The organism is Dehalogenimonas sp. THU2, from assembly GCF_039749495.1.
In the GTDB taxonomy this organism is placed as follows: Bacteria; Chloroflexota; Dehalococcoidia; order Dehalococcoidales; family Dehalococcoidaceae; genus Dehalogenimonas.
The window spans coordinates 1-57,005 of the sequence record NZ_JBDLLU010000004.1 but is presented as its reverse complement, the minus strand read 5'-3'; the positions used below and the strand labels follow the sequence as shown (position 1 = coordinate 57,005).

General features: G+C 53.6%; 62 protein-coding genes and 1 riboswitch. Of the genes, 14 read left to right on the top strand and 48 right to left on the bottom strand.

Translation table 11 applies throughout. The features are described from left to right. The first annotated feature begins 217 nt into the window (after positions 1-217). The 5 genes from ABFB09_RS02990 (at position 218) to ABFB09_RS02970 (ending at position 5,400) form a co-directional block, all read left to right on the top strand. Positions 218-511, top strand: a complete 294-nt coding sequence (locus ABFB09_RS02990; RefSeq protein ID WP_346999772.1) for a hypothetical protein — start codon at positions 218-220, stop codon at positions 509-511. A gap of 54 nt (positions 512-565) precedes the next feature. Beyond that, on the top strand, positions 566-1,759 hold the full coding sequence (locus tag ABFB09_RS02985; protein WP_346999771.1) for a hypothetical protein: 1,194 nt from the start codon (positions 566-568) through the stop codon (positions 1,757-1,759). Between the two features lie 96 nt (positions 1,760-1,855). After that, positions 1,856-1,960: riboswitch (TPP riboswitch) on the top strand. Positions 1,961-2,065: 105 nt separating this feature from the next. Then, the gene (locus tag ABFB09_RS02980) at positions 2,066-3,127 is read left to right on the top strand and encodes an AIR synthase family protein (RefSeq protein WP_346999770.1); all 1,062 of its coding nucleotides are present in this window, start codon (positions 2,066-2,068) and stop codon (positions 3,125-3,127) included. Positions 3,128-3,130: 3 nt separating this feature from the next. Continuing rightward, positions 3,131-3,784: a thiamine phosphate synthase gene (gene thiE, locus ABFB09_RS02975; RefSeq protein ID WP_346999769.1), complete on the top strand. Its 654-nt coding sequence runs from the start codon at positions 3,131-3,133 to the stop codon at positions 3,782-3,784. A 266-nt stretch (positions 3,785-4,050) separates the two neighbouring features. After that, positions 4,051-5,400 carry an NAD(P)/FAD-dependent oxidoreductase gene (locus ABFB09_RS02970; RefSeq protein ID WP_346999768.1) on the top strand — a complete coding sequence of 450 codons (1,350 nt, stop codon included), beginning with the start codon at positions 4,051-4,053 and terminating at the stop codon, positions 5,398-5,400. Positions 5,401-5,487: 87 nt separating this feature from the next. Here the strand turns inward: ABFB09_RS02970 and dnaE are convergent, their stop codons facing one another. The 17 genes from dnaE to ABFB09_RS02885 all read right to left on the bottom strand — a co-directional run bounded on the left by dnaE (position 5,488) and on the right by ABFB09_RS02885 (position 27,448). Further along, on the bottom strand, positions 5,488-8,631 hold the full coding sequence (gene dnaE / locus ABFB09_RS02965; RefSeq protein ID WP_346999767.1) for a DNA polymerase III subunit alpha: 3,144 nt from the start codon (positions 8,629-8,631) through the stop codon (positions 5,488-5,490). Between the two features lie 199 nt (positions 8,632-8,830). Continuing rightward, the gene (locus ABFB09_RS02960; RefSeq protein WP_346999766.1) at positions 8,831-9,115 is read right to left on the bottom strand and encodes a hypothetical protein; all 285 of its coding nucleotides are present in this window, start codon (positions 9,113-9,115) and stop codon (positions 8,831-8,833) included. After that, a complete protein-coding gene (locus ABFB09_RS02955; RefSeq protein WP_346999765.1) occupies positions 9,064-10,242 on the bottom strand; it encodes a hypothetical protein in 1,179 nt (392 codons plus the stop codon). Before ABFB09_RS02955 ends, ABFB09_RS02960 begins: the two co-directional genes overlap by 52 nt. Before the next feature lie 21 nt (positions 10,243-10,263). Beyond that, positions 10,264-10,896, bottom strand: a complete 633-nt coding sequence (lexA, locus tag ABFB09_RS02950) for a transcriptional repressor LexA (protein WP_346999763.1) — start codon at positions 10,894-10,896, stop codon at positions 10,264-10,266. 254 nt (positions 10,897-11,150) lie between these two features. Then, on the bottom strand, positions 11,151-12,251 hold the full coding sequence (rsgA, locus tag ABFB09_RS02945) for a ribosome small subunit-dependent GTPase A (RefSeq protein ID WP_346999762.1): 1,101 nt from the start codon (positions 12,249-12,251) through the stop codon (positions 11,151-11,153). A gap of 517 nt (positions 12,252-12,768) precedes the next feature. Further along, positions 12,769-13,599, bottom strand: a complete 831-nt coding sequence (gene tcmP / locus ABFB09_RS02940; RefSeq protein WP_346999760.1) for a three-Cys-motif partner protein TcmP — start codon at positions 13,597-13,599, stop codon at positions 12,769-12,771. Then, positions 13,583-14,359: a phage Gp37/Gp68 family protein gene (locus ABFB09_RS02935; protein WP_346999758.1), complete on the bottom strand. Its 777-nt coding sequence runs from the start codon at positions 14,357-14,359 to the stop codon at positions 13,583-13,585. Before ABFB09_RS02935 ends, tcmP begins: the two co-directional genes overlap by 17 nt. A gap of 343 nt (positions 14,360-14,702) precedes the next feature. After that, complete coding sequence (locus ABFB09_RS02930; RefSeq protein WP_346999756.1) at positions 14,703-15,158, bottom strand: hypothetical protein; 456 nt, start codon at positions 15,156-15,158, stop codon at positions 14,703-14,705. A gap of 67 nt (positions 15,159-15,225) precedes the next feature. Then, positions 15,226-18,195, bottom strand: coding sequence for a DEAD/DEAH box helicase family protein (locus ABFB09_RS02925; protein ID WP_346999931.1), 2,970 nt, complete (start codon positions 18,193-18,195; stop codon positions 15,226-15,228). 10 nt (positions 18,196-18,205) lie between these two features. Continuing rightward, entirely contained in the window at positions 18,206-20,134 is a 1,929-nt protein-coding gene (locus ABFB09_RS02920) for a site-specific DNA-methyltransferase (RefSeq protein ID WP_346999754.1), read from the bottom strand. Further along, positions 20,135-20,902, bottom strand: a complete 768-nt coding sequence (locus ABFB09_RS02915; protein WP_346999752.1) for a DUF4391 domain-containing protein — start codon at positions 20,900-20,902, stop codon at positions 20,135-20,137. Beyond that, on the bottom strand, positions 20,899-24,105 hold the full coding sequence (locus ABFB09_RS02910; protein ID WP_346999750.1) for a helicase-related protein: 3,207 nt from the start codon (positions 24,103-24,105) through the stop codon (positions 20,899-20,901). Before ABFB09_RS02910 ends, ABFB09_RS02915 begins: the two co-directional genes overlap by 4 nt. Positions 24,106-24,154: 49 nt before the next feature. Then, positions 24,155-24,355: a helix-turn-helix domain-containing protein gene (locus tag ABFB09_RS02905; RefSeq protein ID WP_346999748.1), complete on the bottom strand. Its 201-nt coding sequence runs from the start codon at positions 24,353-24,355 to the stop codon at positions 24,155-24,157. 242 nt (positions 24,356-24,597) lie between these two features. Beyond that, entirely contained in the window at positions 24,598-24,897 is a 300-nt protein-coding gene (locus ABFB09_RS02900; RefSeq protein ID WP_346999746.1) for a hypothetical protein, read from the bottom strand. A gap of 27 nt (positions 24,898-24,924) precedes the next feature. Next, positions 24,925-25,227: a hypothetical protein gene (locus tag ABFB09_RS02895; protein ID WP_346999744.1), complete on the bottom strand. Its 303-nt coding sequence runs from the start codon at positions 25,225-25,227 to the stop codon at positions 24,925-24,927. Between the two features lie 162 nt (positions 25,228-25,389). Then, entirely contained in the window at positions 25,390-26,514 is a 1,125-nt protein-coding gene (locus tag ABFB09_RS02890) for a DNA polymerase III subunit beta (RefSeq protein WP_346999742.1), read from the bottom strand. A gap of 244 nt (positions 26,515-26,758) precedes the next feature. Then, on the bottom strand, positions 26,759-27,448 hold the full coding sequence (locus ABFB09_RS02885) for a hypothetical protein (RefSeq protein WP_346999740.1): 690 nt from the start codon (positions 27,446-27,448) through the stop codon (positions 26,759-26,761). Between the two features lie 424 nt (positions 27,449-27,872). On the opposite strand from ABFB09_RS02885, the gene ABFB09_RS02880 reads away from it, so the two are divergent. Together ABFB09_RS02880 and ABFB09_RS02875 are read left to right on the top strand one after the other, a co-directional pair. Continuing rightward, positions 27,873-28,493: a hypothetical protein gene (locus ABFB09_RS02880; protein WP_346999738.1), complete on the top strand. Its 621-nt coding sequence runs from the start codon at positions 27,873-27,875 to the stop codon at positions 28,491-28,493. Positions 28,494-28,618: 125 nt separating this feature from the next. Continuing rightward, on the top strand, positions 28,619-29,722 hold the full coding sequence (locus ABFB09_RS02875) for a hypothetical protein (RefSeq protein WP_346999737.1): 1,104 nt from the start codon (positions 28,619-28,621) through the stop codon (positions 29,720-29,722). A gap of 43 nt (positions 29,723-29,765) precedes the next feature. On the opposite strand, the gene ABFB09_RS02870 is transcribed toward ABFB09_RS02875, so the two are convergent. The 30 genes from ABFB09_RS02870 to ABFB09_RS02725 form a co-directional block, all read right to left on the bottom strand. Beyond that, a complete protein-coding gene (locus ABFB09_RS02870; RefSeq protein ID WP_346999736.1) occupies positions 29,766-30,302 on the bottom strand; it encodes a hypothetical protein in 537 nt (178 codons plus the stop codon). Positions 30,303-30,311: 9 nt separating this feature from the next. Then, positions 30,312-31,787, bottom strand: a complete 1,476-nt coding sequence (locus ABFB09_RS02865) for a DUF192 domain-containing protein (protein ID WP_346999734.1) — start codon at positions 31,785-31,787, stop codon at positions 30,312-30,314. Then, complete coding sequence (locus tag ABFB09_RS02860; RefSeq protein WP_346999733.1) at positions 31,787-32,092, bottom strand: hypothetical protein; 306 nt, start codon at positions 32,090-32,092, stop codon at positions 31,787-31,789. The genes ABFB09_RS02865 and ABFB09_RS02860 overlap by 1 nt, the downstream gene beginning before the upstream one ends. After that, positions 32,070-32,783, bottom strand: coding sequence for a tyrosine-type recombinase/integrase (locus tag ABFB09_RS02855; protein ID WP_346999731.1), 714 nt, complete (start codon positions 32,781-32,783; stop codon positions 32,070-32,072). The genes ABFB09_RS02860 and ABFB09_RS02855 overlap by 23 nt, the downstream gene beginning before the upstream one ends. Then, the gene (locus ABFB09_RS02850; RefSeq protein WP_346999730.1) at positions 32,783-33,253 is read right to left on the bottom strand and encodes a hypothetical protein; all 471 of its coding nucleotides are present in this window, start codon (positions 33,251-33,253) and stop codon (positions 32,783-32,785) included. Before ABFB09_RS02850 ends, ABFB09_RS02855 begins: the two co-directional genes overlap by 1 nt. A 9-nt stretch (positions 33,254-33,262) precedes the next feature. Then, positions 33,263-33,865 carry a hypothetical protein gene (locus tag ABFB09_RS02845; protein WP_346999728.1) on the bottom strand — a complete coding sequence of 201 codons (603 nt, stop codon included), beginning with the start codon at positions 33,863-33,865 and terminating at the stop codon, positions 33,263-33,265. A gap of 9 nt (positions 33,866-33,874) precedes the next feature. Continuing rightward, positions 33,875-34,261 (bottom strand): hypothetical protein, encoded by a 387-nt coding sequence (locus ABFB09_RS02840; protein ID WP_346999727.1) that lies wholly within the window; start codon positions 34,259-34,261, stop codon positions 33,875-33,877. Then, positions 34,262-34,570 carry a hypothetical protein gene (locus ABFB09_RS02835; RefSeq protein WP_346999726.1) on the bottom strand — a complete coding sequence of 103 codons (309 nt, stop codon included), beginning with the start codon at positions 34,568-34,570 and terminating at the stop codon, positions 34,262-34,264. 5 nt (positions 34,571-34,575) lie between these two features. Further along, positions 34,576-34,767: a hypothetical protein gene (locus tag ABFB09_RS02830; protein WP_076004823.1), complete on the bottom strand. Its 192-nt coding sequence runs from the start codon at positions 34,765-34,767 to the stop codon at positions 34,576-34,578. Continuing rightward, positions 34,768-36,024 carry a S8 family serine peptidase gene (locus ABFB09_RS02825; RefSeq protein WP_346999725.1) on the bottom strand — a complete coding sequence of 419 codons (1,257 nt, stop codon included), beginning with the start codon at positions 36,022-36,024 and terminating at the stop codon, positions 34,768-34,770. A 9-nt stretch (positions 36,025-36,033) separates the two neighbouring features. Then, positions 36,034-36,789, bottom strand: a complete 756-nt coding sequence (locus tag ABFB09_RS02820) for a hypothetical protein (protein WP_346999724.1) — start codon at positions 36,787-36,789, stop codon at positions 36,034-36,036. A 13-nt stretch (positions 36,790-36,802) separates the two neighbouring features. Beyond that, positions 36,803-37,306: a hypothetical protein gene (locus tag ABFB09_RS02815; protein WP_346999722.1), complete on the bottom strand. Its 504-nt coding sequence runs from the start codon at positions 37,304-37,306 to the stop codon at positions 36,803-36,805. Further along, positions 37,307-37,774: a hypothetical protein gene (locus ABFB09_RS02810; protein WP_346999721.1), complete on the bottom strand. Its 468-nt coding sequence runs from the start codon at positions 37,772-37,774 to the stop codon at positions 37,307-37,309. Next, complete coding sequence (locus ABFB09_RS02805) at positions 37,774-38,340, bottom strand: hypothetical protein (protein ID WP_346999720.1); 567 nt, start codon at positions 38,338-38,340, stop codon at positions 37,774-37,776. Before ABFB09_RS02805 ends, ABFB09_RS02810 begins: the two co-directional genes overlap by 1 nt. Further along, positions 38,337-38,498, bottom strand: coding sequence for a cytosine permease (locus ABFB09_RS02800; protein WP_346999718.1), 162 nt, complete (start codon positions 38,496-38,498; stop codon positions 38,337-38,339). The genes ABFB09_RS02805 and ABFB09_RS02800 overlap by 4 nt, the downstream gene beginning before the upstream one ends. Beyond that, entirely contained in the window at positions 38,495-38,995 is a 501-nt protein-coding gene (locus tag ABFB09_RS02795; protein ID WP_346999717.1) for a hypothetical protein, read from the bottom strand. The genes ABFB09_RS02800 and ABFB09_RS02795 overlap by 4 nt, the downstream gene beginning before the upstream one ends. A 17-nt stretch (positions 38,996-39,012) precedes the next feature. Next, positions 39,013-39,471: a hypothetical protein gene (locus ABFB09_RS02790; protein WP_346999715.1), complete on the bottom strand. Its 459-nt coding sequence runs from the start codon at positions 39,469-39,471 to the stop codon at positions 39,013-39,015. 391 nt (positions 39,472-39,862) lie between these two features. Further along, positions 39,863-40,066 (bottom strand): cell division protein FtsH, encoded by a 204-nt coding sequence (locus ABFB09_RS02785; RefSeq protein WP_346999714.1) that lies wholly within the window; start codon positions 40,064-40,066, stop codon positions 39,863-39,865. Positions 40,067-40,208: 142 nt separating this feature from the next. Then, complete coding sequence (locus tag ABFB09_RS02780) at positions 40,209-40,421, bottom strand: hypothetical protein (RefSeq protein ID WP_058438714.1); 213 nt, start codon at positions 40,419-40,421, stop codon at positions 40,209-40,211. Positions 40,422-40,897: 476 nt separating this feature from the next. Next, the gene (locus ABFB09_RS02775; protein WP_346999713.1) at positions 40,898-42,808 is read right to left on the bottom strand and encodes a hypothetical protein; all 1,911 of its coding nucleotides are present in this window, start codon (positions 42,806-42,808) and stop codon (positions 40,898-40,900) included. 393 nt (positions 42,809-43,201) lie between these two features. Further along, positions 43,202-43,480 carry a hypothetical protein gene (locus ABFB09_RS02770; protein WP_346999712.1) on the bottom strand — a complete coding sequence of 93 codons (279 nt, stop codon included), beginning with the start codon at positions 43,478-43,480 and terminating at the stop codon, positions 43,202-43,204. Next, on the bottom strand, positions 43,473-44,297 hold the full coding sequence (locus tag ABFB09_RS02765) for a hypothetical protein (RefSeq protein WP_346999711.1): 825 nt from the start codon (positions 44,295-44,297) through the stop codon (positions 43,473-43,475). Before ABFB09_RS02765 ends, ABFB09_RS02770 begins: the two co-directional genes overlap by 8 nt. A gap of 109 nt (positions 44,298-44,406) precedes the next feature. Further along, positions 44,407-44,769 carry a hypothetical protein gene (locus ABFB09_RS02760; RefSeq protein ID WP_346999710.1) on the bottom strand — a complete coding sequence of 121 codons (363 nt, stop codon included), beginning with the start codon at positions 44,767-44,769 and terminating at the stop codon, positions 44,407-44,409. Next, positions 44,759-45,679, bottom strand: a complete 921-nt coding sequence (locus ABFB09_RS02755; RefSeq protein WP_346999708.1) for an ATP-binding protein — start codon at positions 45,677-45,679, stop codon at positions 44,759-44,761. The genes ABFB09_RS02760 and ABFB09_RS02755 overlap by 11 nt, the downstream gene beginning before the upstream one ends. Positions 45,680-45,681: 2 nt before the next feature. Further along, entirely contained in the window at positions 45,682-46,038 is a 357-nt protein-coding gene (locus ABFB09_RS02750; RefSeq protein ID WP_346999706.1) for a J domain-containing protein, read from the bottom strand. 4 nt (positions 46,039-46,042) lie between these two features. Further along, entirely contained in the window at positions 46,043-46,264 is a 222-nt protein-coding gene (locus ABFB09_RS02745; RefSeq protein WP_346999704.1) for a hypothetical protein, read from the bottom strand. Next, entirely contained in the window at positions 46,261-46,509 is a 249-nt protein-coding gene (locus ABFB09_RS02740; protein WP_346999703.1) for a hypothetical protein, read from the bottom strand. The genes ABFB09_RS02745 and ABFB09_RS02740 overlap by 4 nt, the downstream gene beginning before the upstream one ends. After that, complete coding sequence (locus tag ABFB09_RS02735; RefSeq protein ID WP_346999702.1) at positions 46,506-48,782, bottom strand: DUF3854 domain-containing protein; 2,277 nt, start codon at positions 48,780-48,782, stop codon at positions 46,506-46,508. The genes ABFB09_RS02740 and ABFB09_RS02735 overlap by 4 nt, the downstream gene beginning before the upstream one ends. A gap of 13 nt (positions 48,783-48,795) precedes the next feature. Further along, positions 48,796-49,773, bottom strand: a complete 978-nt coding sequence (locus ABFB09_RS02730; RefSeq protein ID WP_346999700.1) for a hypothetical protein — start codon at positions 49,771-49,773, stop codon at positions 48,796-48,798. A gap of 107 nt (positions 49,774-49,880) precedes the next feature. After that, positions 49,881-50,117, bottom strand: a complete 237-nt coding sequence (locus ABFB09_RS02725) for a helix-turn-helix transcriptional regulator (protein ID WP_346999699.1) — start codon at positions 50,115-50,117, stop codon at positions 49,881-49,883. Between the two features lie 163 nt (positions 50,118-50,280). On the opposite strand from ABFB09_RS02725, the gene ABFB09_RS02720 reads away from it, so the two are divergent. Genes ABFB09_RS02720 through ABFB09_RS02710 form a run of 3 tightly spaced genes read left to right on the top strand, consistent with a single transcriptional unit; the run spans position 50,281 to position 53,220 of the window. Continuing rightward, on the top strand, positions 50,281-50,682 hold the full coding sequence (locus ABFB09_RS02720; protein ID WP_346999698.1) for a helix-turn-helix transcriptional regulator: 402 nt from the start codon (positions 50,281-50,283) through the stop codon (positions 50,680-50,682). Beyond that, complete coding sequence (locus ABFB09_RS02715; protein WP_346999697.1) at positions 50,679-51,611, top strand: ImmA/IrrE family metallo-endopeptidase; 933 nt, start codon at positions 50,679-50,681, stop codon at positions 51,609-51,611. The genes ABFB09_RS02720 and ABFB09_RS02715 overlap by 4 nt, the downstream gene beginning before the upstream one ends. A 10-nt stretch (positions 51,612-51,621) precedes the next feature. Continuing rightward, complete coding sequence (locus ABFB09_RS02710) at positions 51,622-53,220, top strand: recombinase family protein (RefSeq protein ID WP_346999695.1); 1,599 nt, start codon at positions 51,622-51,624, stop codon at positions 53,218-53,220. A 95-nt stretch (positions 53,221-53,315) separates the two neighbouring features. On the opposite strand, the gene ABFB09_RS02705 is transcribed toward ABFB09_RS02710, so the two are convergent. Beyond that, positions 53,316-53,687: a hypothetical protein gene (locus tag ABFB09_RS02705; protein ID WP_346999693.1), complete on the bottom strand. Its 372-nt coding sequence runs from the start codon at positions 53,685-53,687 to the stop codon at positions 53,316-53,318. Between the two features lie 1,310 nt (positions 53,688-54,997). On the opposite strand from ABFB09_RS02705, the gene ABFB09_RS02700 reads away from it, so the two are divergent. From ABFB09_RS02700 to ABFB09_RS02685, 4 genes are all read left to right on the top strand, one after another. Beyond that, positions 54,998-55,219 carry a hypothetical protein gene (locus tag ABFB09_RS02700; protein WP_346999691.1) on the top strand — a complete coding sequence of 74 codons (222 nt, stop codon included), beginning with the start codon at positions 54,998-55,000 and terminating at the stop codon, positions 55,217-55,219. Next, positions 55,216-55,434: a hypothetical protein gene (locus tag ABFB09_RS02695; protein WP_346999689.1), complete on the top strand. Its 219-nt coding sequence runs from the start codon at positions 55,216-55,218 to the stop codon at positions 55,432-55,434. The genes ABFB09_RS02700 and ABFB09_RS02695 overlap by 4 nt, the downstream gene beginning before the upstream one ends. Further along, complete coding sequence (locus tag ABFB09_RS02690) at positions 55,427-56,155, top strand: DUF4373 domain-containing protein (protein ID WP_346999688.1); 729 nt, start codon at positions 55,427-55,429, stop codon at positions 56,153-56,155. The genes ABFB09_RS02695 and ABFB09_RS02690 overlap by 8 nt, the downstream gene beginning before the upstream one ends. After that, positions 56,145-57,005: DnaB-like helicase N-terminal domain-containing protein (locus ABFB09_RS02685; protein ID WP_346999686.1), on the top strand; the 861-nt coding region annotated here is incomplete at its 3' end. The genes ABFB09_RS02690 and ABFB09_RS02685, both read left to right, overlap by 11 nt.

Sequence of the window (57,005 nt, the reverse complement as noted above, 5' to 3'; positions counted from 1 at the left end):
GGAAGTTATACGAATCGAATCCTTCTCACATGACTATATTATCCCCGGGCTGGAATTTATGAAATCCGTATGAATACTCAATTCTGCAGAAATGACTACGTATTCATGGGCTGAGATCCGTTAATCAGGTACATTTGGGAAATAGGTACTCAATGCTTGATTAATTAGGTGACAATACGTATGGTGGCAAGCGACTCAAACGGTAATAATGTTAAGAGTGGCTTCGGAAAATATCGGGGTGAAAGAACGCTATGTCGGTAAAACCTACATACTCTTGGATGTCGTTCAGGACTTGGCGACAAATGCGGCCTTTACACTGTCACGTTCACCCGGGGTAGGATTGGTTGAGATATTGGAAGGATCACCCAATCTGGTATTCGCCGTTACCGCTGAAAACCGGCACCGCCTGGCAAGTTTAACCACCGCCGCGATTTCTGCGGTCGATGATATTACTGGCAGCGTGCGCCTGCTTCCAGTGAACACCGAGGTCGATGCGGCTATGTGCATCTAAATCCCTTGTACGTTTGTCACATCAGAAACCGAACTATTATGAAGGAGACTCGACATGGAGACATTACGTAAAGAAGAATTTTCAAACCTGTTGCAAACCCCTGAACGGCCGGCGGTATCCATCTATCTGCCCACTCATCGAACGGGCGATACGGGTGCCGATCCAATTCAACTCCGAAATTTGTTGGATGAAGCTGAAATACGCCTTATTGAAAGCGGCTTCCGCGCTCCACAAGCAAAAATCATCCTTGCCCCGGCGCGGGAACTTTTATCCGACGCATTGTTCTGGCAACATCAGGATGAAAGCCTGGCATTATTCTTTTCTCCAAAGTCATTCCGATATGTCAATCTGCCCATAACTGTGGCCGAGACCGTGAGAGTCGCCGATGAGTACTACGTTAAACCCCTTTTACCACTCATCACTAACGACGGAGACTATTACCTGTTGTCCTTAAGTATGAACCACGTCGCTCTATTCCGATGCCGCAGGGACAATTGCCGGGAACTCATACCGGTGGGTATGCCGAGGAGCCTTGATGAGGCGCTCAGGTTCGATGACCAGGAAAAGCAGCACCAGTTCCATTCGGCGACAGCGGGTCGGGGTACCGAAGGCCGGACCAGGGTTGATGCGCATCAGTATCACGCCGGAGGCAAGACCCCGGTCATAACCCACGGTCAGGGTGTAGCTAAGGATTACGATGAAGACCGATTGTTACGTTTCTGCCAACTGGTCGATCGGGGGCTTCAAGAAGTCCTGAAGGAAGAAAAGGCGCCTCTGGTGATAGCCAGCGTCGATTACCTTCAACCGATATTCAAGAAGGCCAGTTATTACTCCAATATATTGTCGCAAGGTATCGACGGGAATCCCGACAAGGTCAACGCAGACGTTCTGCAGCGACAAGCTTGGCAAATAGTGAAACCGCATTTTCTCCAAGGGCAGGAAAAAGCGTATGCCCAGTACGTCAATGCCACCGGCCCCGGGCCGTCGGCCAGCGACCCGGCGCAAATCATACCCGCGGCTTATGACGGCCGGATCGATACCCTGTTCGTTGCCCAGGGGATTGAGCGCTGGGGCATTTTCGATGTAGAGGAGCATCGCGTCAAACTGGAATCCGAACCCTCGAACGGAGCCGTCGATCTGGTCGAGTATGCGGTAAAGAAGACTCTGATCAACGGCGGAAACGTTTACGCCCTCAAAGAGGAAGAAATTCCGAGCCCGACGGGTCTAGCGGCGGTGTTCCGTTATTAACCGGGAGTGTTTCAAAGGTTTTTGGCATTATGGTTTCTCCGGCCGGACTTGGTTGTCATATCCCAATCGGCCTGTTATTATTAAACCACAATTGAATATCGTTACTGGGGGAGCTGAAAGGCTGAGAGTCCCGGAATTGCGGGACAACCCTTGGAACCTGGTCTCGGTAATGCGAGTGTAGGGAAGTAGCAGAACTTAGACCGGAAGCATCGTCTTCTGGTTTTCTTTTTTTCGAATCCTCCCCGCCTTCATAATCCCGACCCCGCTCCAACTCCCGGTAAATCGATGGCCAGAAGGAGCGCAAGCATGACATCGGAAATGCCTGAAATCGGTAAAATCTCACCGGAAATCTTCCGGGAGATCATCTTTCCCCGCCTCGGAGCCAAGAGCGATCAACTGATGGTCGGGCCGCAGCACGGGGTGGATGTCGGTATCGTGGAGATAGGCGGCAAGGCGGTATCGTTCACTACCGACCCTGTCTTCATCGTGCCGCAGTACGGCTGGGAGCGCGCCGCCTGGTTCGCTATCCACATCATCGCCTCGGACTCCGCCACCAGCGGCCTCAAGCCCAAATACCTGTCCATCGATCTCAACCTGCCGATGGAGATGACCAAGGACGAACTCACGGCGATGTGGGAAGTGATGCACCGCGAATGTGAAAAGATGGGCATCAACATCGTCACGGGTCATACCGCCCGTTATGAAGGCTGCAATTACCCGATGGTCGGCGGGGCGACGATGGTGGGCATCGGCGAACTTGACGAATATGTCACGCCACGCTTCGCCAAAGCCGGCGACAGCATTATCATCACCAAGGGCCCGGCTATCGAAGCCTGCGGCATCTTCGCTGCCATGTTCCCCGGCCTTATCGCCGAGAAGTACGGCGCGGAGTTCGCCGAAAAAGCCCAGGACTTGTTCTACCAGATGTCGGTGGTGGAAGATGCCATGACCGCCGTCTCGGTCGGTGTCCGGGAGGACGGCGTCAGCTCGATGCACGACGCTACCGAGTGCGGCATCTGGGGTGGGCTCTACGAGGTAGCCCAGGCGGCCGGCCTCGGGGCGCGCATCGACAAGCACAAGATCGTCGTGGCGGACGGCGTACCGGAGATCTGCCGCCTCTTCGAGATCGACCCCTATGCCTCCATCAGCGAGGGCAGCCTGATAATCACCTGCCGGCCGCACAAGGCGGAGGCGGTGGTGGCGGCGCTCGAGACCAAGGGCATCATCTCCTCCATCGTCGGGGAGCTGACCACGCCGGAGAGTGGTATGGTCCTCATCGAGGATTGCCGGGAAAAGCCGCTGGTTCATCCCATCGTCGATCCTTTCTGGAGGGCTTTCTACGATGCGGCGGCTAAAGCGCAGGCCTGAGCGATGACAACGCGTCGTGGTCTGCCGGATACCGATATCTACGCCGTCCTGAGCCGTGCCCATTCCTCAGGAAGGGGTAACGTCGAGACAGCCCGATTGTTGCTTGAAGCCGGCGTCAAGATCATCCAATACCGTGAGAAAGACTTCCCCCTCCGCCAAAGGCATGAAGAGTGCCTTGCTATCCGGAATCTCTGCCGCCGGTATGACGCCTGTTTCATCGTGAATGACGATGCCCAACTGGCACTGGCCGCTGGCGCCGACGGCCTCCATATCGGGCAGGAGGACCTCCCCCCGGAGGCGGCGCGCCAGCTCATCGGCGGGGAGATGATATTGGGTTATTCGGTGACGACGCCGGAAGAGATCGACCGGGCGGCGGCGCTCGAGGGCGTAGATTACCTGGGCGCAGGGCCGGTGTACCCTACCGGCACCAAGCCGGACGCCGCCGCGCCTGGGGGCCTGGAACTCCTCGATTATGCCCTTTCCCACAGCCGTCTGCCGGTGGTCGCCATCGGCGGCATCAAGCTGGAGCATGTGGCGGAACTCACTCGCCGCGGCGTCAGGTACATGGCGATGATATCAGCGCTGGTTGGCGTTGCCGATATCGGCGCAAGAGTGGCTGATATCCGCGCCGCCATCGCGGCGGCTTTGGCGGTATAATCCAAGCCGGAGGCGGCACAATCCCGACCCGGTGAAACTGGTAAATAATACCTATGAAGTCAGGAAAGTGGTGGCTGCCACCAGCCACGCTGTGTGGATGCTGGTTTCCACCAACATTCTCGCGGTTAAACTACGACCAGTTTTTTCAGCATCAAGGACGACATGACAAACGTCAGGGCCACCTGGGTGGATTGCCTGGAAGAGCTATTAAAGGCATTGGCGGAAAAATAGCATCGGGTATAAACTTACAATCAGGGGGACACAGAATGCCAAATGAATATGACCTGGTAGTCATCGGCTCGGGCAGCGCCGGCCGTTCTGCCGCCTTCCGATGCCGCGCCGCCGGATGGAGGGTGGCCGTCATCGACCAGCTCCCCTTCGGCGGTACCTGCGCCCTGAGGGGCTGCGACCCCAAAAAGGTGCTCATCGGCGCCGCCGACGCCCTTGACCAGGTCAAACGCTTTTCCGGCCTGGGGGTTAAGGCGGAGACGCTTGATATCAATTGGCCGGAATTGATGGCCTTCAAGCGGACTTTTACCGGCCCGATGCCCGGGGAAATAGAAAAAGGTCTTCACGACCGGGGTATCGACACCTACCGCGGATCAGCCCGTTTCACCGGACGTAATGCAGTTGCCGTGAGCGGCGAGGTGCTGGAAGGGCGGTTCATTCTCATCGCTGCCGGGGCCGAGCCGATGAAACTGGGCATCGACGGAGAAGAACACCTTACCACCAGCGACCAGTTCCTGGAACTGGAACAACTGCCCGACCGGGTGCTCTTCGTCGGCGGCGGTTACATCGGGTTCGAGTTCGCCCACCTCTCCCGGCGCGCCGGCGCCGAGGTCACCATGCTGGAGATGTCGGACCATTTCCTGGGCCCGTTCGACCGGGACATGGTGGCCATGCTCCTCAAAAAGACCCGGGGCATCGGCATCGACGCCAGGACGGGCACGGCCGTTAAATCTATTGAAAAATCGGATCAGGGGTTCACCGTTCACGCCGTCGCCGGGGACCGTGAACTCAGGTTCGAAGTAGACCTGGCAGTACATGCCGCCGGCCGGGTGCCGGCGCTTATGAATCTCGACCTGGATTCAGCCGGTATCGAACACGAGAGCGGGCGGCTGAAGCTGAACGATTACCTGCAAAGCCTTTCCAACCCTTCCGTCTATGCCGCGGGCGACGTGACCAAAAAGGGACCGGCGCTAACACCGGTGGCCGGCATTGACGGCGATGCCGTCGCTGCCAATATGCTTGAAGGCAACCGGGTGAGCCCGGACTACAGCGTGGTCGCCTCCGCCGTGTTCACCATCCCCCCGCTGGCCTCGGTGGGCCTGACCGAGGAACAGGCCAAAGAGCGGGGACTCAAGTTCAAGGTCAACCACGCCGACACTGCGGCCTGGTACACCAGCCACCGGCTCAACGAGGATACTTCCGGCTACAAGGTGATGGTCGAGGAAGGCAGCGGCAGGATCATCGGCGCCCACCTGCTGGGCCCCCACTCCGATGAAGTGATCAATATCTTCGCCCTGGCCATGAAGGCCGGATTACCGGCTGAAAAGGTCAAAGAAACGCTGTTTACCTACCCGACGGCGTCCTCGGATATCGGGTATATGCTGTAGGGGAGGCCATTGAGCCCAAACCTGAAATCCGAATATCGAAATCCGAAACAAATTCCAAATCAAAACCGGGAACCAGGCCTAACTGCCTTACCTCCAGTCTTTGGAGACCGGCACTTTATCCAGGGCGGCAAAAAGGGTTACCTGGCTCACTACCACGTTGTGCGCTCCCTCGCGCCGGGACAGCCTGCCTTTGACTATCAGGAACGGAGACCTGAACTTCAGTTCCTGCCGCTCATACACCTGCGGGAAAACCATCAGCGGTATGTGGCCGAACTCGTCTTCCAGGGTGATGAAGACCACTTTGCCGCGGGGGCGCTGGCGGCGGATTACCAGGCCGGCAACGGTCAGCTCGGTGCCGTCGTCCATGCGCTCGATATCACTGCTGCGCGATACGCCGCGGCCATTGAAGCGGGGGCGGACGCTGGCCATGATGTGCCCGGCGGGAAAGAGGCTGAGCACGCTGTACTCTTCCTGCATGCGCTCCCAGTCATTCAGGCCCGCCAGTTCCGCCATGTCCTGTCTGACCGGCAGCGGTAGTGCCATCTGGGAATTGACCGGCCGGTAACGCAGCCCGATCTCCCATTTGACCTTGCGGCGGTTGGTCTCCATGGCATCGAAGGCGCCGCCTCCGGTCAACCTGAGAGCCGTTTCTTCCAGCACGCCGCTGCGTTCCATGAAGTCGCCGATGCCCAGGAACGGACCGCCCCCCGCCCTTGCGTCCTCGATCGCCCCGGCCGCGGCGCCGCCCAGCCCGTGCACGTGAAGGAAACCCAGCCGCACCGCCTGGCCCTCGATGACGCAGACCGCGGAACTCTTGTTGATATCCGGGTTCAGCACCGCCACACCGTGCCTTCTGGCGTCCTCCTTGAGCGTCTCCAGATTGTAGAAGCCCATCGGTTGCTGATTGAAAATGGCGACGAAGAATTCCAGCGGGTAGTACAGCTTCAGCCATGACGCCTGATAGGCCGTCACCCCGAAGGCGAAGGCGTGGGACTCCGGGAACATGTACTGGCCGTTAAACTTGTGGAATATCTTAGCAGCGACTGCCTCATCGACACCCCGCTCGGCGGCGCCGGCCATGAACTCCTGCCGGTACCGCGCGAGCAGCGCTTCGTTATGCCGCCGCCCGAAGGCCCGGCGCAACTGGTCGGCTTTGCCGGGACCGAAACCGGCCACATCGATGGCCAGCTGGTTGACCTGATCCTGGAAAAGGACCACGCCCAGCGTCCGCGCCAGGGCGTGTTCCTCCAAGGTATGATCGAAGACGACCTTCTTCCGGCCGCTGCGGCGGGCCAGGTAGTCCTGCACGCCGCCGTTAACGCCGACGCCCGGCCTGACGGCGCCGACCTCATGAGCCATGTCGAAGAGATTGCGCGGTCTCAAACGGGTGATGGTCTGCATCTGCGCGGCCGATTCCACCTGGAAGATGCCGATGGTGTCGCCGCGGCAGAGCATGTCGTAGACCGCCGGATCGTCGAAATCGATGCGCGACAGGTCGATCACCCGCCCGGTTCGTTTTTTGATCAAGCCGTCCGCCTCCTGGAGCTGGGAAAGCGCTCCCAGGGCCAGGAAGTCGATCTTCACAAAACCGGCGTCGTCGATGCTGTCTTTGTCCCACTGGCAGACGTACCTGCCGTCGATGGCGCCCCGCTGCACCGGCACCAGGTCGGTCAGGGGCGTCGATGAGATGATCATGCCGCCGGGATGTTGTCCCATGTACTTGGGAAAGCCGTCCAGTTCCCAGGCCAGGCGCACCAGGTCCCGCCACACCGGCGCCTTGACCTTGTCCCGAAAATGCGGCGATTTGTCCATGCTTGTGCTGAGCTTCCGGGCGCTGCCCCAGTCCAACTGCTTGGCCAGCTGGCCGATCTCTTCCGGCGGCAGGCTCAAGGCCTTGCCCAGATCCCTGACGGCGCCCCTTACCTGGTAGGTGGCGATAGTGCCGGCCAGCGCGGCGTGACGCCAGCCCCATTTGCGATGCGTCCGCAATATCAGTTCCTCGCGGATGCTGCGCGGGAAATCCAAGTCGATGTCCGGCGCGCCGCTCATGGTATCATCGGGCAGGAAGCGTTCCAGCGACAGGCGGTATTTCAGGGGATCGATGTGCGACAAACCGATAAGATAACCGATCAGGAGGGCCACCGAAGAACCCCGGCCCCGGCCCGGCGGGTTTTCCTCAAGCGATTGGGAAAGATCGGCAAGACCCAGATCGATCATCGCCTCCCGCCCCAGCTTGATGACGTCATGATAGAGCAGCAGAAAGCCGGCCAGGCGATGCTTTTTCACCAGCCGGAACTCCTCGTCCAGGCGCGTCCTCACTTCAGGGGTGACGCCGCCGTAACGCCGGACCGCCGCCTCCAGGCAAAGATTTTCGAGGTAACTCTCCGGGGTTTGGCCGTCCGGCGCCGGATAATCCGGGAAGGTGTAATTCAGCTCCGAGGTCAGATCGAAAGAGCAGCGGCCGGCGATGGTCACCGTGTTGGCCAGGGCTTCGGGACAGCCTTCAAACAGCGCCTCGATTTCCGCGACAGGACGCAGGTAAAACTCGGAGTTAGGCCGGCGCTCCCGGTGGCTGGCATCGAGATTTTTACAGTGCTTGACGGCCACCAGGCAATCCTGGAGTTGGTGCCGGTCGCGCACATGGTAATGAACATTGCCGGTGGCCACGACCCGGGCGCCGAGTTCAGCGGCCAGCTCGACGAGCTTCTTGTTGCGCGCCCTATCGCCGTAAACGCGGTTGTGCTGCAACTCAATGTAGTAGTTGGCGCTGCCGAACCAGTCGAGATATTGCCTGATCAAGCCGCGCGCCTCGTCGAACCGCTCCGCCATGAGCAGTTGGCTGAGTTCCCCCTTCGGACAACCCGACAGCACTATCAACCCCGAGGCGTGTTCCGCCAGCCTCTCCGGCGGCAGTTCTGGGGTGTTGCGTTCACCGGCTTCAGCGGCCGCGGTGATCAGGCGGCAGAGGTTCTTATAGCCTTCCCGGTTCTCGACGAGCAGGGTGAGGTGGTAACCACCTTTGAGCGTCACTTCAGCGCCAACGATGCCCTTCATCTCGAGCGATCCAGCCAGGTGGGCAAAACGCATTGCGCCGCACAGGTTGTCGTGGTCGGTGACGGCCAGTGCTTCGTACCCAAGTTCCTTCGACTGGACAAGCAACTCTTCCAGCGACGAGGCGCCGTCGTGGAAGGAGTAATAGCTGTGACAGTGGAGTTCGGAGTATGTGCTCATAATACAAATATCGAATTTCTAATATCTAATGTCTAAACAAATTCCAAATCACAAATTCCAAATTCCAAACAAATTTCAAATCTCAATATTTAATACCTGACGGTGAGTGGTTTTAAAATTTTGGACCTTTTAATTTTGTCATTATTTAGGATTTAGGTATTAGACATTTGGAATTGGGGCCGCGGGGATGGGCGGACGGCTAGTAGTTCTGCCGGTACCAGCGCCCGGTCACCAGATCATTGTAAATGGTTAAACGCCGGCCCGACGCCATAATAACGGCATAGTAAAGCCGGGACAGCGGTTCGGCGCGCCACCATTCGTCATCGATGCGCCAGGCATCCTCGATGGCGGCTACGGTCTGGCGGCCCTTACCCGTGACCGCTATCGGACGGCCGCCGGCGGCCTCCTCCACGATCACCGGCTCCGGCAGGTCTACCGGCCTAACGGGGTCAGCGTGTAGCGCCTTTCCGGTATTCTCGACCATGGCTCAACTTCTTTCACTCTGTAAAGCTGCGGCGCGCCGAAACGGAGTTCCATCTGCTTTATGTCATCTAATAATTTATCGTCCGACCTGACATCGGTGAAGATGCTCTCCTGGCGGCCGACGGGGCGGCTCAAGCGGGTCACTGCCACTCCCAACTGTTCTACAGGGCCGGGCTGTTGGCAGTTCTCCATGACATGCCTGATACGCGCCATGAGCGTCTTCGAGCCGGTGGCCGGTTCTTTGAAGTGGACGTGCTGCTCCCAGTACTCTCCCAGCCAGGTGCGCGTCCACAGCCTCACACAGCGGATGCCCAGCCCCCGGTTCCCGATGCGGTTCATGGTCCGCGCCAGCAATGAATCGATGGTCATGGCCAGCACGTCCAGCGACACCGTCGCCGAGGCCAGCATGGTGCTTTCCTCGATGACCTCTTCGCTGAGGCGCGGGTTGAGCGGCGTATCGTCTTCCCCCCGGCACAGATGCCAGATGCGCTGCCCTTCCGGGCCGAACTGCGCCTGCAACTGGGGAAGGTTCAGCGCCGATACCTGCCCCAGTGTGTGCAGGCCGTATTCGTGCAGGCTGTTTTTAGTTTTGAGCGCGACGGGCAGCAGGTCGCAGGATAAACCAGTGAGAAAGCCGGAGATATCGCCGGTCAGGGCCCGGTACCCGCCGGGCGGACCGTGAAGCGCGGCCAGGTAAGCGGCAAACTTGCCCCCGCCGATGCCCATCCCGGCCTCATAAACCTCCGGGAGGGCGGAACGCACCGCGGCAGCCAGAGCGCCGTCGCCGGGATAAAGGCCTTCCAGTCCGTCGCAGCCAATGAAAATATCGCCCAGCGTCGGACCCTCGACCAAGGGACTCTTGAGTTCCAGCGCGTCCAGCACGCCGTTGAAGACGTTCCAGTAGTGGGGAATATCGGCGGGGATGAACCGGATATCGCCGTAGAGCGCTACCGCCTGTTGCAGCGGCATGTCGCGTTCCAGACCTTTAAGCCCCGGCGAAAAGTCCAGCAGCAGTTTCTGAGCGCCGGCGCTATAGACCACCGCAGCCGCCTGGTTCTTGATCTGCGGTTGCCGCCCGGTCTCACACTGAAGGGGAAAATGCGGCAGCAGGACGCAGAGCAGTTTCATTTCTTTCCACTCCCGGCCTGACTAATCCAGTTTGCGGATAAGGCCGATGACCTTACCCTGGATCTCGACGTCCTCAGGCTGGCAATAAAAAGGCGCCATGAACTGGTTGGCGGGTTGAAGGCGGATCCGGCCGGGTTCCCGGTAGATCTTCTTCAGGGTGACTTCATTGCTATCCTGCAGCCACACCGCCACCATGGAACCATCCTCGGCGGTCCTGGTCTGGGTCAGCAAGACGGTATCGCCGTCATCCACCAGGGCGTCGATCATCGAAGTGCCTTTCACCCTCAGGGCAAAGACATTGGTGCGGCCGCGGATGATATCGTCGGAAACTTCTATCATCTCCTCCGGCGTCATCTCCCATGTGGTATCGTTGGGCACCGGTATGGGACTGCCCGCGGCGATAGTGCCTAAAAGCGGCACCAGCCTCATGGACCGGGTCCCCGCCCCCGGCAGGCTGATGCTCCGGGAAATCCCCCGGCTCCGGTTGATATAACCTTCCCGCTCCAGCACCCCCAGGTAATACTGGGCCACCGTGGCAGAATTCAGCCCGCAACCCTCGGCGACATCCCGCACCGACGGGGCATAACCGTGTTCTTCGGTGAAACGGGTAAGGTAATCGAGAACTTTTTTCTGTTTAGCTGAAAGAGTCTTCATTTGCTCTCCCTATTACACCTGTAATATATTACATATGTTATACCCGTTGCTGGGGGTTGTCAAGAGAGCAGACAAATCACGATACTTCGAAGTATTTGTGAGCGTCATGTCTGTTTAATCTAGTCACCCACGGGTCATTGATGACCTTCACGTAGCTGGGTCACCCACACTTGATTCCAGATATCTCAAACAGTTGTCTACCGTTTCCAGTTTCCAGGTGGATATGCTGGACATGGTCAAAAGATAAATTATTCTCAAGGCCTGTTTTTCATTTCTTTTACCAATTTCGCTATCGGCTTGAACTTCGTCTTTTCAACAAGACGGGTACCACCCTCTTCCTTCAAGTCCAGAAAAACTATCTCTTTTTGGATCTTCAGGTAACCTTCCAACCGACCGGAGTCCAGTTCACCCCGCTCAATGGCCGCTCTGACGGCGCAGCCGGATTCGACGCTGTGACTGCAATCGTTGAAGCGGCATTCCCTGGCCAACGTCTCGATATCGTGAAAGGCGCCCTGGAGATCCTCTTCTCCGGCCCACATCTGGATCTCTCTCATGCCGGGGGTATCGATCATAACGCCCCCGCCGGGCAGAAGAATGAGCTCACGCCTGGTAGTGGTATGCCTGCCCATGCGGTCATCCTGCCGAACGTCCCCGGTCTCCTGTTTCTCCTGGCCGAGTAAGGCATTGATGAGGGCGGACTTGCCAGCGCCGGAAGAGCCTAAAAAGGCGGCTGTTTTCCCTTTCGACAGGTACTTCTTCAATGCATCTAACCCGATCCGATTCCTGGCGCTGACAGGGTGGACGGATACTCCCGGAGCGATGTCTTCGACAGCCCGGATAAAGGCATCGACATCCGAGCAAACATCGATTTTATTCAGGACGATGGCCGGTGTAGCTCCGCTGTTCCAGGCCAGCGTTAGGTACCGCTCGATCCTTCGCAGGTTAAAACTCCGGCCGCCGTCCAAGCCGCTGACGATAAAAACGGTATCGACATTAGCTGAGACGACCTGTTCTTCCGTGCGCTCCCCTGCGGCTCTCCTGGAAAACTTGCTCTTTCTCGGTAATACCGCCTGGATCATACCTTTTTGCTCGCCGGGCAACGGGTTAATGACTACCCAATCGCCGACTGCCGGATAGTCTTCTCCCGCCTCGGCAAGGCGCCTCATTTTACCCGTCACCTTAACTGTAAACTCACCGTATCGGCTGTATGCTTGAAACGAGCCTTTGGACTCGGAACTCACTCTGGCCGGCACCGAATCCGGGATTTCCATATTCTGAAAGTGCTGCTGAAAAAATGAATCCCAGCCAAGAGCGTCGAGGTTCGTTAGCTGATTTTCACTTTGATCGATATTCATTGCTTTCTCCAATTCTTAAAGTAGGTAATTCACTGAATTATTTCACCAACAAAAAAGCCGCGGATGACACCCCGCGGCCGGCTGGACCTCACTTAATCAAGAGAAAAACAAAAGCCGTTCCGGTGGAACGACTAGTAGTTCAGTCAAAGAACAAGTAACTACTATTCAGCCTGAAACCTGCCGGGGTGTGATAACCGCGGTTTTAACAACGACCAACATCAACACCCCTCCTTTTACGTTTAATATCAATGATACTATCACTGCGATCCGCTGGAGTCAACTTACCTGAATCAACGGCCTTACGGCCGTATAGTGTCGATTATTGAGGCTGGAATGGTGGGCTACGGTGTACGACAGACAGAACTCCTGTATTCGAGATCGAGTTCGATGCCCTATAGTAAACCGGTTCAAGTCATCCTCATGCGGAGCCCGAGGAACAATAGGTAATCCTGAGAAGAATAATTGAACACAATTTCAACCTGCGATTTTAGATTTCATGACATGGACGAGCTTGTTCTCAAAATCCGGGCAGTGTCCTTGTGCCGGTTGCAGAGTGGTGAATTGCCTTTTGCCAAAAATCTTGCCCTCTAGGGTGTTTTGTCGCAAAAACCATGTAATATAGGGGCACATTTTTGGTATTGACGACGGAAACTTCAGTTGGATACTGCTGACCAAGATAACCTAAAGACGAGAGTTGATGCCGATAATGATCTAAAAGTGACCTTGTGCGTTGATTAGGCAAAGCGTTAGCTACCAGTTTTCGCCATTTCCCATCGTCCCCAAAAAATTGATCCAATGAGGTCGTGCTCGACTCGATCGCCCGTTTAATCCCTCCGATTTGGAATACAAGGATGATGTCCACACGGCGGGATCCTGTTAGAGCCCGAAGTGTCTTAAAATCTATATCCCAAGTGAATGGGTCGATGAAGGCCAGGCATAAAGCATTCGGTGGGATGAAATTGACGATCTTGTTTATGATTTCACTATTATTACAATTCCCTGGAAGGATCAGTTTTTCACCGGCAGCGTTAATAGACTGGGATCGGGCATTCAACGAATTGATATGACTCTTATCTGAATCGACAAAAACATAATGTGTAAAAGGAGGCATTTGGCTTAGAGCAATCATCGGCGATCCTTGAATTGTTTCCCCGGTACCGCGAACAGTACACAATCCAGGTCCGGCAAATAAGTCTAAATAGACAGTCTCAGGCCACCGGCTTTTCATGCCGTTCGTAAACAATGATGAATAGTACCTTAAGTAGTGGAGTTTGTTTTTTGCCCATGGGCCCAATTCTAAGAGGGGGTAGCCGTCTGAATTTGGTTTTGACTTACAGCGATCGCACACGATTCCTCCGGACGTCGTTCTCTTTATATGGGTACGATTTCATCAAGAGAATTTCGGGTAATTCCTTCCACAACTGGCCATCCAATTGTGCAAGTTGTTCACCTCGTTTGTTCCTGGTACCACCAAGCTGTTTAAGAAAAAACGGGAGCTTGACCAGGGAGCATTGATCGCGTATCTCCCTTACCCAGTTCAAATCCATGGTGCGTGCGCCAGGCCCGCTTTCCCCTCCTACTATCACCCAATCCAAATCCTCAAGTGGCAAATTCAGTTGTCCTAACAATGGCTCACAAGACACAAATTTCACTGCAGCCGGTACTTTTTTCAGCTTCTCAAGGCGCCAAATATAATCCTGATTCTCGACGGTTACGCCCATCAAGAGATTACTTGGCCATGATAAATAGGGTGAGATTTCTAAAAGACGTGAGGCCCGTTTCGTAAGTATCTGAAACCTGTGCCAAGAAGCAGTACTAATCGTTGTAAATACAGCTTCGATAAATTCAAGAGGTATTTCCTCGTGGAAAAGGTCAGACATGGAATTGACAAAAATCCGAGTTGGGCGCTTCCAACTAAGGGGGAGGTCAATTAAATCATCATGCATAGTAACCCGAAAACCATTTGTGTATCTTGGGTTACCCATACATTTTAATCGATTGGCGAACCTTGCAGCATAGCAATGGGCGCAACCGGGTGATATCTCAGAACATCCGGTCACCGGATTCCAAGTCGCCTGTGTCCACTCGATAGATGACTCAAAAGACATTGATACCGCCTTGATCAATCGAGCCATTTTAACACTTAAAGTGACAGCCCCGCTAAACCTTGGGAGCGTACCTTCATCGGCAGTGATTGTTAAGTCAATTACGCATGACTCGCCCCGAATCTTATCATTCGCTAAGCCTCAGGGGGTGTTTTATGTAGACACCGTGGGCCGGTTTTTGGATACTTACGCGCGACTTTAATCATTGCTAAATAATAACTACATTGTTGTCTTGCTTGCTTAGTAGCCTCATTTTCCATGCATGTACGACAATTCGGCATTTCAAGACATGTGCAACCTCCGGGGTGATTTTTTCCAGCCATATTTCTCCAAGTCCCAGTTACGACTAAGTGCGCCCTCTTCGATTGAGAGTTCTGAACCATGAGGAGAATTCTTGTCTTGTCATCGGAGAATTGATGGTTTGTACAGGAGCAGAGGCCGTTGCGTCTACATTTTGAACTTCCATCAATAAAACTTGATCTTCGTATGAAGTGCCAGCTTTAGAGTAGTTTACAAGAAATAATTTGGCCCCAATGACTTGCGAAAGTTTCCAAAGGGATATGAATTTCATTGAATTCTTCATGAAATACCTGTTAGGATGGCTAGATAAAGGTGTAATCCCTCTTGTTGATTGTTTTTCCTCACAAAGTAGAAATTCCACAATGACATAGCGTTTATTTTCGTGATCCCATTGAATTCGATCAAAGTTGATTGCGTATGTCGGATCGCCAGCCAACATTTCTTTTACAAATTCAACAGCGCTAGAATCTTCGGATCCTAATGGTTTACTTTCATTTACCATGCTGTAATCCCTCATTGAATATCATTTAAGATAATACGAACATGATTTGATGTGATTTAGGTTCGTTTCAACCATGTTTCATTAGATCACCGATCGTTCTAGCTACAACGAATCTCGCTGGATTATCAATAACCGCAATAGAATCAAAATGTACTTTGCCACACTCAATCTTGGCGCTTTCTTTGTCGCGTAAGTCCTCTGTAAAAAGGCTGCCCTTGGTTTCGACCACAAAGTAGAGACGTTCAGTGTCATCTTTATCAACTAACACAGCCCAATCCGGATTGTAGCTGCCTAAGGGAGTCGGGACTTTGAACCAACCAGGAAGTTTGGCGTAGACTTTCACAGCTTCATTCTTTTCAAGGCCTTCGGCGAAGGTGCGTTCGACGCCAGATGAGCTATAAACGACGTGCTCATAAACCGACTTCTCGGAAGCCAGCATGTTTTTGAGATACCCGGTCAGTTCTTCTTGTTCAAAGAGCTCCTGGGCGTAATAGTATTCGTCTCCTAGCCGCCGGTATTTAATACCATCCACCAAGGCCAAGCGCTTAGTGTGATTGATCGAATCAGTCGCTAACTCAACAAACTGCTGAGGATTGTGTTTAAAATCATCCAGACGGCCACTGTTAGTCAAGATGCGCACCAGACTTCGGCGAGTTAGCTGCGTCTTGTCCTGAAGGTCCGTCAGCAGGTCAGGTAATTCAATATCTCTTTCTTCAATTGTGATCGGTGCCGCGGCAGCCGTTTCCTCCGATAAGACGCCACCTCGACCGATAGCGATGTCGGCCTTACGAATTTGAACTCTCATCCTAGTAATCGGTGGGCAGTCTGCGAGCGCCCTTGCACATTCCGTCACCAAGTTGTTGTTATCAAAATGCACTCGATAGGTGGTCTTATGTTTAATGCGATCCCAAAGAGCCTGAAACTCTTCGCTGTGAAGGACAGCCTGTCGAGTCTTCACCTGCATACGTTCGTCCGCATTCTTGATATCCAGTTTGCCTGTCAGTTTCCGCAGGATGTCCTTTACTTGTGCGAGATGCGGTTGAAACGGTTCAGGGAGCTCCAGCGTATCCTCTTTTAGCACGATACGCAGGGAGTTCTGAACTTGCCCTTTGGCATCCACATACCCGGCTTCTTTCAAATGTACCCAAAGGATTTCGGATTGTGCGACACCAAGCGCCGCAGTTCGTCCATCTTTGTCCTTAATCGGGAGAGCGGCGAACTGATGCTTCTCCACGATACCAAAACGGATACCGGTGTCCTGCTCAATCTCCTTCTGGAGATTCTCAGCGAACTGCTCATACCCTTCTGTGGCGATGACGGTAAGTGTGTTGAAATCAAAACCGCGCAGACGCTCGCCTTGCTGGTTCACGCATAAGCGCAATCCGCGTCCGATTGTCTGGCGACGTTCTCGTTCGGTACCAATATCACGTATGGCGCAAATCTGGAAAACATTCGGGTTATCCCAGCCTTCCCGCAGCGCGGAGTGGGAAAAGATAAATTTCAGCTTCGTGTCAAGACTTAATAGCTTCTCTTTTTCCTTCATGATAAGGTTGTAGGCACGTTCAGCATTTTCACGGTTGCCTTGGTTGTTTTCGGCGGTGTCTGTCCAGGTTCCCTTCTTATCAATGGAAAAATAACCATCGTGTACTTCGGTGGCCTCCGATTCTAAATCCACGTCGTGAAAAAGTGTGCGGTATTTCGGTTTTGCGATAGCCTTGCGATATTCTTCTTCGAACATGACGGCATACTTACCCTTAACCGGTTCACCATCGTCATTGTATCTGCGGTAATATTCAACCCTATCGATGAAGAACAAAGTTAGGACTTTGATCCCCTGCGGTCGCAAGCGTAGTTCCTTGTCCAGATGTTCCTCTATAGTACGGCGAATCATGAGTCGTTTGATTTCATCGCTCGCGACATCCCCGATGACTTCGCCAGGGCGCAACGGTTTCTCCAAGTTACTCAGTTCGAGGTATTCGTCGCCGATTTTGCATCCAATGTTTTGTACCAAACAATCCGCATATACAGCTCGGCCTGCAACCTGCTGAAGATCATCACCCGGCTTGACACTAACTTCTTTCCGACTCACTCCCGTCAGTTCCTGCACATCAAGTTCGACCCTAGCGGTAAAGAATCCTCGTTTGTTACTCGTGGATATCAATTTTACGTAACCTCTGTTGTGACCGCCTTCAACCTGGAGGGAGGCTACTTCGATTTGCTTGACTAATTTCCGCTCATAAGCGTCGACCGCGTCCAGACGGTACACCATGTGATGCTTATCAACGTGAGTAGCAGAATACCTCAATGTGCTTAGGGGGTTCATGGCTCCCAATGCCTCTTTGCCACGCCCCTCCAGGCCACCGTCCACGCTTTGAGGCTCATCCACGATTAGGATCGGCCGGGTAGCCTTGATGAGGTCAATAGGCTTCTCTCCGCCAGTCTTCTCGCTGTCCTTGTAGAGATTATTCACGTCTTTCTTATTGATTGCGCCTACCGTTACCACCATAATCTGGATATGGGGACTCGTTGCAAAATTCCGCACCTGACCGAGCTTGCTGGAGTCATAGAGAAAGTATTCAAAGGGAGTATTGGCAAAAAGGCTCTGAAAATGCTCTTCAGTTATCTGCAACGTCTTGTAAACACCCTCTTTTATGGCTACAGACGGGACGACGATGACAAATTTTGTGAAACCGTACCGCCGATTCAACTCAAAAATAGTACGTAGGTAGACATATGTTTTTCCGGTGCCAGTCTCCATTTCAACCGTGAAATCGCCAGAGGCCAGAATCGGAGATGGTCTGAGACCATTCCGGAGTTGAATATCTCCCAGATTCCTTAGTATTTCGTCATCCAGGAGTTGGAGACGGTTGCCTATACCTAACTCATTCTCCATTCCTGGCAAGCCCAGTTGATCGCTCGCAAGTTCCCGGGTAACGGTAAACTCAGTACGACAGATTTCTTGGCCGCGGAACAAATCGCACACTGCTTCGATAGCATCATGCTGATAGTCTAGGTTTGGCTCGAATTGAAGTTTCATCGTCATGGTTTTAGAGACTCCTCACGTTTTCCAGACCGTATTGATCGAGAATCGCGGTGAGGTTTGTCTTTGACACGTCATCAGCGAAGGCACTATCACGGAAAACAATTTGGACTTCGCCCGCCGGCGCTAGTTGCTTGTGCCACTCCACGATACCGAGCGAAAGCGGCTCGACTTCGGCGGATGTGATTTGGGTGTCTAGGCAGACAATCAGCGTGCCAGCGCCGATACTATGTACTGTCTTCCCCGCAATGGTTTTATGCTCGATTGGCACAGTTAGGTCAAGCCCGAGCTTTAGCAGCAACTCGAACAGGATATCCTGCTCAGTACGATCGGTTTTGATGTGTTCAGCGTGCGCTTCTAATGTCGCCGCCAAGTTGTCACGGTCCGGTTCCCATGCCCGGATATTGCTTGAATCGAGTTTGAACACGCGGAAGCCTAAGTCACCCATAAAAAGGGGGGCCTCGTCTCGTATTTTTTTCGCGGTTCGACGAAGCCGTTCTTTTGTAAGTTCTGCGATATTGTGTGGCTTCGCAAGCTTGTCACAGAAATTCGCAGCGATTTTTTGGCCATTTTCTTGAGGATTAAGCGCTTCGGGCAGCTGGATAAGAATATATCGACGCATACCATTATCATTTGCGTTCTGAGCCATGACCGCGTGGCCAGTTGTTCCGGAGCCGGCAAAGAAATCAAGGACAATGGCATCTTTATCGGCAAAATCCAATATCCGTTGAATTAAGCGTGTTTGTTTAGGATTGTCGAAAACCTTCTTCTGCTCAAAAAGGGCAAGAACTTCTTTCGAGCTACTTGTCGGTAAGTCGAACCATATATCGTTAAGTAGAACACTATCAGAAGGTGGAACGTAATGCTCTGGATTTCCATTCGATGAAAGTCTGATGAAGTCCAAGTCATCATCAATTCGTTCCACATAGTACGCATCAATTTCTTCTTGTGTTATCGCTTCTTTGGTCTTTCCAATTGTTGATAACATCTCTTGAAAGTTACTAACTGCGATTTCACTGCGTGATTGTGACCAGCGCCATTGTCCAGTCTCAGGTGTTATCCCGAGAAGTTGATAGCGCATAGTTGGGCGATCAGTGCCTCGCCAATGATTATTCCAGCTCCCAGAGCGTGTTTCGTCCAATGACCTACGCATTTGTGGAAATCGATAGTCTGAACATTTGGAATATATTAAGATAAACTCGTATCCACTACCCAATTTGTCCCAGGTGTTAAACTGGGCTTGGACGGACTTCGCTCCCCTCCGAATAACCACCATATTACGGTAGTTCTCTTCTCCAAAAATGTCATCACACATTTTCCTCAGGTTTGCTATTTCATTATCATCGATGCTAATAAATATCATCCCGTCATCCCTGAGTAAATTCCGGGCCAACCTCAGGCGCGGATACATCATGTTGAGCCAATCGGTATGCCACCGCCCAGATGCTTCGGTGTTGCTTGAGTTCTTCCGGCCGTCCGATTCCATTTGTCCGGTTCGCATTAGATAGTTTTTGATGTTGTCCTGAAAATCATCAGGATAAACAAAGTCGCTACCAGTGTTATAGGGCGGATCAATGTAAATTAGCTTCACTTTCCTGGCATAGCTCTTCTGAAGAAGTTTTAGAACTTCGAGATTGTCGCCTTCTATCATGAGATTTTGTGTAGTTTCCCAGTCAACGCTATCCCCCGGGCACGGACGAAGAGTGCCTGAAGAAGGAGTCAAAGCAATTTGGCGGGACCTGCGCTTGCCAAGCCAGTTGAGACCGTATTTCTCCTCGGTTTCATCGACCTTGCCGCCGAGTAGTTGCTTGAGCACATTGAGATCAACCTTGTCCTCTGTGAGGGCTTCAGGGAAGAGGGTTTTTAGCTCGGCGATATTCTCTTTGATGATATCAGTCGATTTGGTTTCGGAATCCTGGGTGGTCAGTTTCTTCATCTATTCGTCCTTCAGGCTCGCAATGATGGCGGCCAATCCGGTTTCCAGCCGCTGGATTTCAAGATTCAATGCCACGCGGCGGCTAACCTGCTTTTCTTTTTCTGCCTGGGCTCGGAAGAGGACAATATTGTGTTGGATTCGAGTTAATTCATCGAGGCTCTTACGCAGGTTGGCCGCCTTCACACCGAAGATCGGGCGCACGAATTCGCCGGTTTGGCGGGCAGCCTCCAATGCAGAGACACAGTCGAGCCATCCTTGATATAAGGTAAACAGATTGTCACCGGGTAGACCCGATAACGCCAGACTGGCTAAAAACGCGGATTCGTCACTGGTCAGCTCGTCTGGCTTGAAAGGTGCGGTGCGGCGTAAATCTTCGATAACGACTTTGCCTATCTCGCCTTGGGACCAGCGCTTGTGGGCGAGTGAAAGATTGATAGCCTCGTCCTGTGAAGCGACAAGCACTACCGGGTATGGAATGGCGCGATGGATCAACTCGACAAGGCGGGGCGCTTTGGCGGATACACGGAGTTTCACCGAGAGAATGGCGATTTCAAGATATTCGCGAACATCATCCCGAAAAGAAGGCACCCCGATATTAGTGGGCTTTAAGGCCGCAACCCAGAGGAGTTCGTCGATGCCATCTTGAATCAGGCGTTTATCCGCGGCAGTTGGGATATCCTGTTCCAGCAGCAGTTTTTTTGGCACTCGCTGGTCCAGGCGGGCTTCGGATGGAATCGAGAAAGCGTTGATAACCGCGGTCAAGTTCATTTGCCGGGGGCCTCCGGAAACACGACAAGGAACGCGATCACCTCGAAATCATTGATGCCCTGGAATTCGCCTTTGATGGCATACGTACCGCCTGGTGTGAATAGGCTGGCGAGGGCACGTTCTTCTTTTTTCCCGACAATGGAGGCGATGGCCACCGACAACAAATCTTGGGCAACGCTCATGTCAAAGCCGTTTTTGGTTGCCTTTTCGTATGATGAGCAGGCGACGGCATCTGGAAAATCCCGGCCGATACAAAGCCGTTTTAATCTGTCGAGGACTTGGCGGGCTTGCGTGAATGGGAGCAGAACCGCTCCGTCTTGGCCTACATGAACGACGTAGTTGGGCGAAAGCGGATAGCCGGGCTCGATGGATTTTAGCGCGTTATCGCCGACAACCCGCAGACAGAATATGATACCCGGGGGTATATATGACTCACCGGCCTCCTGGGAAGTGGTAACCGCCATCGTCCCAAAAGGATAGGTGTCCAGTTTCCCGGGGTGATCTTTCATGAAATCGGCCAGATCGGTGCGAAAATCGTTGAGAGTGAGGTCGGCGATAGAAACGCCGCTACTGAGGTCTTCGAGGTCAATCACCGCGTCTTGTAGTTTGAGGAGCTGCTTGCGGCGGTATTCGAGGTCGTTCATCTGGTTGCCTGACTGATGCTCTATGATGTTCTCTTCTCCGGTAGCTGAAATATCCAGCAGTACCATACGCCCGCTGACGCGCTGTTCGAGATTGATATATTCCTCCAACTCCATGTTGGGCCAGAAATTGACCAGCTGGATAACCTCGTTTGAAGAGCCGATGCGGTCGATGCGGCCGAAGCGTTGGATGATGCGAACGGGATTCCAGTGGATATCGTAATTAACGACAGTATCGCAATCCTGGAGATTCTGACCTTCGCTGATGCAATCGGTCGCTATTAGTAAATCTATATCGCCCTCGCAGGCGAAGTCGGCCGGACGTTCCTTGGAGCGCGGTGAAAAGGCGGTGATGATGCTGGTGAAATCCTTGCGGAGCCCGGGGAGCGTGGCTTGATTATGGCCGACACCGGTGACGAGGGCTGACTGCAGCCCCAATTCCTCCTGCGCCCAGCTAGAGAGTTCTTCGTAAAGATAATGCGCGGTATCCGCGAAGGCAGTGAACACGATGATCTTCTTATTGCCCTGGTTCAGCGGCCGTCTGCATTTATTCTCGATCACTTCCCGAAGCGCCTTAAGCTTGGCGTCGCGCGCAGAATCGACCTGCTTGGCGGCCGAAACGAGTGTGGCCAACCGGTTGCGGTCCTCGATAAGATCCTGTTTCCAGCGGATCAGATCCACGTCCTGGAGGAGCACTTTCACCTTCCGTCCGACGAGTAAACTCTCGAATGACGCATCGTCCAGATCCATGTCTTCGATATCGATTTCATCGATCGCTTTCTCGTGGTTTTCAATCTTGGCTAATGTCGCGTTCACGTCTTCGATCTGGCGAGAAACGGTAAGTGCGAACGAAGTTACGGAACTCTCCATGCGCTTTAGAACGTTGATACGGAGCAAATGCACCAGGCTCTCTTCCCGGTCGACCTGGCGGAAGAAGCTCTCGCCCCCGCGTATGCGTGTACTGTACTTGGCGTCATAAACCGCCTGTTTGTGAGGAAGTACGTAGCGCAAAGGTGCATAGGCGGCAAGTGTGAGGCGCCGAATCTCGTCATTGATCTCTCGGATAGACCTGAATTCACCCGCGCTATCGACGTCCGGTTTGATGTTGATGGGTTTTAGCCGTTCCGGGAAACGACCGGTCTCGTCAATGCCGTAATATTTTTGTATGTGCTTTCGCGAACGAGCAATCGTAAGCAGGTCCAGAAGCTTGAAATAATCGAAACCGAGCATGTCGATGAGTAGCGAAGGCCTACGCTCTTTTTCTTCCAGACCCAGCCAGCGATTGAATTGAAATTGCGCCTTCCCAACCGTATTCTCGATGCTGGAGATGCCATGTGTCGACAACGCCATATCATCTGACTCGGTGATGAAGGCAATCTGGTTTTTCAAATCTGCCAGGCGGTTATTGACCGGAGTGGCGGAAAGCATCAGCACACGGGTTTTAACGCCCTCTTTAATGATGCAGCGCATTAGGCGGCCGTAACGCGTCTCGCGGTCGTTATGCGTGGATTTGTTTCTGAAGTTGTGGGATTCATCGATCACAACCAAATCATAATTACCCCAGTTGATGTGCGCCAGATCGATATCGCCGGAAGTGCCATTATCGCGCGAAAGGTCGGTATGATTGAGAACGTCGTAATTGAATCGGTCAGAGGATAATATGTTGCGGCGGTCATTGGCTTTATAAAGGGTCCAATTATCGCGTAAACGTTTGGGCACTAGTACAAGCACACGGTCGTTCCGGAGCTCATAATATTTGATTATTGCCAGAGCCTCAAATGTCTTGCCGAGGCCGACGCTATCGGCGATTATGCAGCCTCCGAGGCGTTCCAGTTTATCGATAGCCCCGATAACACCATCTTTTTGGAACTTATAGAGTTTTTTCCAAACCACCGTGTTACGGATACCAGTCGCGGATTTCACAACCCGTTCCTCGTCCAGCTGGTCTTCGACGTCCTTAAAAATATGGAAAAGCGTCAAATAATAAATGAGTGACGGGGCTTTCACGCTGGCGATTTCCATCAGGCGAGCTAAAAATGAGCTCTTGAACTCATCCGAGGCTGGCAACGAATTCCAAAGGTTGGTAAACCAGGAACCGAGTATGGCGGACTCCTCGGGAGCCTCAGAACATTGGATCAGGCTGAACTGATTGCCGGGTGTAATCCCCAAACCCTCAGTAGTGAATGAACATGCCCCGGTGATGGCACTTTGAGCCCCGCTATCTGGTTTGTGCGCAATAACAATCGACTGTGGTAGAGTTGTTTTCACCCCTCTTAGATCGACCTTGTCATTCACCCATCTAGCACACTCGCGTGCCAACCAGCGCTGCTGAAGACGATTTCGAAAAGCACGATCCGAATCCGAACCGGTCAATCCCAGTCCATCATGAGTGTTTGGCAGGACAAACCGACATACATTAAGTTTCTCCAACAGGTCGTTCAACTCGGCAAAAGCAAAGAGGGAAAAACCAGAAGAAGAGAAGTCCAAGGCCGATTTCGGAACGATGACACGCCGTAATTCATCTACTACTCGATCGCAACCGGCGTTCCTAATGAGTTTCATTAGTGTAAACTCCAAACTAGACTAGGTTAGAACTCGACGCATAACATTGCTATCTCTTCCTCTTACCACGCCTCGGCTCATTGTAGCTCGACGCAAATTGTGCTACTTCGTTCTTGTCAATCAGCCACATATTGTGAATCTTCTTGGCTGGAATGCGACCTTCACGACACATACGCTTCACCGTCTCCCAATGAACGCCAAGGACTTCAGCTGCTTCGATCACATTGAAATAGTTATCAAGCACCGGCATAACATTTCCCCTCCTGAAGACCTATCGGTGTCGCAATATTACTATTGCGACACCGATAAATCAAGAGAGGAGCAGACGAATAAGCCAGTAAGTTGTGAAGTCCGATCTGCACAAAAAAGAGGTCCTGAAAATTTCAGGACCTCTTTTTTACACTCGCTTCTTTATCGAGTAATGGTCGAACGCGATAGGGCTTCTTTTTGATGTTTACGTATCGGCATTCTTCTGAAGGAACACCCTCGTCATTATCGGGCTACCAGGACAAGTTGGTCGCCGTTTTCGATTCTCTTTCGCTCTTCAACCACGGCACCAGCTGGCAAAGACTCCCGGACTGTCTTTATCGCCCCCTTAATGTGGTCGATGCGTCCGATGCTGCTGGTTAGATGGGCTAAGCGTTCATCGACGTATTGCGGAATGTCGGCGATGCTCCTTGCCGCGATCGCTACAATCCTGGCCTGTTCCAGCGGTTCGGCGGCTTGGCCGATAAATTCTTCGACCATATCCATCGCCTCATTGACCTTAAGAACGCTCCACTTCATGGGCATAGTTTAACCTCCTTTAGGTAGTTAGCCCTAGTATTCTTCGGGGAATAGAATCGTTGTTGCCGACCTGTCGGCCTCGGTGATGATCCATATCTTTGGTAGATCATCGGCCTCATAGGCTGACAGCAGTCTAAAGCCCTGTTTCAGACTTAATTCGTTTTCCTTCCTGTCCCCTTCATCGAGATTTCCCCAATCGCCTCTGGCATGGCGATTCAGAGAACGGCGCATGAACTCGGCAAACTCCGGCTTCTCACCGGCCAGCGTGTGAACTCCCCGGGTAGCCACCACCTGGCCTAAAGGAACAATGGGGTTGATTACCAGCAGTGCAGCCATAATGAACACCTCCTTTCAAGTTGCGTTAGAAAAACAGGAAGGGGATATTCCCGCCGCATGGGGCAGGAATATCCCCTTACAAAAAGAAAGCACAAAAAGAGGCTTTGACACCTCTTTCTGTGCGGCTGTTTTGCGAGTTCAAGCGTTCAAGTTTCAGGTTTTTCAGGCTACGGCGACTGGTTCCTTCGCCTTGTTGTGCTTCTTGGCCTTCGGCTTCTCGGCTTTGGTGATGGCCTCGGCTTCGGCGACGGCTTGGGCGACTTCCTCGGCGGGTGCTGTCTCGGCAATTGCTTCCGGCGTACCGGCCTCGACTGTCTCGACCTTCGGCTCGGCGGGTTCGACCGGCTGACTTGCTTCGGCCTTCACGGGTTCGGCGGTCTTAGCCGTGTCCGTCGGCTTCTTGGCTTCCGGCAGAAGCATCGGCATGACCACCAGCTCATAGTCCGGCGCGGCAAAAAGCATCGGCGACCTTGCGTCCTTGACCCGAAGCTCCACCATCCCGCCGCAAGCCCTCAGAGCTTCGGCGAGGTATCCGCCGTCAAGCCTTACCTTGATAGGCTCGCTGGTGGTGTCGGCGGGTATCTCCGCCGTCCCCTTGTCATCGGTGCTAGACACGACCAGCGTGCCGTCCCCGATGGCGAGGTCAAGAGCGTAGGCTTTGACGTTGGCGACGACCTTAAGCGAGCTAACCGCCTTCATCGCTTCATTGGTGTCGAAGCTGGCGCGGGTGTTGGTTTCGGTGGGAATGAGCTTCTCGTAGTCCGGGAAGTTCCCGCCGCATCCCCGCCACGTGTAGCGGATTAGCTCCGTGTCGAGCACTAGGCTCATCGGGTCTTTGTCGCCGTTATGCTCCAGCGACAGCCTGACCCGTCTAGCTCTTTTCAACGCTCCGGTGACGCCCTTGAGGTCATCGCGGCTTACTAGCACCTGTCCCTCGTCCCCGTCGAAGGGGAGTTTCATCACGGCGAGGCGGTAGCCGTCGGCAGCCACAAGTGACAGCTTGCCGTCTTTCACCCGAAAGAGAACGCACTGGAGAATTGGGCGGGTAGTCTCATCCGAGGTAAAGGGCAGTACTCTTGAAAGGGCGTCCGATAGCTCCGTCGCACCGAGGTTGGGGCTGACCGAGTTCGAGGGGCTTACCCTGATGTCGCACAGGGTAAGAGGTGTCTTGTCGCCGACCCAGGCCATGTGTTCGAGGTAGCTGGTGTTGGCTCCGCAAATCACCTTAAGGCATTTTCCGGCGACCCGCGATACGCTGGCATCACCGTTAGACGGGACTATTTTCACGATGTTAGACCCGCCTAAAGACTTAAGGTAGGTGAGAAAGCCTTTCCGCCCGATAGTGAGGTCAAGAAGCATCGCCCTTTCGGCGAGTGCTCTTGATAAGGCGTTGACCAGTACCGCCTTGTGCGCTAAAAAGCCCTGACCTGAACGCTTGCCCTCGATATTCAGTTGTTCTATTCTCCGACCCCCTTAATGCTATCCGATAGTTGGGCAACTCCATCGGCTTCGCCTAGTAGTAAGCTACCGGCTACCCGCAAACCGCTGGCATAGCCGAAGCTCCCACTGTATTAGTTGCGAAACGGGGCTGAATTGTGACATCCGAAAACAGAGATTGTTGTTCGCGGCGCCGGAAACGGCACAGATATTGGCGCTCCGTTTCGTCGAGAACAATGCCGTCGCGCCGCTTTTCGGCGATGGCGATTAGCCTGTCGGGGCATTGGAGTAGGAAGGTGCTGGCATCCAGCCAGGCATCGAGGTCCAATGCCCTGTCATCGGCAATCAGATCGCCGAGTTCGGTGGTGTTGCCGTCGTCGTCTATGACCGGCTTATTGAGGCTTTCGAGCTTGACCGCTTTGGGGCAGGCTGCAAACAGCCAGTTCTCTTTACACTTTTGCCGCTGTGCCTTGCTACAGTCCCCGCAGGCAAGGCCGTTGTCTATGCGGTAACGCTTCCGCCAGTAGAGAGCTTGGGCGCGGCTGGCGATGCGGTACATCGCCGCTTCGGTGAACGGATGGTGTCCGTTGTTTCGCTCTACGTCGGCAAGGGTGATGATGATGTCGTGAAGTAAGTCATCACGTTCATCCGGCTTGGCCTTACCGCTGAACTTTGAGGCTATCGTATAGAAGGTAAGCCAGTTACCGCTAAGATGGTCATAACTATTTCCGCCCGTGTCGGCTTGCTTTGGCTTTGTGCTTCGATTAGACTTGAAACCACGCAAGGCGCTTGTTTTAGTGGTCTGACAGGTGGCGACCTTTCCGCACCATCGGCAAACGCCTTGCCTTTCTTTTAGTACCCAGACTCTGTGACACCGGCTACAGAAACCCCCAGGCCGGTTCTGTTCCCCCGTTACTGTTATGCTTGAACTCAAGCTTTCCCCCTTTCGGGCAAGCGTTCAGGTCAAGGCTTTTCGTGTTCAGTTTTTAAGGTGCGTTTGCGTGTTTTTCCAGCTTCATTGTCAAACAAAAAGTCATTTTGAACACTCTCAAGAAATAGCTAGATGATCGTCCCGTCCCCAGAGGAAAATCCCAAAGAGCAACCGGCAGTTATGAGTTGAGTTAGCTGAGGATAGTCCTGATTAATTTCTATGTTTACTTATTGCGAGCCTGTGTTAGAATGTCCTGGCTTGATTAGGAGCTCTTGAAATGCAGGATGACTTAAAAAGCATAACTTATCCCTCAATCGTGCCACTGACATCTCGGGCTCAGCAATACCACAATGATATGTTTTCCAAAATGGTTGAGTCGTCGAAGAAACTCGAAATCACGCCCATTAGTGTGTTCGTTTGTGGGCCTAGTGCCAACGGTCATCCTGTAACTCAAAAGAAGATTGATATTATTAATGAACTTCGAGCTCGCGAAGTGACAGCCATTCTTGGCGAGGAGGAAGTCGGTCGATTGAAAGCCGAAGACAATAGACTCGGCAACTGTGCTAAACCTGACAATGCCTATGAATTGCTAATCGCCGAAGCTGCTGATCTTATAGTTGTGATTCGGGCATCTCCAGGTAGTACGGCCGAAGCTCACGAGTTTTTAAGTCACTCCGGCATCGAAACCAAAACTCTTATTTGTGTGGATAAAGCCCATAGTGGTGGTTATAGCGACGCCGGGGCAATATTATTGCACCGAAATTTGGGTTATCCCGTGTATGACTATTCTTTCCCAGAGGACATCGATAGCTGCAAGCTAAAATCCAAGGTAATTGAGTGGGTTCGAAGCCACCAGATAGCTAAGGGAATGAAACAAAAAGGCTTCCAGGTACAATGAGCACTAGCTTATCGCTGGTTGATTATGCGAAAACTCATTCGCAAATAATCACTCTACTCAGTGACAGATTTGCAGTTTGGCTGTTAGGCTACTTATTCTTATTCGGACCAATCACGCGGATAGAGTTGAAGAAAGTCGTCAAATCAGATGATGAATCACGTTTTGACCTCAGTTTAGAGAGTTTGATTTCTGCCTCGGTCGTTTCAGAGACCGGTGGTGTTTTAAAAACGAGCGAAATTGGCGATCAAGTTTCAGGAATGTTAGGTTTATCCCGCCAATACACGTCGATAAAAACACAATTCAATATATCTTGCGACGTCTTCTATATGAAGAACGCGATGGTCGCAAGCTCCCCAAAGGCCACGAAGAATGCGATAGTTAACCAGCTTCTCGCAAACAGAGCGTTACGGGGGCCAGAGGGTGATCACTATGGATTTGTCGAATTCCAATGTTTAGACGATCATACTGTTTACGGATACTTTACTCAGCAATACCTTGACCGTACGTTCGATTATGACAATGACTTACACCGGCTTACGGATTGGAACTACAAATACCATAACCTTCTCGTAATCTGGCCGCTAGATTCGCACGTCCTGATACTTCAAGATAGCAAGTTTTTCCAAGCCCCCACTTTGAATATGTCTAGCACAAAAAACCGCATCACGATGTTGTTGACAGATGTATTCAAAGAACAAGGCGTTACTTTATCTGGAGATGTGCTATTACACCCCTTTGAAAGAACCGTGACTAAAGACGAAATGTTGAATGTATTGTTGCATAGTGACCAGTCCGTCTCCGAAGCTGAGCTTGATATCGGAAAATTCAGAAGTAGTGTACCCGAAGTGCTTCCTGTATTTAATCCGAGGGAAGACTGGAACCAATTGCTGAGCACGATAGTAAACGAATACGAATTACCGAACATATCTGATGCAAAATTCAAATCGACCAAACCTGGCGACTTGGGAAAGTCAAAAATAGTAAAACTTTTTGCTTTAGCCGGTACGCCGCGGAAGGTGACTATTGGGCGCGGGAAAGACGTGAAGATATTTAAAAAAACCGTACCGACTCACTTGGGCAAAGTGAAAGTAAGTGATCCTGCCACAAAACAAGAAATTGTAGACATCCTCTCCTTTGTTCGGGATGGGTTAAAATTGCCCTTAAGCATCGCGTATAAACCGAGCGAGGAGGTCCTTAACATACAGTTTGAAATGAAATTCGACCAATGATTTGGTAGATATTCCAGAGTATCAGTCTCAGGATGGTTATAACCTAACAAGATTTCTTCAGGTGACTTGGCCCAATTTCCGGGTACAACGTGAATAGCGGGTTTGCCCACACCTTGTCTCCGGCTTCCATACCTTCTTTGGTGAGCCGATAACAGACACGTTCCGGTGCCAACGGGTAGTTGTCTTGAAAGGCCGATGGCTCCGTCCTTTCGGTGGGCTCCACCCAACCTAACCTCTTCAACACCCCAAAATACATTAGGAAAGAGTGATACCGCATGTGCGTGAACTTCCGTGACACCTTCCGTAGCTGCTTCTGATAGATCTCTTCTGCGAATGCCTCGGTGACATCGACGCCACGGATCACCTGCTTACTGATGATCCGTTCGGCTCGCTCCCTGGCCGTCGCCCTGGCCAGCGCCTCTTTATACTCGTAGTTGATGTCGGCCTGCGGCGCGCCGCGCTCAGGGTCGATCCTTGGCGAACCCTCCGGCCCGTTCCCAAGAAGATATTCCCGGATAAACCAGCCACAGCCAAACGGCCGGAGGAAGCCACCCCTGCTCGGTCTCAGTTCCATTTCCATGGAGGTGCTCTAAGCCACCCCTGCTGGCTTTCTCGCCAGGGATTCGAGGCCTTCAATGATTCTGGTCGTCACCTGGCGGATCGAGGCCAGATTTCGCTCAAGGACCTTCTTGTCCTGCGCCCAGAAGGCGACGTAGGGGAAGGACCTGGTTCCAGTATCGAAGCCGAAGTGGGCGCCGACGGCAAAGGCAACGCTTTCGGCGATGGTTTCAGCATCCCGCCTCGGAATGTGGAAGACTCCTTCGGAATAGTAGTGGGCCACCTCGTGGATAAGCGTCTTCAGTTGCTGAGCCCGCGATTCCTCGGGCCTGACCCAGATTTCCTTGCCGGAGAAATAGCCCTTGATGGCCGGGTCCTGGTACGGCTTCGAGTCAAACCCGACGTGCACGCCTTCACTCCTGACGAGATGCGTAATGTCGCCGAAAAGTTCTTCGTTGGCTTCTCCGGTGAGTACTGGAACCTCGAATTCGGGCAGCGGCTTGCCTTCGGTTTGACTGAGGTCGAAGACATAGACCACCTTGAAGTAGATCGGCCTCAGAAATTCCTGTTTCTCCTCTTCCTCGTCGTTTTTCTTGCCTTCGGGTTGGTCAACCAGTTCGGCTTTCAAAGACGACTTCGGCGGCAGGCACGGAGCGAGAATGGCAATGCCCTTTTCGCCTTTCCTAACAAAGCGGCCGAGGTCCTTCCAGGTGTTGAAACCGGCCACCCGGGTAGCATTCGGATTCTGGGAGGCGATGAGAATCAGGTTGCCGATAGAATAGTCATGAAACTTCGACATAGTTAAGAGAAAGTTCCGGAAGTGGCTGCTGGACTGGATGCCGTCGACGCCTTCCTTGAGCTTTTTAAGGACCTCATCGATGCGGCGCTCTTTAGCCTCAGGCTCGATAGAAAAGCTGTAGTCCGGCACCGGGGCACCGACCCATCTCATCAGGTCGTAGCTTCGAGGGGTGACGATCTCGCATTTGGTTGACGAGGCGCCGGCTACTGCCGGCAATTCTGATCCTGAAGAGTCGACGATAGAATCGGAGAAATGGCGGGACAGGCCGATCAGAAACACCCCTGCTGCCAGGGAGCCGCCGAGCAAGGCAATAGTGCTTGTCCAATCTGGCGCCGCCGGCGGCGATTCCTGGAACGGTAGCCAGCTCACCGAGGCCTCGTCGCCAACCTCGATTCCTTCGAACTCGCCGGCATTCACTTCAATGAAATAATGGATTGGCGAAGTCGAACTGACCAGATAGCCAGGCGAGATATCACGATAGATCTCTGTTAATGTAAAGTCCTCGGAAAGAAAAGCAATATCCAGCGGGAACAACATCGGCACGGTGGTCACTTCGACAACCCGGGAAGACCCCAGGTCAAAAAGCATCCCGGTCCCAGTCGCCAGCTCGGATAGCCCGCCCAGGCCCTTGGTCAGTTCCCAAGGGGTGGCCGCCACGACGGCGATCCACTCCCTGTCCTTGATGGTTATCTTTACCTGGCCGGCCATTAGTGCCTCCCAGTGATCCGCTTAATGCCGTTTCGCTTGCTTTCAAGGCCCATCTGCCGGTTTTCGAAGTCGGTATTGCCGATATCCGATCCGCCGAACATGGCGAGGTCGAAGTTACGGTGCCACCGGGCCGAGGCCTTGAAGTCGGTCTTCTCCTCGAATTTTTGGCCTCGGTCCCTTCGCGGCCTCATACCGGGCGGCGCGATCGCCGACATGCCTTCGAGATAGACCTCACTAGTCGTGTCCTCGCGGTAGTTGATCGGGGCGTTCACCCCGAACTCCTCATGGTTGGCATACCTGCCCATTAGCTTGTCCTCCTTGCCAGAGTTTCCGATACCATTCCTTCTGTTCTTCACCGGAAACCTTGCGGTATTTCATGGTAGTGACGATGCTCCGGTGGCCTAGGTGCTCCTGTAGCAGCCGTAATCCGTCGCCAGAGTCGTCCGCCTTCACCGCATGAACGGCGAAGGCATCGCGCAGTCGGTGCGGGCTGACGTTGTGGGTCTTGCCGCTCTCGGCGTTCACAAGGCGCGGAAGACCGGCGTGCTCAGCACACTCTTTCACGATCTGCCAGACGCGGTTACGCCGCAGATCGAACAGATGCTTTTCGCCGTTCCTCTCGACGGCGCCACCGCGGCCGATGTATTCCTTGAGTAATGTTAGAGTAGTCTCATCTACCGGAAGCGTCCGGTACCGGTGATGTGCTTTCTCCTGGGCGACCGCCTTCTCTACTCCCTGTCCGCATACAGGGCAATACTTGTGGCCTTTGCCCAGGCGCGCGCTGCAGCCGGGGCATGACAACTGGATTCGCGACTTCAGGTGCTCGATGGTCACCGTGCCGCGTCTAATATCTATGTCCTTGAGCCGAAGGGCGAGGGCTTCTGACACCCTGCAGCCGAGATGAAACAAGAGCCGAATCAGCAACCGGTCCCGGAGATACTGCGCCGCGTCTTCGAGCCTGGCCACATCGCCCGGTTCCAGGTAAGCCTTGCCCATTAGCCCGACTCCTCGCCCATCTGCTGGGTCATAGGCAAGATCATGCCCATCATGAGAAGCATCATGAGCATCGGCATCATCCCCGAGAGCATGTCGCCACCCGAAGAGTTGCCGGAGACGATGATAACGGCATCCTGTTCGGCCACGGCGTTCGTGTCTTCGATCCACACTCGGAGACCAAAGGTGCCATCGTCGATGCCGCCGCTTGATTTGGGCACAAGCAGGAAATCGACCGTGCCGGCACCCTCAGCCGGTGTCGAACTGGCCGGAAGGACGAGGTCAGCCTGGCCGACACAGGCATCCACCATGTGTTTGCCAAAAAGATTTGTCGAGTAAGGACCGCCCAGGAGCATCACCGTCTTGGTCACGCCGACAACGTACTTGAAGGACACCGTTACCCGGACGGTGTCCCCGGCATTGAAGGTTGTCGGCGAAAGCGCCATCGGCGCAAAGGCGATATCGAGTACCACGATCCTCTCCTACACCTTGGCGAAGTCAGAGATCTTGAATTCTGAAATAGTCGGCTGGATGCCGGCGACGAGAAGTGCGTTTTCGTAGCCGAAGAGGTAGTTCGTCGTCGCCTGGCCGCCGATGCTGGGGCTGCCGCCGAAGATCTTCACGTAGATGTCGTCCCAGTTGGTGTCGACGTTAGATGGGATGGTGAAGATGTAGGAGTTAGTGACATTGGGATACGACGGCGGAATCGTCACCTGCGGGATACTGAAGGTCGTCTGCTGCACCAGCTTTTCGTCGAAACCGAACATGCCGTTCGTGCCGATGCAGTAGTAACCGGTGACGCCAGAGACCGCTGGACCAGTGTACTTGAATGATATGGAAACCATGAGGCGGTCGCCCGGGGCGATGGCCACCTGCTTCGGCGCCGGGTTCATATAGCCGAGGGGGATATAGACGCCGCCTGCGGCGGTGAAGAACTTCCCTGCAACCGGGTCGTAGAAGACGCGAGTTCCCGTTGCCGGATCGACATACCAGCCCGGCAGAACCGGGTCCTCCGACAGAGCGACGGCACCTTCCCCCAATGCGGTAAAGGGCCTGAGTTCGAGTTCCAGTTTCTTGAGAGACATGTGTTCCTCCTATGTTTTGGCGAAATCGGCGATGCGAAAGTCCGAAATGCTGGGCGACCCGACCGAACCGAGGTTCACCGTCTTTGTCATCTCGTCGTCGGCATACCACACTCCGTCGGCGCCGTACCAGAAGCTTTTAGCCCGAATTGTCACCTTCTGTCCGGGCATGTAGAAATAGCCTGAAAACGGCCAGGTAACCCCTGCGTCGACGTTGGCCCAGTCCACCGGGATAACAGCGCCCGGATAGGGCGAAACGCCGTATTCCAGCGTCGCCGCCACTTTGATGGCGATCGGCGCGGAATAGGTGTTCTTCACCCGGATGGTGAGATCCACCCGGCTGCCCGAAGCAGCCTCGGACGGCGCATCGATGGAGACGATATCGGCGTACTGCGCCATTTAACTCTCCTCGATATCCTCTTCGGTGCTCGATGATATTGGGAAGCTGCCGTTGCCGAAATTCCCTGCCAGGCGGTTGCCAATGACATCGACCCCGGCGCCGCCGAGGAAGGCGTAGAAAAGGACAGCGATATCGACCGGACCGGCAACGCCGGAACCCAGACTGATCACTACTCCGGCAATTGCGGACCGGACGACGGATCCGCCGAACTTCCGGAGATCAAATGTTTCCCCGCTTTCCAGCCAGCCAAGACCAGCAGCGACGATGCCCCCGAACAAGGCGGCAAGGGCGATATATAGTCTCTCCACGTGCGTCAATCCTTCCTGCGGTTGATGCAGATGAACTTGCCCCAGATGACGCCGCCCATGGCAATGAGGCAGCTGCCGCTAGTGGTTACTACAAGCCCGAAATCAACATTGCTCGCCAGTTCGATACCGATGCCGATGCCGGTGGCGCCGATGCCAACGAGTTCGATGACGATTGCCGCTATCATTCCTTTGTTCATTTAAATCGCTCCCATTATTCCGGCCATCATCATCATGGCCGTCATCATTTGAACCATCTCTGTTGTCTGAGCGTTAGGAGAGGTGCCCTGCATCACTTGGCCCAGCATGGCGCCCATGGCTGGCAGCCCATAACCATAGGCGTTGTCTTTAGAGAGTGGGGCGTCTTGCGGTTTGGCTGAAAAATATGGCGCTACCTCCCTGGCCGATGTCCACCGATATTGCCAGCCTTCTCCGTAAGCCCTGCGGCCGCTTTCCCAGAGAAGTCCGGTGAGACCTGAAAGCATCGGCGCGGCAAAACTCGTTCCCGACTTCACCAGGAAGTCTTCGTCGTTCTTATCGGAGGCCATCTCGAGATTAGTGCCCCAGATGACGAAATCCGGCTTGGTCTCGCCCTGGACGGTCGGTCCGCGCGAGGATCTCTCCCAGACAAGGAGTTCGCCGAAGGTCTCGACCGCTCCGACTGCAATGACCTCTGGCTCGCAGGCCGGCAGCATCACCGTGGTCATTTTCGGACCGGTGTTGCCCGCCGCGGCGATGACGTCCAAACCATACTCGACGCTTGCCTTCTGGCAGGCGACGCGGACGGGGTTATCCGGATCACCGTCGTCCTCGCCACCGAGGGAGAGGTTGATGACGTTAGGATACATGTCGTCGGTCGGTAAAAGCCCGGAGGTCCGCGCCTGCTCGGCGAGGTCGCACACCCGGTCGATGCCGAGCACGATAGCCTCGTCCGAGGCGACGCCTTCGTCGCCGATGACTTTGATATTCATGATCACGGCGCCGGGCGACACTCCGGCGTTCTCGCCCAGTGCATGGTGCCCGCCGGCGACAGTGAAAGCTACCTGGGTGCCGTGTCCGAAGACGTCGGCGGCGTTCGGCGACTCGGTGAAGTTGGCCTCATAAACCACCTTGCTCTGTAGCGACTGGTGCGTCTTCCTGACGCCGCTATCGAGGACAGCCACTGTCAAGCCGGTGCCAGTGATCGGCGGAGCGAAATAGCTCCGTAGGAGATAGAAGACGTCCGAGATGCTCTCGGCCGGCGGCGCTTGGGCGGTCATCTGACTGGTGCCGTATTCCTTGAGGGGCTTAAGCACCAGCCCCGAGACCGCAGCCAGTTTCTCGGCCTGAGCTTGATCCAGTTCACAGAAGATCTGGCCGATGACCTCCGCCTTTTTCAGGTTCCGGGCGCCGATCTTTGTTGCTTCGACCTCGATATCGGTCAGGCTTTTACCTTTTGGAATGATGGCGTAGCGCATTTCATCTCCTTATGCCGGGTAGGCCAGCTGGATGGTATAGGTCACTTTGAGTTGGCCGGTATTGGGCACGGTGACTGTCGATGCCAGGAGGTCGCGCGAAAACATGATCGGGCCGGTCCCGGCTGAATAAAACTTGATCCTGCCATACAGGGCGACTTCGTTAACTCCGATGTCTGCTCCGGAGTTGTTGTTGATGTACCGGATCAGGGTATCGGTAAGAGTCTTGGTGGGCGCATCGTAACTCACCGAATGGAGGTCCGATTGGGCGTAGTCCATCTGGCCTGCCCCTGAGCCATTGGCGATCGCAGCCCCCAGGACGTACCCATCGAAAGATTCGGGAAAGTTATTGGTGCCGACGATGATGCTTTTATCCGTCGTACCGGCAGTAGCCAGCAACCCGGTGTCGGTTGACCGCTGGTTTACATCGTTGTTTTCATCCCAACCGGCAACCCTGTTCAAACCCCAGCCAGAGCCATTGGGGTAGATATTACCGTTCGTCCACTTGAGAGATATGGCACCGGCTTCGAATAGGTTAGTCCCGGTTAGGCCGTAGGCAGCCATCTGGGAAAAGAGAAAATTGTAGGCGTTGCGGTTCCAGGAGTGACTGCGCTGCTTGTGAGCATGGATGGTGTTGCCATCCTTGTCGCGGACCTCCATTTCGAGAAAGGTCTTGAAAACGGGCAGCTTGAGCTCGGTGCCCAGCTTTTCGAAGCGGTGATACTTGGTTTCCAGCTTCGGGTCTTCAATGTAGAATCGTTCGTTCATTTCCATTTTTCTCCTAAACAAGTTGCGCTGAGACGATGATGCTTGGCGCCGGGATTACTAGTGTTATGGTTTTGTTTTGAGCCGAATCCACCCGGGCCTCGCTCAAAACCGCGATGCCCGGCGCCGCAAGGGAAAGCGTCTTCCCGGCTGTAAAAGCGCCCCCAGAGTGGTCTTCAGCCGCCACGAGATCTACCGATGGCCTCGGCATAACGAGGAGCGGCGGGTCGGCGACCCGGTTGACGGCGCCGGTCATGTAGGCGATAAGCTCCTGGATGTCCAGCCAGCCCGGCCGGCCGCCGCCCTGATTTAGCGCTTTAAGGACGTTGTAGCCGGTGCCGTACAGAAGCGGTAGGCGTTCGAAGACAGCCTGACCCCGGTAGATGATGTCGCCAGGCTGCATCAATGCGTCGATCCCGCCCAGGTTACGAATGAGCTTCCCGCCCCAGTCTTTGTCGGCATCGATTTCGATTTCAGACAGCCTGGTTGATCCCGATTTTGCCCTTACGAAAAGGCTCACCTACATCGCCTCCAGCAGAAAGTCGTAGTCGACCGCTTTGCCGTTGTCCGCCGGGTCGTTGCTCTGGACGGTCACCTTTAGCGTGTCGTGAATCGCCCAGCTTCCGTTCACTACCGGCAGCCCCGGCCCGTCAGCGGCAGCATCGAAAGACTGCGCGTAAACTCTCCGCTCAACGCCGTTTATCTTCTTGTACAGCCTGACCGTTACCTGGGTCCCGGCGAGGTTCTGGATGCCGAGCGAGAGGTCGTGCAGCTTGTATTTCGCGCCGGGCGCTCCGACGACGATCAGGTTGCTTTCGGCCGCCTGCCAGTCGGCGACAGCGAAACCTACGTAAGGCACCTCGCCGGCAAGCTTGTCGGTCTGGCTCCTCACCGCCTCAAGTTTCGCCTCCAGGCTGGCGACGGCCGCCTCGATGACCTTGAGAGAGAGCTTTGTTTTGCTGCCCTCGACGTAAAACTCGCCCGGCATCAGCTTCCCCTCCCCAGCGGCAACTGTTTTACCGGCTCTTTTCCCGGCTCAAGCCGTTTGGTTTCATCCTTTTTGGGCTTCATCGCCGATGCCATCATCCCCAGCATCATAACTGGCAGCATGAAGCCGAGGAGCGAGGTCCAATCGAAGCCATTGGTGCCGGTGTTCACCGGCGCTCCCGGCCAGGCTGGCGGTAGTACTGAGCTACCAGGCGCAACCAGCATGGTGGCCACCGAGTCGATGACCTCGCCGCTGTCTTTCTCGTGTAGAAGCAGCGTAAGTACCGCATTGGTCTCGGAAAATCGCAAAGCGCCTCTAAGTTTGGCGACGTCCCCGGGTTCGACCTCAAACCAGGTGTAGCCGAAGACCGGCAGAGCTTCTTCGCTGATCTGGGTTGCGTCCCGCGACAGCCGGGCTAAGAGGGCGTATTCCTGCTCCATGTCCGTGGGATTGGCCACGTAAACGGAAAGACCCAGATCATAGCCTGGGGTATAGTAGAGCCACGGCGGCAGGTCCCAGAAGACATCGCCGGATACGCCGCCCATCACCGAAAGTGCCCGGCTCACAGCGGGAACTCCACATCCTCGCCCTTGAGGGCTTTCCTTACCATCGACAGCGCCCAGGCGCCCATCGCGACCATCATGGCGATGCCGATAACGCCCGAGACCGCCGCCTGCCAGAACATCGGCTGATATTGGTCGTATTCTGTGGGATAGCCGTTCATGATTTTGCCTCGGGTAGTTTCTTGGGCTTACCAGGCGCGGCCAGCGGTTTCATGACCTGCATCAGGATGTACATCACGAGCAGCATCATGCCCATGTTGATGAGGCTGCTGATGAGGTTTTTCACGTCCTCCGGAATAAGCCACCAGATGACGGTACCGACCAGCGGCGGCAGAGCGATGAAGCCGATGATGCCGGCAATGATCGGCAACCAGGCCATGCCCTTCTGCCAGGCAAGGTATACCGAGGTCCGGCCGGAATCGGCATGGACGACGTACTGGTAACCCGGCCAGTGCTCGACGCCGGCATCGGTAAAAGCCACCTCCAGCTGCGCCAGCATCTCGGCCGAAGGGAATTCCTCGAAGTCTAGCCGGGCTAAGAAAAGAGCGCCTTCATCCGAGCTCTCTTCGAGCGGGGCGAAGGCGCCCAGTTCCTGAGTGCTTGCGGCTTGGCCGAGCGGGACAGCCCGGTAGCCCGGCGGCACCATCGCATAGGGCATGGGAAGCCTCCCTACGCTTAGATTAGCCGCCTTGCCTTGCGGCCGTACGGATTAAGGGTCACCTTGCGGGCTGCGGTTGTGCCGCCGGCGGCAGTCACCGTGGCGACCACGGTCAGCTTATCGCCGCCGACAAGCCGTAGATCGGCGCCGAGCTGTCCGGCCGCGGAGAGGTCGTAGTTGGTGTTAGCGCCAGCCGCCTGGTCGGTACCGAGATACTTCTTGTCGATGGTATCCGTCTTCGGGAACTTCGATACCCGGACGTTGCCCGAAACCTCGGCCTCGGTGACAAGGTTGAGGCGGTTTAAAAACCAGACCTCGCCGGCCGGCACCTCGAGCTCGACGGTCTTCACGACATCCTGGGCAGACGCGTCAGGCACGGTCACCTCGACCCTGTCGCGCTCATCGATGCGATCTTCGGTGTGGATAGCCTCGGCGTTAAGCAGGGCTTCCCGGAAGACCTGGAGCGGCAGACCCATCCAACTCCCCGACTCGTTGTCGTACACGCCGAGCAGGGCGAGCGACTGCCCGAGCGGGGGCACCCAGCCCTTGGGAGGCCGCGTCCCGGGATAACCCGGGTATTGTTGCGGGATATTCTCTTTCTTCATTTGCTAGTCTCCTTCGTTCGGCGAGAACCGCCTAGGACTTGGATGTTATTCCCTTCATCATCGGCATCAGGATGGCCATCATCATCACCATCATGATCATCGGCATCATGGCCGAGAACATGCTCGTCATGTCGGTGGTCTGAAGCGGGTAGTAGCCGCCGACAGTGCCGTACTGATACTGCTGCGGGCGGACCTGCTGGGTGTTGAACTGCTGGGCGGGATACATGTTTTAGCTACCTCCTGTAGTCAACTTCGTTTTGGTTCAGTCCTTGGACGTGACGCCCTTCATCATGGGCATGATGATAGCCATCATCATCACCATCATGATCATGGGCATCATGGCGGAAAACATCCCCGAGAAGGGATCGGTGGTCTGGCTCGGGTAGTAGGCGGAAGGCCCGGCCACCTGCATCGGACCCGCCTGGCCCGGTGCGAACGGCCCGCTGATCTGTTGTACTCTGTACATTGTTTTCTCCTTACTGTTTTCGGTTGATCTTCATGTGGTAGCCTGGCGCCGCCTCCCTTGGGCTATCACCCTCACCGCCGCCGCGACGGCGGTAAGGGATCTCAAACAAGTTTCCAGGGGAGGGCGCCAGGCGAAGGTGGCGCTATTCGAACATGGCGCGCTTGTAGCCGCTAACCATGACCGGACCCTTGCCGTCGACGCCGTCGCGATAATGGCTTACCCGGCCTTCCTTGACCTTCAGACCGGACGGCGCGATGCCGTTCATACCGGTGCGGAAGGCTTCGGGGGTGGCTTTCTCCTGATAGGCGACGGGGACATTCTTTTCCAGGTCGTTCCAGCTGGCGTACTTACCCATGCGGGCACCTCCTTGTTAGTCTCGGTCCGTTCGCGGCCGGGACAATCTTTGGGGTGCACTCTGGTCGGAAAGGCGAAGGGGTCAGCCTGAACCTTGCCGATCCAGAGTGCTGACCCCTTGTTAAAGCCTGTGAGCTGCCGTGAAAAACAACGAGCCTCGTGAGCCGGGTTTTTCCGGCAAGCTCACGAGGCTTACGGTTTCAAATTATACAGGCTCTCCTCAGCCTGTCAATAGGGTGAGGGTATTTTAGCTTTAGATCGTTGGATTGCGTTTAAATCGTGACTGTATCATCGTGTCGCTAAGCCTAACTTCTTTTTCTTCGAAATGTGACCTTTACGGGAACTGTAACAACCTTTCGTGCAGTAAAACGCACCGTCTTCCCTGAATTCGTCACGAATTTCACTTTGTGAGGTACGGATACCTTTTTGTGTGCAGTGAAAGAGACTCTCTCCCCAGAAGTACGTCTCGTTGTCATGTTATCGCTCCGGCCACTTTCGAATTTCTTCTCCATTAAAATAGGTGTGTAGTTCCAGTCCAGTAGAGAATCTCTCTTTTATCCGCTGTATTAACATGCCCGCGTTTGTATATTTATCCATTCGGTTTTCGGGGCTATTATTATAACTCACTTCTCTAAGATCAATGATTACTTTTTTCCGATTGTCGATGTATATTGAGAGCACATCGATTTCTGCATTTCTCCGGGTAGGATCGGAGTCATCATATATTTCGACAGAAGGTAGCACCCATCCGCGATAACTTTGCGTTCTGAGGTCAAGGACTTTTTCAAGATATTCATGATACTCCAGCATTCGCTCTTTTCGTTCTTGAAAGGTGCGGTCTGATTCCCCTTCTTTTTTTCGTAGATTACTAGGTCTAATCTTACGAATAACAGTCTCAATTATCGTCGTGTTCCAGTGTTCAGGATAATAGATGAAGTGTTCTTCGGGCCAATTTATTTTTTCGTAGAATACCTTTTCAAATATACCCCATTCCCTTTGTTTCCATGATTCATGGAACAAGTCGCTCTGGAGTTCTCTTTTCGGAATCAGCATCCGGATATGGTTAATAATATCGTCGTGATATTTCTGGAAATTACACCTTATGTTATCGGTCCCAAAAAGAAATCGCACTGCATTATCACGTGCGGACATTTCGGTTCCCGACCTATTATCCGGAAAAAATTCCTCAACATTTGCCAAGGCTCTGATGGCGCTACTTGGATCCTTACGATGAGTATCATAATTTATACAAGTGAAACCGCCATTTTCGATAACACTAAGTTCATTTCTGTTCCCATTATTAGGAATACATTGAACAAAGATGCCTTTATTCTTTGGATATGCGCAAAGACCGGCCTGGTTCGTCCCAGCAATTCTTTTTTCAGCGTCGACGAAATCATATCCCCCAAAATCACATGAAAACGCACCTACACGTAGAAAATCGCCTCTTAATACCTTGGCTGTTTCGGTTGCGAGATCGATTTGCCGGGAGTTGAACGTTTTCATACGAGTATCAAGTTCAGCATCGGTCAGGGATAGCAACTCTTCCGCAGACAGATGGTTATTGAATATTTCTTCAAATATCGATTGCTGCACTATCGCCGCCAAACACTTTTCGTGGTGTGAATTGTAGACGCTCTCTTCAAGGCACACCCCACCCTTCTCAATGAAAGCGAGGAATGTTGGTTGCGTTATGCATCCAGTAAAGTCTTTCCCAAATTGTTTAAACAGGGGAATCAGATTCACCTCAATTTTTCCAAGAGCCAGATGATGCATATCTCTCAAAACGCAATCTAATCTATCTAGACCAGAGAGAAGCCAAGTTTCCGTATTCGAGGGATTCAAAATCAGACGAGCGATATTTTTTCCTAATTCGTTATTCAGAGCAGGAATTTGTTTGATCTTATAAACCGCAAACCATTTATGTAATTCATAATAGTTGAATGAGATCATCATGTTTTTTGATGACTCGTTGATTTCGGGATCTTCACCGCAAAAAGCGACACAATCTTCGATGACACGATGAACGAATGATTTTGTTGTTTCATGAACGACGGCAAGTTTAGAAATAATAAATTCGATATCATAAGAAAAAGGTAAATGGCCGATCCCGTGGAATAAGCCTCCGAGGCGAAAAACCTTCTTGTCTCTTACCAACCCCCGAGTATTCTGGGACATGAGTTGGCACAAATAGTAAACCCCATAAGCATGCTCGAGTTTCGTATGCCTCGCAAGTGGTCTGATTTTACCGATCAGTCCTAAGTGAGAGATATTCGCTAAACGATTTAACTCTTTGCTTATAAGAGGGTTACTGGCTAACCGAAAATCATCGTTGTCAATGTCGATGTAATCATAGAGATGATCGAGTATCTGTCTTTCAGCCATCATGCTACATTATATAGCTAAATCTGATACAGTCAATGAAGACAAGCTATCTGATAACGATCAGGTACTCCTGATAGACTTCTCAGAGTGCAGAGAAACCTCTTGGTCCATAAGTTCCGGAGAACTTGGTTAAGTAGGGCTAAACAATGAGAGGTTATTCAATCCATCTCAAACATGGCTTGGTTCCATTTCTGCCATTTTCTATCTTGAGCTTGTGCGTACTTTCGGATTGCCCTTTCCGTCCACTCCTTTTGGCGAGTCGGTAAAATATAAGTCGACTCCGATGCATGCTTTGGCGGAGTTTTTTTGTGATCGAACTGTTCTCCGTTATTGGCTGCCTCGTAAGAGACTCGCCATAGCGCCAGAAACAACAGCCAGTACATGGGCGAAAACCAACTATTCATAGATCTTCACTTTGTAGCCCACAGCCTGGAAGCCCCGGCTCAGAAGGTCAACCCAACTTTCAATCGACTGTTTAGTCATATCTTCAACTTTGGCGTTGTCGCTGTGGCTCATGCGAAGCTCGAAGCCACGCTCGCCTTTCTTGATGATCACCTCCACCCGGGCAACCGCATCCCTGACCTCTGGCGGCGCCTGACCCATCTGCCGGCTCATCATTCGGAACATCATCTCCTGGGACTGGGGTGAGCTGGCCATCTGCATGAAATCAAACATCTTTTTCCTCCATTTCGTTTATCTTATGTCGTTCGATAGGTTGCGGGTTTGGTGGTGGCTGGGTGCCGGGTGAGACAGGCGGCGGAGAGCCGGGCATCATGCCCGGCATCGGCATACCGAACATCTGCGACAGGCTCTGCATCGACTGCATCATGTTCATAAGCCGGCTGAACGGATCGTCGTTCTTGCCATTAAGAATCTGCCTTATCTGCTCCAGCGAGCCACTTACCTGGGTGTTGTTTTGGGAAATGGCGCCGAAAAGGTGAGCCGCTGTTTCGTGCGCCGCCCGGTCGGCGATTTCTTCACTCGAGGCTTTGGCCCTGGCGGCAGCGGCATCCTGCTCTTCCCTCGTTTCCTTCATAAGGCTCAGGATCGGGATCATCCGCTTGGCATCGGCCTCGGCTGAACCCTTCTGGATGTTCACCAGGTCCATGACCATGAGCATGGACGCCCGGAACTTCATGATCGCTCGAAGTTCGATTTCTTCCTCCGGAGTGCCGCCCATGTACTGGCGTAACACAGCCTCAGGAGAGATGACTTCCATACCGCCGCCCATTTTCCGGACCATCGGGAACTGGCCGTTGGCCTTTTCTTTGTCGTCGGCCTGGGCCGAATCGCGGGCGCTTTTCAGTTCTTCGCGAATGATCTTCCGCAGCTGTTCCTCAGACGCTAGAGGAGCGTCGTCTTCTGATATCTTTGGGGCAGCGAGTACCTTCTGTACCTGGCTTCGGGACACGTTGAGTTTCTCGGCAATCGTGCGCTGCGAATCGCCGCCCGCCGCAAGCTCCTTCACCTTCTCGATAAACTGGTCATCCATATATCCTCTCTTTCAACCGCCAAAGCTAAAATGGTTCACCGCTGGTTTTGGCGTTAATCGCAAACCGGCGCTGAACTGGTTGCGGCCAACAAAGCTAAATGGTTGGTTTTCAACCACCCATAGACCCTTCATTTTGAAGCTGTTTTGCCTGGTGGGGGGTCACCCCCTCCGCCGCTTCGGCCTCATCGAGCACCCAGCCGAGGATACCTGAGAGCGCGGTGACAAGCTGCAAGGCGCTTGCTGAAAGCGAACCAAACCACTGCCTGATGAACTCCTGCTCGGCCGGAGGGAAATCGGTGATGACCTCGTCGGCGTTAGCCCCAGCAGTGAGTAAGTGCAGGGCATCCTCGGGAAAAGGCCTCGTGCATCTCCCGAAGCCGCTCGACCTTGTCCTGGTCCTTTTAGCCTTGATGACTCCAAGGATTCCCCGGTAGTACTCCAGCTTCTGCCTGATTTCCTTCTCAGTTTTCACTTGACGCTCCTCCCAGAAGTAATTTGATCGCCTTCTCGACGCCGAGCTGCGGCGCCAGCCTGGCCACCCTGATGGCATCCCGGACGTTCTGGGTCAGCCCGTCTAGCCTGCCGGCGACCTCAGCTGCAAGCTCGAGGCTCAAGCCCTCCGAGCGAACGAGGACGCCTTTAACCACCGCGAGGTATTCCGCCCGGCTGTATGGATTAAGGTTCCGGATTGCAAACCGCGACCGGAGTTCCGGCGACAGTTTCTCGCACCGGTTTGATGCGGCTACCACCCACAGGGGATTGTTGATGTTAAGCTCGCGGCCTCTTTTGGCCCGGACCAGGCGACCGCCTTCCATCATGGTTAAAAGCGCCGCGGTATCGGCGGCGTTCATCTTGTCGATCTCGTCGATAAGAAGGATCGACGGCTCCCTCCCGGCGACGAGATCCCACAGCCCGGCCTTCGACGTCGCCGAGCCCACCAGCCAGATGGCCTTCTCGCCGCCAGCCTTTTCGATGTCCCAAAGGAAAAGCGTCTTGGCCAGGGCGGGCGGCCCGGTGAGAAGGACGTGCACCGGCTTTTCAGCCAGAAGCGAGGCCCTCAGAAGCTCTTTTACGCCGTCATGCCCGATGATATCGGCAAAAAGGGAATCGGGCGCCGCCAGTTTTGGCTCCTGGCGTGTCTGAGGCGGCGCATTCTCGGCTGAAAGAAGACTTTTACCGAGCTCGCTCAGCCGGTAACCGGTGTGGGAGTTGGAGCGAAAGACGTTTTCGAGGTAGCCTTCTTTGAAGAGCTTGGAAAGCGTCGCCGGCCAGATCCTCACCTGGCGCCAGCCCCAGCCGATACGGTAGTCTTTCTCCATGTCGACCGATGCCTCGAAACGGGCGATCTCGGAAAGTTGTTCCAGGACGCTTTCATCCTTCACCGTTACCACATCCTCTCGACAGAGATCTTCTTGAAGGCCTCCGTCACCAGTTGGGTCAGATACTCCGTGCCCTTGATGCCAGCGGTATCGGGGTGGAGTTTTCGGAGCAGGTCCAGGTAGCGCCGTCGCACCTGCTCCTGGGGCGTCGCCCGGTCACAGCCGAGGATTCGGTACGGATCATTGAGCGGCTGTTGGGGAGACAAAGACCTCCCCGCCGGAATGTCCACGCCCAGCCTCTGGGCGAAGCTCATGACGGTAGCCGGGTCCGCGGCGCTGGTAAAGAGCTCGCACATGAACACTTGAAGCTCATTTGCCAGGTCTTGCTGCATCCTCTTGATACGGTTAAATCGTTCTTCCATGGCATCACCACCAAAAATGGCCGCACAGGATCCCGAGGACGAAGCCAATTAGGACCTGCCACCAGTACTTGCCGCCGAGCTTGATAAGCAGCATGCCAAGGCCCAGAAAGATAAGCATGAAGATGAGGGGCGACTTCTTCTGGTCGTCGCGGATGAGCTCGGTCCAGGGTTTCCCGCCGACCCGGCGCCACAGGCTTTCGTAGAGTCTTCCCAGAAAATCGATCATCTTTTTGGCACCTCTTTCTTTTTGAGCCAGCCGCGCTCCCCGTCCGGGACAGCCGGTCCTAGTCGGTTGAAATCAAGGCAAGCCTGGCAGACGTCGAGCGCCAACGGTTCGCCGCGGGCCAGCCGGATGATGTCGATACCGCCGTTTCCCGCCTTGTCGGACAGAGGAAATCCCCTGCGGCAGAAAATTCTCTTACCATGCGCTCCGGCATGGGCGCATTCATAGAGAGTCCGTTTCTTCTTCATGTCGTTCCCTCCGGCTGATGATGGGGCGCCGTATTCCCGCCAGAACCTTTCGAACCTTTCAAACCTTTCGCCTCACGTTCAGGCTCACGTACGAAAGGTTTTCCGAAAGGTTTTTCCCCGGTTTCGACGCCTTTCGCGCTCTCCAAAGCTAATTCGGCGGGATTTCCCCCGAAAGGTTTTTCGGAGTGTTGAAAACCTTTCGGTGAATCCAAAGCTGTTTCGAAAGGTTCGAAAGGAGTGAAAGGTTTTTTCTCGGATACGGGGGGTTCAAGCTTAAGGCCGTATTGCTTGACCAGGCTTTCGACCCTTGCCTGATCCCAGCAGACCACCCTTCGCCTCGACAAGATACCCTTCTCTTTTTGAAAGCCCAGTCTCCGGGTCAGCCAGCCGGCCTTTTCCGGATTGAACGGAGCCTCCTCTTCATCCATGGCACTGGCGCTTAGTGCGATGTTTTTAAGGGACAGTTCCTGATTCTCTCGATGCAGATCGATCATGGCGGCAAGCACCCGTCCGGAGTCGCTCTCCCGGCGTCTCGTATAAAGTGATTCCTGCAGCCGGTGGACGAAACTGCCCAGCGCCTCCGCCATGGCGTGGTCGCCGTTAAGCATCGCCTTCATGGGAATGAGTATCTCCTGGAGGCGCGGCTGCAGATTGGGTTCGAGGAGTTCGTTGCCAAAGGTTTTACCTTTGAGGCGGCACAGGTTGTGGAGACGAAAGGTTAATAGCTTTGATCTTAGGGTCCCGACCTCTTTGTCGAAAGACGCCGGCAGCACCCGGGGGATGTCGTCGCGGGTGAGCGGCATCATTTCGGAGGTAAGGCACCGGCTTTCCAGGGCTTCATCGCTGAATGGAAACCTGGTCGATAGAAGTTTCGGACCGAACACCTGGTAGCCCCGGGGAAACCATTTCCCGTTTTCTTTGTCGGCTCTAAGGACCGGCATGCCCGGCCGGTAGCCGTTATTGAGAAGCTTCACCATCTCAGTCCAGGCGGAAGAATCCTTGAAGTCGGCTTCATCAAGCACCAGCGTTCCCCGGAATTGCTCCAGGATGCGAAAGATCGGCGACGGCGTGGTAGCGCCTGAGGCAAACATCGGCCGGAAACAGACGCTACCGACGACCTGTAAGAAACGCGTCTTGCCGGTCCCCCAGTCGCCAATTACCCGGAGGTATGGAATCGACGGGGCAAACTCGTACACCCAGCTTAAAAGAACGTAGAGCGAAGCGATCTCCTCGAAGTCGGCCGGCAGTTCCATATACCGATGAATGAAGCCCTTTACCTCTCCGAAGAGTTTTGCCTGAGAGTCATATGGCGTGGCGCCGGGGGCGAAGTGCACCACATGACCGACTAGCAGATCAGATGTAGGCAGGTAGGTCACCTTCGAAGTGTCGTATTGCCGAACCTTTTTCACCCTGCCGCCGTCCGAAACCATGAAATACCGGTCGTCTTCATCGACCACCATCTCGCCCACCGTGCCGTCGCGGAGGATGAAGCCGGGGACATAGCGTTCCCGATCCTCCTCCTCCAGCTTGAACTCGCCGAGGAGTTTTTCGGCGTCGGCGAGGGAATGCTTGAGCAGGTAGTCGTCGATGCCCGTCTTGCCCTGGCCTTCCAGTTGTGGCAGTTGGATGATTTGCACTGCCGCCCCTTTGCGCCGGATGTGCTCGGCGACATGCGACAGCGCTTTCCTCACCGGCTCCTTGGTAACGATATCGGAGTCGAAGGCGAGGTAAACGGTGCGGTCTTTAAGGGCAATATAGTCCCAATCGGCGAGGAAGGTGACGCCGCCAAACTCGTTCTTGCCCTTGAAGCCCCAGACACCGGTTACTGAAACAGCGCAGGCGCCGCGGCCGGCCAAAGCATCGGCCTTCTTCGATCCCTCGGTAATCCAGAGAGGGACCTTCGGATTGCCGAGAGCTTTATGGCAGCGAGGCGGGCAGTCGAGCCGGTTTGCTGATCCTGCCGGCAGCTCGTATTTGACCGTCTTGCCCTGGTTATTGGTGCGGGGGTTGTCGGACCGGAACTGGTAGCCGGCCGCCTGCCCGTCGACGCCCCATAAGGGGATAAGGAGCCCGGGCACGTGCTGCTGGGCGGGTGCAAAGCCGAACCTTCCCAGCTCGGCCTTGCATACGATGCTCCGGTACTTCCGCTCCCGAATGATGTCGAGGTCAAGGCCGGTTTCTTCCAGATGCCTCAAGTGACACTCCAGAAGTTCCGGCATGGCCTCTGAGAACACGCCTCCGGCTACGGTTGTCTCACCGCTCATGTCGTTCATGGCGATATTCGGGTTAGCAGGCGGCGTCGCGGTCAACGGCCTTGAGAAAACGGTTAAGGCCTTCGGCGGTGAATTTCGCCGGCGGCAGCGGCCAGTTGAAGTCGTCCATTTCGACATTGATGTGGCAGTGCTTATCAAACCACTGTTTCAGTTGGTGCTCCCGGATATCGAGCTGCCAGACCTTGCTTTTAGCCAGGTCCCAGAGCCTGATCAAGTCGCGTTCGGTGACTCCATCTTCGAGCCTGACACTCCCCTTGTTGATTACCTCCTCAGGGAAAAGGTCGTCCGGCGCTTCGCTGTCAGGGGGCGGCAGGACCAGCACCTGGCCCGGCGGCATCTGGGCGAATTTCTGGATTTCCGCCAGCGTGTATGAAGCGGTCAAGGACAGTATTCGGACGGTCTTCTTCTTCCCGTCGACCTCCACATCCTTCTCGATGAGCCTTAGAGAAAGCGGGATCATCGACAGCCGCCCGCACACGGCCTTGACAAGCTCGAGGCTTGAATTGATGCCGACGATGGAATGAAAAGAACTGGTATCGAGCTGGTAGACGCCCAGGCCCGGGCAGTCAGGGATGAGGAACTGCAAGTTCATTACCCGCTTGCAGCGGCCGGTCTCGTAGTGAGCACAGGTTTTCGGGCTGCAGGTGATCTCCCTAAGCTCAGTCTCCGCATCCTCATGGGTGGCGATGCGGCCGGTCTTCACATTCACCCTGGCCAAGGCCATCTCGCCGTCGCCACGGCAGATGAGGCCGCGATAGGATGAATAGCACCGGAGGTATTGACCAGCCCATTGGTTCGGGTCCTCGGTCGGCAGCATAATGGCAAGCTCGGTGGGTTTTTCTCCGAAGATTTTCCTCACCTCGTCCGGACAGACGAAATAGTCGGTGGGGACAGGATAGGGAAACCCCTCGCTGGATTCCTTTCGTAGTCCCAGCCTGATCTTGCCCAGCCTAGGTAGCCTGATGACCCCGGTTACTCCCTTGATCGGCATGTGGTTCCTCCTCTATCGCATTTTCTTTAGCCTTGGCAATATCCATTCGGTACAAACGAGCAATCATGCGAGCTAGTATCCGCAATCCACTATCCATGACCTGTTCGTCAGTCTCGCTCGTCAACACCGTTTTCCTGGATGGTGAATAGGTCATCGAATGAATAGGTCTTGAAGTAATCAAGCAATGTCTGACGGACGGAGGCTGTTGGATGCTGCTTGCCGGTGATGATTCGAGAAAGATAACTCGGCGAAAGCCCGATGTTGTTGGCTAACAATTTGCATGAAAGGTTGCGGCGAAGCATTGCCTTTTCGAGGTTGTCCCTGTTCAAAACTACTTTGAACATGTGACACTCCTGAATGATTTAATGCGCACAATAGTATAACATCAGTCCCGGCTAGTCAAGGTCAGAATGTCACTTTTATCGAAGTGAATATGACAGAAAGTTGTTAAATACTAGTTGCAATCATTACCAATATGTGCTATTGTATTGACACAAGGAGGGCGCTATGCCAGACTTTGCTGCGTACATTAGACAGTTGCGACAGAAGCAACGTTTGTCACTACGAGAGGTCTCACAGAAGACCGGAATCTCTTACTCTTATCTGACTCAGATCGAACATGGCCGGCGCAATCCCCCAGGACCTGAGTTCATGAAACGCCTCGCGCCGATTTACCAAGTTTCAGTTGGTGATCTGCTAAGAGCGGCAGGTCATCTTGAAGAAAGCTCTGAATCGATCCTTAGCGACGAACAAGAAGTGGAAATGGCTTTCAAATACGTCATGAACGATCCCCGTTATCAATCCGGCACTCGCATGGCCGGCGAACTGAACACGGAGGTCAAACGGTTTATCGTTGAGATGTATGAGAAAGCCACCGGAAAGAAGCTGCTGCCAGGGCGCAGCGCGTGAAAAGCCTCAATGATCTGCGAGCCTTCTGCGGGTATTTGGCAAGGAAGTACGGTAGTCCAAGTGCGTCATCGGAGGAGGAAAAAGCGGAGGAATTCAGACGGGTTTACTTGAAAGGCCTGCCGTCGAACCTGAAAGCTCTCAGGGCAGTTGCTTCATGTTGCGGGCTCGAGTTAACAGGTCTGGATAAAATGCCTCGGAACGTCCGTGGCTATCATGAAATCTGCAACGGACACTTGTATGTTTACTATCGGAAGGATGATACGGTTAGCGGCATCCAGAATACGATCCTACACGAAATGCGAGAGATGATGGAAACCCTCTTCGCCCAGGCTGATCGCAGTTATGAACCGCTGAAAACGAGGACCAGACACCTTGCTGCCAACCGTTTCGCTACGGCGGTTCTATTGCCAGAGAAAGAATTCCGGGCTAACGCATTCAAAACCGGATTCGACGTGGTAGGTCTTGCCCAAACCTACTCTAAGAGTTATTCTCAAGTGCTTCTTCGAATGGGCGAAATCCTCCAGGGCAAGCTCTTTTTTTATGGAGCCCTCTTCGAGCCAGACGATGCCGATGCCATTGACTGGGCAGTCACCTACTGGACCATTAGCTGTAATGAAGATGCCGAACCAAATATCTACGGCATTGACGGATTGTTTCCCAAAAAAGGCAGGCGGGCTCTCCCGGGCTCACTCGTCGACATGACCGTGAGATCCCAAAAAGCCCACCTGGTACGACGTATCACTCTAACCTACGATTCAGATTTCGACGATGACGAACTCACGGCTTTTGCGGTACCCGTGGTAGGTGACGGAACGGGAATCGAAAAAGTGCTGCTTGTTGTGTTCCTGGCTCGCGATGAACATCTTCTCGAACCTCAAATTAAAAACATATGCCCGACGGTGGTGGAATCGTTCCATCGACATCTTTAGGAGGAAGGCAATGGAAAATCCTGAAAGAAGAGCCGTAATCTATGCAAGGGTTTCGTCTGACAAACAGGATGTCGACCTGTCAATTTCAGCCCAGCTGAGAGCTCTCAAAGAGTACGCAACGAGGAACCATTTCCAGGTTGTCAAAGAATTCATCGATGAAGCCGAAACCGGCCGAACAACCGCCCGGCCTGCTTTCCGCGAAATGGTGTCTCTGGCACGTCGAACGCCGAAGCCATTTGACGTGATACTGGTCTGGAAATATTCCCGATTCGCGCGCAGTCGTGAAGATTCGATCGTCTATAAGGCTTTGCTGAGAAAAAACGGAATTCAGGTTGTCTCTATCAACGAGCCTTTTGACGACACCCCGACCGGCCGGCTGTTGGAAGCCATTATTGAAAGCCTCGATGAGTTCTACTCCGACAACCTGGGGGAAGAGGTAACCCGAGGTCTAAAAGAAAGTGCCTCACGTGGTTTTTACCTGTCTCATAAAGCCCCGTATGGGTATCGGAAGATTAAGGTAAAAGACGGCACAAAGGAACGCACAAGGCTCGAAATTGACACTTGCGATGGCAAAACGGTCGCGTCCCTCTTTGATAAAGTAGTTCACGGCCAAGGACTTACCGAAATAGCCAAAGAATTGAATGCCAAATTGATCTCCTCGCCCGCGGGTAAAACCTGGGGCAAGACAAGCGTACGTGCCGTCCTTGCCAACGAAGTCTATCTCGGTATCATGGTTTGGGGTCGACAAAACAAACGCGGATTTGAACCGATCCGCGTAGAAGGGGCATTTCCTCCGATTGTCTCTAAGGAAACGTTCGTCAAGGTTCAGCGCTTGTTGCGGGAAAGAGCCCCTAACCGGATGCATCCCAAACGAGTTATCAGTAAGTTTTTGCTCAGCGGGCTGGTTCGCTGCGGTCATTGTGGCAAAGCTCTGGTAGGAGCGGACGCAAAAAGCGGCAGGTTTACTTATTACGCCTGCGGCACCATTATCAAGAAAGGCACCGGATCTTGCCTTGGTGGATATCTCAACAGCACGAAATTCGAGGGCCAAGTGATCCGGAAAATCAAGGAAAACATTTTAACCACCAGCAACCTCTATAAACTGGTCGGACTCGTTAACGAGGAAATGGATGTCACCTCTAATACCTATAGAGATGAATTCAATTCAATTTCGGCGGAGATGCTTGATGCCAACCGCCGGTTAGAGAGCCTCTATGACGCAGTCGAGACACGTAAGATTGACCTGAGCGACCTGTCCCCGAGAATCCATGATCTAAGATTGCACATTGAAAGCCTCAAGGACAGGAAGTTGCAGCTAGAGGGACTTCTCTCAGAAAGGCGCATTGAGCTTGCGGATTCAAAGATAATCGATGCTTACGTGAACGACCTGCGTATTGAACTGGATAGCGGGGCTTTGACTGAAAGGAAGGCCTTCATAAAGACGTTTGTAAAAGAAATAGAGGTGATCGATAAAAAGGCGGTTTTGAGGTATACAATTCCTTTAACGCCGAAGGCTTTGAAAGAGGAAACGATAAGAGTTCTGTCTACCGAACACTATGGTGGGCCATCCTGGTCTCGAACCAGGGACCTCGGTCTTATCAGAAATTAGTCTTAAAAAGCGGTCAAGCGTTCCCTAATTCGCCGCCTCCTTTTGTTGAAGTTTTCCCTAATTGTTAGCTATGACCGATAGTGTTTGTCTGACGCTTAGATTCTGATCCTGCCACTATTGTCGATACGGGCATACAGCCACCACGCCCCGATCGTCAGGCCGACGAATATCAGTGAAGAGAACGTGCTGCCGAACAGGAACCAGCGTGTAATCATGCCTTCCTCAATAAATCTCATGACTTCCCGCGGCAGTAATTGGACAACCTCTACATACAACGACGGTGAAATAAACAATAGTAATCCTAGGAGTGAAACGAAGGACAAAGCCACGGCAACAAAACCAACAAGGATTTTAACTATGTTTATGTTAAATCCACCGCCACCGCGCCGGCCTCTTTGCATACCTAGATAAAAGGCTAAGGCGATAAGAGCACCCCAGAATAGCCAATCCGGTATGGTAATAGTCACACTAGCCTCTTAGTCACGTCTATTACAACGGCATGCGCCTGGCAATCTCCCAGCAAGTGGTCACCGTGACCATTTCGGAGATACAATTTCCCATCCCTCTCGATAATCCGCCCTATCAGGACCTCACCATCGATTGCGCACAAAATGATATTGCCCACCTGGGGCGCGCGGTCACGGTCAACCGTAACAATTGAACCGTCCTGTATTTCCGGCTCCATGCAATTACCCTGGACTCTATAACCCTCGATATTCCCCGGAGCTGCCTGAGCGCGGGGTCGATAGATATATTCAGACGGAGCCTCGGCAGCCGTGCCTGCATGGATGACGAAATGGTCATAAACCGGTATGGATATCGGTGCCGCCAAGCGGTAACGTTCGAGGATGTCGTCCGGGGATTCTGCTCCTGATTGCTTACTTGGATCAGGTTTCCCTAAAAGTTCACTCACGGGAATACGGAAAGCAGACGCTAACCCGTTAAGCGTCGCACCGCTTGGACGTGACGCACCCCTATTTTCCAATGACACAATCGTCGTTCGTGGCAACCCGGATTTAACCGCCAATTGTCCCTGCGTCCATCCGCGAGCCTTCCTTAAGGTCTTGATTGTATCTTTTAAGCTATCCATGTATGACGCAATTGTAACGCTTAAAGTCTCAAATACTCAAGATATATGCTGAAAATAGACGAAATTGGTATATACTGTTGCGTCTTTTAGTTAGCTAATGCGTCATATACCAACGCCAATACCCTTGACTATTTTGCGTCATTTTATTTACAATTGCGTCATGTTAGAAACACAAGACGCAGAACTCTTGAAGAAACTTCTGAGTTACAAACAATCTCAAAATCTCAATGACTCTGATTTTTCAGCCCGACTTGATATTCCACGGACAACTTGGGCGCAGCATAAAAACCTAAAACGGGCACCTGGACTTACTCTACTTCGCGCCATCGTCCGTACATTCCCTGACCTCATCCCGGACGTAATTGAGTACCTGAAAGATGATACCAATGTTGCCAGTTAAGCGCGGTCCCGGGCGTCCCCGGAGGAAAACTCTATCGGAGATTAAAGCCGCTCAGGCCAAAAATAAAACGTCGGAGGAAGTAGGACTTGGGGAAGGCCGAATTCCAAAAACAAACGACCTTAGAGAACTGAAGCGGCTTTATCGAATAAAAATGAATATGGCGGGGAGCTAGGAACTCCCCGCCGAAAGGAGCAACCAGCCATGAAAATCATCCGTTGCCCCAGTTGCCTAGAAGTATATCCCAAGTGCAGCTGCCCGGCAAGCAAAAAAGCAAAGGAGCCAAAATCATGACCACCGCCACAATGCCCAACTTATCCGACCTCGGCAGGGATCTGCTGGACGTCATCAACACCATGAGCCGGGATTACGGCATACCAGCTGCTGACGCGGCTACCATTGTCCTGAAAGTCAGATCTATCGGCTTTGACGAAGGCCGGGATACGGCTTTGAAAGCAGTTGTAGGGATGTGCGACGGGTTGATTATCACCTTTAACCAGGAGGCTAAATGATGACTACTGGCGTAATGACTCAACGTTTCAGCACCGGCCGCCATTGGATATCTTTGGTTGAGGCCCCCCGCGGGGCCAAGTGCGAGGTCTGCGGCTTCCCGATCTATCGCGGTTATCCTTGCTACCTGGTACGCGGGTCCCGGGAGAATGGATTCCCTCAAGCCGGTGAAGGAGACCTGATGCACCGGGAATGTCTGGAGGTGAAGGGTGAATAAAGACACCTACTATTTCGCTCATGACTACAACGCCCATACAGATCTAAAAATCAGGGCTTTGCGTAAACATTACGGCTGGGAGGGTTATGGCTGGTTTTGGTTTATCATCGAGACACTCAGAGGCGAGTCCGAATACAGTCTGCAGTACTCTGAATTCGTCTTTGAGTCCTTAAGCGAGGAAATGAAATGCGAACCCGCCGACGCCAAAAAATTCATCGACCATTGTGTCAGTTTCGGTCTGTTAAAAATGGATGCAGAAAAGTTTTTTTCACCCCGGTTAAATCGCAATATGGGAGAGTATCAAGACTCCATTGAACAGCGCCGACAGGCCGGAAAAATATCAGCTTCTAAACGTAAAAAGTCAACGACCGTTCAACGACCGTTCAACGACCGTTCAACGAGTGTTCAACAATTAAATAAAACTAAACTAAATAAAACATCTACCCCCCTAACCCCCCAAGGGGATGATGATGATGTTGTTAAGTTTTTTGAGTCCAATACTGGGTATGCCGTTACTCCAGCTATCGCCGAGACTCTGAAAACGATGGTTGACGAACATGGCGAGGAAAAGGTGCGCGATGCCGCTCGTGCTGCCGCCATCGCCAGTGCGCGGTCACCTGCCAGATACATGGACAAAGTGCTCCGGGGCGATGCCGCTCGTCCGTCAGGAAATGGCCATCGTAAGCTGAACAACAGGGAGGTGGTCGTCAATGCCGTTTGACACATCGATGCCGCTCGATAAGCTACCCCCGCACAATACCAACGCCGAGGATTCAGTCATAGGTTCCGTCCTGATTGATTCTGCCGTGCTGAAAGAATTCGCCGACATTCTGCTGCCGGAGGATTTCTACACCGATTCCGCTCGGTGTGCATACACGGCGATGCTCTCTCTCAGGGAGCGCGGTGTTGGCATCAACCAGGTGACCGTCAACCAAGAACTTGAACGCACCGACAATAAACTCGGACCGTATTTATCCCACACCATCAATGCCGTTCCGACCTCATTGGACGCATATCACTACGCCACCATCGTTCACCGGCTGTCAGTCAATCGCCGGTTGATAACGGTCGGCAATCAGATCCAGAAAATCGGCTATACCGCCGACCCTGACCTTGACGCCAGTCTGGCCGCAGCGGATCAGCTGGTTGTTCAATTACGTCGGCAGGGTGGAAGTCAGGAAATCATTGGCCCGCAGGAACGTGCTGAACAGCTTTACGACCGATACGAGAAGTTGTCCCGTGGTGAGATGGACCCGTCAATACCGACCGGATTTTATGACCTTGACCATCAACTCGGCGGTGGTTTCTTTGGCGGTCAGCTGATAATCATGGGCGCAGACTCTGGGCTGGGTAAATCAACACTGGCCCAATCAATCGCCATCAATCAATCCCACAACGGGAACGTGCTGTTTATATCCGGTGAGATGCCGGTCGATACCCTAAGCGACAAAGAGGTCGCGTCACTGACCAGGCGGGATGTATTGGATATCGTGTCCGGGCGGTATGATGACGAGCTGTTGACTGATATTCAAAACGCCCTGGGCGTGATTTCAACCCGAAATGTGTATTAT

Coding starts and splice junctions, on each gene's coding strand:
- ABFB09_RS02985 (WP_346999771.1), top strand. CDS start 566: ATGGAGACATTACGTAAAGAAGAATTTTCAAACCTGTTGCAAACCCCT.
- ABFB09_RS02980 (WP_346999770.1), top strand. CDS start 2,066: ATGACATCGGAAATGCCTGAAATCGGTAAAATCTCACCGGAAATCTTC.
- thiE (WP_346999769.1), top strand. CDS start 3,131: ATGACAACGCGTCGTGGTCTGCCGGATACCGATATCTACGCCGTCCTG.
- ABFB09_RS02970 (WP_346999768.1), top strand. CDS start 4,051: ATGCCAAATGAATATGACCTGGTAGTCATCGGCTCGGGCAGCGCCGGC.
- dnaE (WP_346999767.1), bottom strand. CDS start 8,631: ATGAGCACATACTCCGAACTCCACTGTCACAGCTATTACTCCTTCCAC.
- ABFB09_RS02960 (WP_346999766.1), bottom strand. CDS start 9,115: ATGGTCGAGAATACCGGAAAGGCGCTACACGCTGACCCCGTTAGGCCG.
- ABFB09_RS02955 (WP_346999765.1), bottom strand. CDS start 10,242: ATGAAACTGCTCTGCGTCCTGCTGCCGCATTTTCCCCTTCAGTGTGAG.
- lexA (WP_346999763.1), bottom strand. CDS start 10,896: ATGAAGACTCTTTCAGCTAAACAGAAAAAAGTTCTCGATTACCTTACC.
- rsgA (WP_346999762.1), bottom strand. CDS start 12,251: ATGAATATCGATCAAAGTGAAAATCAGCTAACGAACCTCGACGCTCTT.
- ABFB09_RS02935 (WP_346999758.1), bottom strand. CDS start 14,359: ATGTCTTTTGAGTCATCTATCGAGTGGACACAGGCGACTTGGAATCCG.
- ABFB09_RS02930 (WP_346999756.1), bottom strand. CDS start 15,158: ATGGTAAATGAAAGTAAACCATTAGGATCCGAAGATTCTAGCGCTGTT.
- ABFB09_RS02925 (WP_346999931.1), bottom strand. CDS start 18,195: ATGAAACTTCAATTCGAGCCAAACCTAGACTATCAGCATGATGCTATC.
- ABFB09_RS02920 (WP_346999754.1), bottom strand. CDS start 20,134: ATGAAGAAACTGACCACCCAGGATTCCGAAACCAAATCGACTGATATC.
- ABFB09_RS02915 (WP_346999752.1), bottom strand. CDS start 20,902: ATGAACTTGACCGCGGTTATCAACGCTTTCTCGATTCCATCCGAAGCC.
- ABFB09_RS02910 (WP_346999750.1), bottom strand. CDS start 24,105: ATGAAACTCATTAGGAACGCCGGTTGCGATCGAGTAGTAGATGAATTA.
- ABFB09_RS02905 (WP_346999748.1), bottom strand. CDS start 24,355: ATGCCGGTGCTTGATAACTATTTCAATGTGATCGAAGCAGCTGAAGTC.
- ABFB09_RS02900 (WP_346999746.1), bottom strand. CDS start 24,897: ATGCCCATGAAGTGGAGCGTTCTTAAGGTCAATGAGGCGATGGATATG.
- ABFB09_RS02895 (WP_346999744.1), bottom strand. CDS start 25,227: ATGGCTGCACTGCTGGTAATCAACCCCATTGTTCCTTTAGGCCAGGTG.
- ABFB09_RS02880 (WP_346999738.1), top strand. CDS start 27,873: ATGCAGGATGACTTAAAAAGCATAACTTATCCCTCAATCGTGCCACTG.
- ABFB09_RS02870 (WP_346999736.1), bottom strand. CDS start 30,302: ATGGAAATGGAACTGAGACCGAGCAGGGGTGGCTTCCTCCGGCCGTTT.
- ABFB09_RS02865 (WP_346999734.1), bottom strand. CDS start 31,787: ATGGCCGGCCAGGTAAAGATAACCATCAAGGACAGGGAGTGGATCGCC.
- ABFB09_RS02860 (WP_346999733.1), bottom strand. CDS start 32,092: ATGGGCAGGTATGCCAACCATGAGGAGTTCGGGGTGAACGCCCCGATC.
- ABFB09_RS02855 (WP_346999731.1), bottom strand. CDS start 32,783: ATGGGCAAGGCTTACCTGGAACCGGGCGATGTGGCCAGGCTCGAAGAC.
- ABFB09_RS02845 (WP_346999728.1), bottom strand. CDS start 33,865: ATGTCTCTCAAGAAACTGGAACTCGAACTCAGGCCCTTTACCGCATTG.
- ABFB09_RS02840 (WP_346999727.1), bottom strand. CDS start 34,261: ATGGCGCAGTACGCCGATATCGTCTCCATCGATGCGCCGTCCGAGGCT.
- ABFB09_RS02830 (WP_076004823.1), bottom strand. CDS start 34,767: ATGAACAAAGGAATGATAGCGGCAATCGTCATCGAACTCGTTGGCATC.
- ABFB09_RS02825 (WP_346999725.1), bottom strand. CDS start 36,024: ATGCGCTACGCCATCATTCCAAAAGGTAAAAGCCTGACCGATATCGAG.
- ABFB09_RS02820 (WP_346999724.1), bottom strand. CDS start 36,789: ATGAACGAACGATTCTACATTGAAGACCCGAAGCTGGAAACCAAGTAT.
- ABFB09_RS02810 (WP_346999721.1), bottom strand. CDS start 37,774: ATGCCGGGCGAGTTTTACGTCGAGGGCAGCAAAACAAAGCTCTCTCTC.
- ABFB09_RS02800 (WP_346999718.1), bottom strand. CDS start 38,498: ATGAACGGCTATCCCACAGAATACGACCAATATCAGCCGATGTTCTGG.
- ABFB09_RS02795 (WP_346999717.1), bottom strand. CDS start 38,995: ATGCCCTATGCGATGGTGCCGCCGGGCTACCGGGCTGTCCCGCTCGGC.
- ABFB09_RS02790 (WP_346999715.1), bottom strand. CDS start 39,471: ATGGGTCTGCCGCTCCAGGTCTTCCGGGAAGCCCTGCTTAACGCCGAG.
- ABFB09_RS02785 (WP_346999714.1), bottom strand. CDS start 40,066: ATGTACAGAGTACAACAGATCAGCGGGCCGTTCGCACCGGGCCAGGCG.
- ABFB09_RS02780 (WP_058438714.1), bottom strand. CDS start 40,421: ATGGGTAAGTACGCCAGCTGGAACGACCTGGAAAAGAATGTCCCCGTC.
- ABFB09_RS02775 (WP_346999713.1), bottom strand. CDS start 42,808: ATGATGGCTGAAAGACAGATACTCGATCATCTCTATGATTACATCGAC.
- ABFB09_RS02770 (WP_346999712.1), bottom strand. CDS start 43,480: ATGTTTGATTTCATGCAGATGGCCAGCTCACCCCAGTCCCAGGAGATG.
- ABFB09_RS02765 (WP_346999711.1), bottom strand. CDS start 44,297: ATGGATGACCAGTTTATCGAGAAGGTGAAGGAGCTTGCGGCGGGCGGC.
- ABFB09_RS02750 (WP_346999706.1), bottom strand. CDS start 46,038: ATGGAAGAACGATTTAACCGTATCAAGAGGATGCAGCAAGACCTGGCA.
- ABFB09_RS02745 (WP_346999704.1), bottom strand. CDS start 46,264: ATGATCGATTTTCTGGGAAGACTCTACGAAAGCCTGTGGCGCCGGGTC.
- ABFB09_RS02740 (WP_346999703.1), bottom strand. CDS start 46,509: ATGAAGAAGAAACGGACTCTCTATGAATGCGCCCATGCCGGAGCGCAT.
- ABFB09_RS02735 (WP_346999702.1), bottom strand. CDS start 48,782: ATGAACGACATGAGCGGTGAGACAACCGTAGCCGGAGGCGTGTTCTCA.
- ABFB09_RS02730 (WP_346999700.1), bottom strand. CDS start 49,773: ATGCCGATCAAGGGAGTAACCGGGGTCATCAGGCTACCTAGGCTGGGC.
- ABFB09_RS02725 (WP_346999699.1), bottom strand. CDS start 50,117: ATGTTCAAAGTAGTTTTGAACAGGGACAACCTCGAAAAGGCAATGCTT.
- ABFB09_RS02720 (WP_346999698.1), top strand. CDS start 50,281: ATGCCAGACTTTGCTGCGTACATTAGACAGTTGCGACAGAAGCAACGT.
- ABFB09_RS02710 (WP_346999695.1), top strand. CDS start 51,622: ATGGAAAATCCTGAAAGAAGAGCCGTAATCTATGCAAGGGTTTCGTCT.
- ABFB09_RS02700 (WP_346999691.1), top strand. CDS start 54,998: ATGACCACCGCCACAATGCCCAACTTATCCGACCTCGGCAGGGATCTG.
- ABFB09_RS02695 (WP_346999689.1), top strand. CDS start 55,216: ATGATGACTACTGGCGTAATGACTCAACGTTTCAGCACCGGCCGCCAT.